This is a genomic window from Sinorhizobium sp. (assembly GCF_059070375.1).
In genome coordinates this window covers 1883931-1941601 of the sequence record NZ_JCACWC010000003.1, presented here as the reverse complement: position 1 = coordinate 1941601, position 57671 = coordinate 1883931, and the positions used below count along the sequence as shown (strand labels likewise).

General features: G+C 62.7%; 46 protein-coding genes and 3 pseudogenes (2 of these 49 cut by a window edge). 25 read left to right on the top strand and 24 right to left on the bottom strand.

Translation table 11 applies throughout. From position 1 onward, the window contains the following. The 3 genes in view from petA to AC5J09_RS21440 are tightly spaced (at most 32 nt apart) and all read left to right on the top strand, a layout consistent with a single transcriptional unit that may run on beyond the window. On the top strand, positions 1-464 hold the 3' portion of the coding sequence (petA, locus tag AC5J09_RS21450; RefSeq protein ID WP_275597835.1) for a ubiquinol-cytochrome c reductase iron-sulfur subunit. Its footprint begins 115 nt before the window's first position; the window shows 464 of its 579 coding nt (coding positions 116-579); the start codon falls outside the window, past its left edge; its stop codon occupies positions 462-464. Between the two features lie 14 nt (positions 465-478). Continuing rightward, positions 479-1759 carry a cytochrome b gene (locus AC5J09_RS21445; RefSeq protein WP_275602508.1) on the top strand — a complete coding sequence of 427 codons (1281 nt, stop codon included), beginning with the start codon at positions 479-481 and terminating at the stop codon, positions 1757-1759. Between the two features lie 32 nt (positions 1760-1791). Further along, the gene (locus tag AC5J09_RS21440) at positions 1792-2661 is read left to right on the top strand and encodes a cytochrome c1 (protein ID WP_275597836.1); all 870 of its coding nucleotides are present in this window, start codon (positions 1792-1794) and stop codon (positions 2659-2661) included. Positions 2662-4158: 1497 nt separating this feature from the next. Here AC5J09_RS21440 and AC5J09_RS21435 read toward each other — a convergent pair. After that, positions 4159-10444 (bottom strand): annotated as a pseudogene (locus AC5J09_RS21435) (apolipoprotein A-IV repeat region-like domain-containing protein). A 504-nt stretch (positions 10445-10948) separates the two neighbouring features. Between AC5J09_RS21435 and AC5J09_RS21430 the strand changes: the two are divergent. The 3 genes from AC5J09_RS21430 (at position 10949) to AC5J09_RS21420 (ending at position 12333) form a co-directional block, all read left to right on the top strand. Next, positions 10949-11317 (top strand): Hpt domain-containing protein, encoded by a 369-nt coding sequence (locus tag AC5J09_RS21430; RefSeq protein ID WP_440853404.1) that lies wholly within the window; start codon positions 10949-10951, stop codon positions 11315-11317. A gap of 400 nt (positions 11318-11717) precedes the next feature. Next, complete coding sequence (locus AC5J09_RS21425; protein ID WP_029957011.1) at positions 11718-12038, top strand: 2Fe-2S iron-sulfur cluster-binding protein; 321 nt, start codon at positions 11718-11720, stop codon at positions 12036-12038. Positions 12039-12165: 127 nt separating this feature from the next. After that, a complete protein-coding gene (locus AC5J09_RS21420; RefSeq protein ID WP_100673122.1) occupies positions 12166-12333 on the top strand; it encodes a hypothetical protein in 168 nt (55 codons plus the stop codon). Positions 12334-12508: 175 nt separating this feature from the next. Here the strand turns inward: AC5J09_RS21420 and AC5J09_RS21415 are convergent, their stop codons facing one another. After that, positions 12509-13144, bottom strand: a complete 636-nt coding sequence (locus AC5J09_RS21415) for a DUF922 domain-containing Zn-dependent protease (protein WP_164867101.1) — start codon at positions 13142-13144, stop codon at positions 12509-12511. A gap of 196 nt (positions 13145-13340) precedes the next feature. On the opposite strand from AC5J09_RS21415, the gene folP reads away from it, so the two are divergent. From folP to folK, 3 genes are read left to right on the top strand one after another with little or no spacing between them, the layout of a single operon-like run. Further along, complete coding sequence (folP, locus tag AC5J09_RS21410; RefSeq protein WP_324761848.1) at positions 13341-14192, top strand: dihydropteroate synthase; 852 nt, start codon at positions 13341-13343, stop codon at positions 14190-14192. Between the two features lie 14 nt (positions 14193-14206). Beyond that, entirely contained in the window at positions 14207-14578 is a 372-nt protein-coding gene (gene folB, locus AC5J09_RS21405; protein ID WP_018095110.1) for a dihydroneopterin aldolase, read from the top strand. After that, on the top strand, positions 14565-15089 hold the full coding sequence (gene folK / locus AC5J09_RS21400; RefSeq protein WP_324761847.1) for a 2-amino-4-hydroxy-6-hydroxymethyldihydropteridine diphosphokinase: 525 nt from the start codon (positions 14565-14567) through the stop codon (positions 15087-15089). Before folB ends, folK begins: the two co-directional genes overlap by 14 nt. Positions 15090-15130: 41 nt before the next feature. Here folK and AC5J09_RS21395 read toward each other — a convergent pair whose 3' ends face one another. The 4 genes from AC5J09_RS21395 to AC5J09_RS21380 all read right to left on the bottom strand — a co-directional run bounded on the left by AC5J09_RS21395 (position 15131) and on the right by AC5J09_RS21380 (position 19098). Further along, a complete protein-coding gene (locus AC5J09_RS21395) occupies positions 15131-15682 on the bottom strand; it encodes a hypothetical protein (RefSeq protein ID WP_018095108.1) in 552 nt (183 codons plus the stop codon). 134 nt (positions 15683-15816) lie between these two features. Further along, positions 15817-16896 (bottom strand): YcjF family protein, encoded by a 1080-nt coding sequence (locus AC5J09_RS21390; RefSeq protein ID WP_324761846.1) that lies wholly within the window; start codon positions 16894-16896, stop codon positions 15817-15819. Then, the gene (locus AC5J09_RS21385) at positions 16893-18392 is read right to left on the bottom strand and encodes a YcjX family GTP-binding protein (protein WP_324761845.1); all 1500 of its coding nucleotides are present in this window, start codon (positions 18390-18392) and stop codon (positions 16893-16895) included. The genes AC5J09_RS21390 and AC5J09_RS21385 overlap by 4 nt, the downstream gene beginning before the upstream one ends. 169 nt (positions 18393-18561) lie before the next feature. Then, positions 18562-19098 carry a SixA phosphatase family protein gene (locus AC5J09_RS21380; RefSeq protein ID WP_494298441.1) on the bottom strand — a complete coding sequence of 179 codons (537 nt, stop codon included), beginning with the start codon at positions 19096-19098 and terminating at the stop codon, positions 18562-18564. A 406-nt stretch (positions 19099-19504) separates the two neighbouring features. Here AC5J09_RS21380 and dksA point away from each other — a divergent pair, with 406 nt between their 5' ends. Then, positions 19505-19924 (top strand): RNA polymerase-binding protein DksA, encoded by a 420-nt coding sequence (dksA, locus tag AC5J09_RS21375; RefSeq protein WP_003532995.1) that lies wholly within the window; start codon positions 19505-19507, stop codon positions 19922-19924. Positions 19925-20016: 92 nt separating this feature from the next. Here the strand turns inward: dksA and AC5J09_RS21370 are convergent, their stop codons facing one another. Continuing rightward, positions 20017-20979, bottom strand: a complete 963-nt coding sequence (locus AC5J09_RS21370) for a flagellar biosynthetic protein FliO (RefSeq protein WP_494298440.1) — start codon at positions 20977-20979, stop codon at positions 20017-20019. Between the two features lie 365 nt (positions 20980-21344). Here AC5J09_RS21370 and cckA point away from each other — a divergent pair, with 365 nt between their 5' ends. Beyond that, the gene (gene cckA, locus AC5J09_RS21365) at positions 21345-23954 is read left to right on the top strand and encodes a cell cycle histidine kinase CckA (RefSeq protein ID WP_338282907.1); all 2610 of its coding nucleotides are present in this window, start codon (positions 21345-21347) and stop codon (positions 23952-23954) included. Positions 23955-24075: 121 nt separating this feature from the next. On the opposite strand, the gene AC5J09_RS21360 is transcribed toward cckA, so the two are convergent. Together AC5J09_RS21360 and AC5J09_RS21355 are read right to left on the bottom strand one after the other, a co-directional pair. Next, on the bottom strand, positions 24076-25005 hold the full coding sequence (locus AC5J09_RS21360) for a pseudouridine-5'-phosphate glycosidase (RefSeq protein WP_494298439.1): 930 nt from the start codon (positions 25003-25005) through the stop codon (positions 24076-24078). Between the two features lie 135 nt (positions 25006-25140). After that, positions 25141-26100, bottom strand: a complete 960-nt coding sequence (locus tag AC5J09_RS21355) for a carbohydrate kinase family protein (protein WP_494298438.1) — start codon at positions 26098-26100, stop codon at positions 25141-25143. 334 nt (positions 26101-26434) lie between these two features. Here AC5J09_RS21355 and recA point away from each other — a divergent pair, with 334 nt between their 5' ends. Beyond that, complete coding sequence (gene recA, locus AC5J09_RS21350) at positions 26435-27520, top strand: recombinase RecA (RefSeq protein WP_010969478.1); 1086 nt, start codon at positions 26435-26437, stop codon at positions 27518-27520. Between the two features lie 238 nt (positions 27521-27758). Continuing rightward, positions 27759-30422 carry an alanine--tRNA ligase gene (gene alaS, locus AC5J09_RS21345; RefSeq protein ID WP_411933868.1) on the top strand — a complete coding sequence of 888 codons (2664 nt, stop codon included), beginning with the start codon at positions 27759-27761 and terminating at the stop codon, positions 30420-30422. A 47-nt stretch (positions 30423-30469) separates the two neighbouring features. Here the strand turns inward: alaS and AC5J09_RS21340 are convergent. Then, a pseudogene (locus AC5J09_RS21340) lies at positions 30470-32129 on the bottom strand (SulP family inorganic anion transporter). A 170-nt stretch (positions 32130-32299) separates the two neighbouring features. Here AC5J09_RS21340 and AC5J09_RS21335 point away from each other — a divergent pair. After that, the gene (locus AC5J09_RS21335) at positions 32300-33148 is read left to right on the top strand and encodes an AraC family transcriptional regulator (RefSeq protein WP_494298437.1); all 849 of its coding nucleotides are present in this window, start codon (positions 32300-32302) and stop codon (positions 33146-33148) included. An 84-nt stretch (positions 33149-33232) separates the two neighbouring features. Here the strand turns inward: AC5J09_RS21335 and AC5J09_RS21330 are convergent, their stop codons facing one another. Beyond that, a complete protein-coding gene (locus AC5J09_RS21330; protein WP_010969471.1) occupies positions 33233-34447 on the bottom strand; it encodes an NADP-dependent isocitrate dehydrogenase in 1215 nt (404 codons plus the stop codon). Positions 34448-34754: 307 nt separating this feature from the next. Here AC5J09_RS21330 and AC5J09_RS21325 point away from each other — a divergent pair, with 307 nt between their 5' ends. From AC5J09_RS21325 to AC5J09_RS21290, 8 genes and pseudogenes are all read left to right on the top strand, one after another. Beyond that, a complete protein-coding gene (locus tag AC5J09_RS21325) occupies positions 34755-36770 on the top strand; it encodes an FUSC family protein (protein ID WP_494298436.1) in 2016 nt (671 codons plus the stop codon). A gap of 50 nt (positions 36771-36820) precedes the next feature. Then, positions 36821-37652, top strand: a pseudogene (locus AC5J09_RS21320) (RNA methyltransferase). Then, on the top strand, positions 37639-38475 hold the full coding sequence (gene murI, locus AC5J09_RS21315; protein ID WP_494298435.1) for a glutamate racemase: 837 nt from the start codon (positions 37639-37641) through the stop codon (positions 38473-38475). The pseudogene AC5J09_RS21320 and the gene murI overlap by 14 nt, the downstream one beginning before the upstream one ends. A gap of 167 nt (positions 38476-38642) precedes the next feature. Continuing rightward, a complete protein-coding gene (locus tag AC5J09_RS21310; protein ID WP_494298434.1) occupies positions 38643-40157 on the top strand; it encodes a helicase HerA domain-containing protein in 1515 nt (504 codons plus the stop codon). Between the two features lie 253 nt (positions 40158-40410). Then, a complete protein-coding gene (rpsD, locus tag AC5J09_RS21305; protein ID WP_003533017.1) occupies positions 40411-41028 on the top strand; it encodes a 30S ribosomal protein S4 in 618 nt (205 codons plus the stop codon). A 144-nt stretch (positions 41029-41172) separates the two neighbouring features. Further along, positions 41173-42120 carry a glutaminase gene (locus AC5J09_RS21300; protein WP_324761832.1) on the top strand — a complete coding sequence of 316 codons (948 nt, stop codon included), beginning with the start codon at positions 41173-41175 and terminating at the stop codon, positions 42118-42120. A gap of 149 nt (positions 42121-42269) precedes the next feature. Further along, complete coding sequence (gene ttcA / locus AC5J09_RS21295) at positions 42270-43154, top strand: tRNA 2-thiocytidine(32) synthetase TtcA (protein WP_494298931.1); 885 nt, start codon at positions 42270-42272, stop codon at positions 43152-43154. Next, a complete protein-coding gene (locus tag AC5J09_RS21290; protein WP_324761831.1) occupies positions 43151-43975 on the top strand; it encodes an inositol monophosphatase in 825 nt (274 codons plus the stop codon). The genes ttcA and AC5J09_RS21290 overlap by 4 nt, the downstream gene beginning before the upstream one ends. Positions 43976-44087: 112 nt before the next feature. Here the strand turns inward: AC5J09_RS21290 and AC5J09_RS21285 are convergent, their stop codons facing one another. The 8 genes from AC5J09_RS21285 to AC5J09_RS21250 all read right to left on the bottom strand — a co-directional run bounded on the left by AC5J09_RS21285 (position 44088) and on the right by AC5J09_RS21250 (position 52661). Continuing rightward, complete coding sequence (locus AC5J09_RS21285) at positions 44088-45401, bottom strand: multidrug effflux MFS transporter (RefSeq protein ID WP_324761830.1); 1314 nt, start codon at positions 45399-45401, stop codon at positions 44088-44090. Positions 45402-45458: 57 nt separating this feature from the next. Beyond that, positions 45459-46706, bottom strand: coding sequence for a multidrug effflux MFS transporter (locus AC5J09_RS21280; RefSeq protein WP_018095090.1), 1248 nt, complete (start codon positions 46704-46706; stop codon positions 45459-45461). A 336-nt stretch (positions 46707-47042) separates the two neighbouring features. After that, on the bottom strand, positions 47043-47378 hold the full coding sequence (gene grxD, locus AC5J09_RS21275; RefSeq protein WP_018095088.1) for a Grx4 family monothiol glutaredoxin: 336 nt from the start codon (positions 47376-47378) through the stop codon (positions 47043-47045). 165 nt (positions 47379-47543) lie between these two features. After that, positions 47544-47786, bottom strand: coding sequence for a hypothetical protein (locus tag AC5J09_RS21270; protein ID WP_127712535.1), 243 nt, complete (start codon positions 47784-47786; stop codon positions 47544-47546). A 7-nt stretch (positions 47787-47793) separates the two neighbouring features. Then, positions 47794-48027 (bottom strand): BolA/IbaG family iron-sulfur metabolism protein, encoded by a 234-nt coding sequence (locus AC5J09_RS21265; RefSeq protein ID WP_003531391.1) that lies wholly within the window; start codon positions 48025-48027, stop codon positions 47794-47796. A 123-nt stretch (positions 48028-48150) separates the two neighbouring features. Continuing rightward, positions 48151-50382, bottom strand: a complete 2232-nt coding sequence (gene purL / locus AC5J09_RS21260) for a phosphoribosylformylglycinamidine synthase subunit PurL (protein ID WP_018095086.1) — start codon at positions 50380-50382, stop codon at positions 48151-48153. Positions 50383-50564: 182 nt separating this feature from the next. Further along, positions 50565-51152 (bottom strand): acyloxyacyl hydrolase, encoded by a 588-nt coding sequence (locus AC5J09_RS21255; protein WP_494298433.1) that lies wholly within the window; start codon positions 51150-51152, stop codon positions 50565-50567. Between the two features lie 90 nt (positions 51153-51242). Then, positions 51243-52661 (bottom strand): aminotransferase-like domain-containing protein, encoded by a 1419-nt coding sequence (locus AC5J09_RS21250; RefSeq protein ID WP_494298432.1) that lies wholly within the window; start codon positions 52659-52661, stop codon positions 51243-51245. Between the two features lie 82 nt (positions 52662-52743). On the opposite strand from AC5J09_RS21250, the gene AC5J09_RS21245 reads away from it, so the two are divergent. Together AC5J09_RS21245 and AC5J09_RS21240 are read left to right on the top strand one after the other, a co-directional pair. Continuing rightward, positions 52744-52986, top strand: coding sequence for a DUF1127 domain-containing protein (locus tag AC5J09_RS21245; RefSeq protein WP_234841310.1), 243 nt, complete (start codon positions 52744-52746; stop codon positions 52984-52986). A gap of 199 nt (positions 52987-53185) precedes the next feature. After that, positions 53186-53476: a GIY-YIG nuclease family protein gene (locus AC5J09_RS21240; RefSeq protein WP_494298431.1), complete on the top strand. Its 291-nt coding sequence runs from the start codon at positions 53186-53188 to the stop codon at positions 53474-53476. Between the two features lie 411 nt (positions 53477-53887). On the opposite strand, the gene AC5J09_RS21235 is transcribed toward AC5J09_RS21240, so the two are convergent. The 4 genes from AC5J09_RS21235 to purC form a co-directional block, all read right to left on the bottom strand. Further along, complete coding sequence (locus AC5J09_RS21235) at positions 53888-54295, bottom strand: hypothetical protein (protein WP_324761824.1); 408 nt, start codon at positions 54293-54295, stop codon at positions 53888-53890. Between the two features lie 105 nt (positions 54296-54400). After that, positions 54401-55072 (bottom strand): phosphoribosylformylglycinamidine synthase subunit PurQ, encoded by a 672-nt coding sequence (gene purQ, locus AC5J09_RS21230; RefSeq protein WP_018095081.1) that lies wholly within the window; start codon positions 55070-55072, stop codon positions 54401-54403. 81 nt (positions 55073-55153) lie between these two features. After that, on the bottom strand, positions 55154-55396 hold the full coding sequence (gene purS / locus AC5J09_RS21225; RefSeq protein ID WP_003531405.1) for a phosphoribosylformylglycinamidine synthase subunit PurS: 243 nt from the start codon (positions 55394-55396) through the stop codon (positions 55154-55156). 18 nt (positions 55397-55414) lie between these two features. Further along, the gene (gene purC / locus AC5J09_RS21220; RefSeq protein WP_003531407.1) at positions 55415-56179 is read right to left on the bottom strand and encodes a phosphoribosylaminoimidazolesuccinocarboxamide synthase; all 765 of its coding nucleotides are present in this window, start codon (positions 56177-56179) and stop codon (positions 55415-55417) included. Between the two features lie 229 nt (positions 56180-56408). On the opposite strand from purC, the gene AC5J09_RS21215 reads away from it, so the two are divergent. Further along, positions 56409-56723, top strand: coding sequence for a DUF1476 domain-containing protein (locus tag AC5J09_RS21215; RefSeq protein ID WP_018095079.1), 315 nt, complete (start codon positions 56409-56411; stop codon positions 56721-56723). A 65-nt stretch (positions 56724-56788) separates the two neighbouring features. On the opposite strand, the gene AC5J09_RS21210 is transcribed toward AC5J09_RS21215, so the two are convergent. Beyond that, a protein-coding gene (locus AC5J09_RS21210; RefSeq protein WP_494298430.1) for a 4-oxalomesaconate tautomerase crosses the window boundary here: on the bottom strand, positions 56789-57671 show its 3' portion. 176 nt of this gene lie beyond the right edge of the window; 883 of the gene's 1059 nt are visible here — the last part of the coding sequence; the start codon falls outside the window, past its right edge; it ends in the stop codon at positions 56789-56791.

Here is a 57671-nt window from a genome sequence, read left to right as displayed (position 1 = left end):
TCATCGACCAAATGCGTCCGGACGCATCCACGCTGGCGCTTGCTTCGATCGAAGTCGACGTTTCGAGCTTGCAGCCGGGCATGTCGCTGACGGCGAAGTGGCGCGGCAGGCCGGTCTTCATCCGCAACCGCACCGATAAGGAAGTGGAAGAGGCCAAGGCCGTAGCACTCGAAGAATTGAAGGATCCGGTGGCGCGCAACGCCAACCTTCCGTCCGATGCCGAGGCAAACGATCTCGATCGTTCCGCCGGCGAGGGCAAGGAAAACTGGATCATCATGGTGGGGGTCTGCACCCACCTCGGTTGCGTTCCGCTCGGTCAGGCGGGCGATTTCGGCGGCTGGTTCTGTCCCTGCCACGGCTCGCACTACGACACGGCTGGCCGTATCCGCAAAGGCCCGGCACCGGAAAACCTCGCCGTGCCGACCTTCTCGTTCGTTTCCGACACAGTCATCAAGATCGGTTGAGGGGACTACTGATAATGAGTGCTGATCATTCAACCTACACGCCAACGACGGGCATCGAGAAGTGGGTTGACTCCCGTCTTCCGCTGCCCCGGCTCGTTCACGACTCGTTCGTCTCCTATCCGGTTCCGCGCAACCTGAACTACGCTTACACCTTTGGTGCTATGCTTTCGGTGATGCTGATCGTGCAGATCCTCACCGGCGTCGTCCTGGCCATGCACTATGCCGCAGAAACGAACGTCGCCTTCAATTCGGTCGAGAAGATCATGCGCGACGTCAATCACGGTTGGCTGCTGCGTTACCTGCACGCCAACGGTGCGTCGTTCTTCTTCATCGCGGTCTACCTGCATATCGCCCGCGGCCTCTATTACGGCTCCTACAAGGCGCCGCGAGAGATCCTCTGGATCCTCGGCGTGGTCATCTATCTCCTGATGATGGCGACCGGCTTCATGGGCTACGTGCTGCCCTGGGGGCAGATGTCCTTCTGGGGGGCAACCGTCATCACCGGCTTCTTCTCGGCCTTCCCGCTGGTGGGCGAGTGGATCCAGCAGTTCCTGCTCGGCGGCTTCGCCGTCGACCAGCCGACGCTCAACCGCTTTTTCTCGCTGCATTACCTTCTGCCGTTCATGATCGCAGGCGTCGTCGTCCTGCACATCTGGGCGCTGCATGTCACCGGCCAGACCAACCCGACCGGGGTGGAGGTCAAGTCCAAGTCCGACACCGTGCCCTTCACGCCCTATGCGACGCTGAAGGATGCGCTCGGTGTATCGGTTTTCCTGATCGTCTATGCCTGGTTCGTCTTCTACATGCCGAACTTCCTCGGACACCCGGACAACTATATTCCGGCGGACGCGCTGAAGACTCCTGCTCATATCGTTCCGGAATGGTACTACCTGCCGTTCTACGCGATGCTGCGCGCCATCACCTTCAACGTCGGCCCGATCGACTCCAAGCTTGGCGGCGTTCTGGTGATGTTCGGCTCGATCCTCATCCTGTTCTTCCTGCCCTGGCTCGACACGTCGAAGGTCCGCTCGGCTGTCTACCGCCCCTGGTACAAGCTGTGCTTCTGGATCTTCGTTGCTAACTGCATCATGCTCGGCTGGCTGGGTTCGCGCCCGGCGGAAGGCCTCTATGTCGTGATGTCGCAGCTCGGCACGTTGTATTACTTCGCCTTCTTCCTCGTCATCATGCCGATCCTCGGTCTGATCGAGACGCCGAAGCGCATTCCTAACTCCATCACCGAAGCGGTGCTGGAAAAACAGAATGCCAAGGCGCAGTTGAAGCCCGCACGCGCCTGACCGGAACAGCGATCGATAAGGAATCCACAACAATGAAAAAGCTTGTTACAGGCATTCTGTCACTTGCTGTCGTCGCCGGTCTCGGGTTTGGAGCGGCTGTCGCGCAGGACGAAGCAGGCGGCGAGGAGCACGCCGGGGGCACGCCCCACTACCCGATCCACAAGCCGGAACAGCAGGACTGGACTTTTGCCGGGCTGTTCGGCCACTACGACAAGGGGCAGCTGCAGCGTGGCCTGAAGGTCTACACCGAGGTCTGTTCGGCCTGCCATTCGATGCAGCTCGTGTCCTTCCGGACGCTCGAGGACCTCGGTTACTCCGAAGCGCAGGTGAAGGCCTTCGCTGCGAATTACGAAGTCGAGGACGGTCCGAACGCGGATGGCGAGATGTTCACGCGCAAGGCCGTTCCGTCCGATCACTTCCCGTCACCCTTCCCGAACAAGGAAGCGGCGGCTGCTTCAAACAACGGCGCGGCACCGCCGGACTTTTCGCTGATCGCGAAGGCACGCGGCATCGAACGCGGTTTCCCGCAATTCGTCTTCGACATGTTCTGGCCCTACCAGGAAGGCGGTCCGGATTACATCCATGCGCTTCTGACCGGCTATCAGGATCCGCCGGCGGGCGTGGAAGTGGCGGAAGGCACGCATTACAACCCGTATTTCGCCAGCGCCGCGGCACTGGCGATGGCACCGCCGATCTCAGACGACCAGGTCACCTATGACGACGGCGCCCCCCAGACCGTCGACCAATATGCCAAGGACGTCTCGGCGTTCCTGATGTGGGCCGCCGAGCCGCATCTGGAAGATCGCAAGCGCACCGGCTTCATGGTCATGGTGTTCCTGCTCATCTTCACGGGCCTCATCTACCTGACGAAGAAGTCGGTCTACGCGAACAAGGAACATTGATCCGGTTTGCCTGCTGGCCAGCAGGCCTGACCGACAGGAAGCCTCGGTGTTTTTACCGGGGCTTTTTTTGTGGCATGCGGGCAGAACGCAGAATTCGAAGCGAAGGCCTGCCGCAGGTATTCTCCCCCATAAGGGGGGAGACGACACGCGGCTTGACCTTCACCGATCCCAAACAATGCCGTTGGCAGACCGCGTCGCTTGAAGCGAGTGCCAGCCGGTTTCTCTCCGTGGCAACGGCTCCCCAGAGGAGCAGATGTGTATGTGCCCTAGGTCGTGTTGAGATTCCGGCCACCGGCGCTGCTTGTTCGATCGCCTCATCCCTGTGCTCATCCCCGGTCCGTCATTCCTGTGCTTGTCACAGGGAACCAGCCAGACCAAGTCCTCGGGCTGAAAGAACGCTTCCCGCGCCGCAGACGCGGCGCTGCTGGATCCCTGTGACGAGCACAGGGACGAGGGCGGAGAGGGTGCGATCCCTCGGCGCGTTTCATAATCGTGAAGAGAGCGAGGCGGCGCGGAAGCTCCCGCCCGTATACAGCGTCCCGCTTCGCTTCGATGTAGTGGCCGCACATCCCGGTCCCTCATTCCTGTGCTTGTCACAGGAATGCAGCCAGCCCAAGTCCTTGGGCTGAAAGAACGCTTCCCGCGCCGCAGACGCGGCGCTGCTGGATCCCTGTGACAAGGTCAGGGTTGAGGGTCGAGAGGGTGTGACCCCTCGGCGTGTTTCATAAACCGTGAAGATAGCGAGGCGGCGCGGAAAGGTCGCGGGCCAGGCCCGGGTACAGTGTCCCGCTTCGCTTCGATGTAGTAGCGGGACATCCCGGTCCCTCATTCCTGTGCTTGTCACAGGAATCCAGCCAGCCCAAGTCCTTGGGCTGGAAAGGCTCTTCCGCGCCGCAGACGCGGCGCTGCTGGATCCCTGTGACAAGGTCAGGGATGAGGGTCGAGAGGGTGCGACCCCTCGGCGTGTTTCATAAACCGTGAAGATAGCGAGGCGGCGCGGAAAGGTCGCGGGCCAGGCCCGGGTACAGTGTCCCGCTTCGCTTCGATGTAGTGGCCGCACTTCCCGGTCCCTCATTCCTGTGCTCGTCACAGGAATCCAGCCAGCCCAAGTCCTTGGGCTGGAAAGGCAGACGCGGCGCTGCTGGATCCCTGTGACAAGCACAGGGATGAGGGTCGAGAGGGTGCGACCCCTCGGCGCGGTTCATGAACCGTGAAGATAGCGAGGCGGCGCGGAAAGGCCGCGGGCTAGGCCCGTTTACAGCGTCCCGCTTCGCTTCGATGTAGTAGCGGGACATCCCGGTCCCTCATTCCTGTGCTCGTCACAGGAATCCAGCCAGACCAAGTCCTTGGGGGCTGGCAAGGCTCTTCCGCGCCGCAGGCGCGGCGCTGCTCTCATCTCTGTGACGAGCACAGAGAGAGATGAGGAAGAGGAGAGATGAATAGAAACGGCCCCGTCTTGCGACGAGGCCGTTCCCGAGAGACCGATTGCTGTCCGTGTCAGCTGAAGCGCCCTGCCGCGTGGGCAAGCATGGTGTAGACCTTGCCCGTATCGGACGTCAGGTAGGTCTGGGTGATGCGCTTGTCGGGATCGTTGCGCGCCACATCGGCGAGCAGCTTTTCGAAGTCGGCGATATAGCGGTCGACGGCGGTGCGGAACTCCGGTTCGCGATCGTATTTGCGCTTGATTTCGTCAAAGGTCTGCTGCCCCTTCAGCGTGTACAGGCGGCGGGTGAAGACGTCCCGTTCGCCGCGCTGATAGCGCCGCCAAAGCTCGACGGAGGCGTCGTGGTCGATTGCACGCGCAATGTCCACCGAGAGCGAATTCAGCGACTCGACCACATGGCGAGGGTTGCGGCTGTCGCCGGCTTTTGCGACCGGTTGGCTTTCCGCCGACCGCGGCCGCGCTGCTGCAGGCTCTTCCTCGCGGGAAGCCGCGCGCAGGAGATCGCGCATCCAGCCGCCGCCCTCTTCGGCGCGTTCCTCCGTTGCCGGCGGCCGGGCAGGTTGCAGCGGGCGGGTGGCCTGCTCTATGCCCAAGCTTCCGCGCAGAGCGGCATTCGGAGCCGGCTGCGGTGCGGCAGGCTGCGGCACGGCGGCTTGCGGCAGCGATGACTGCGGTACGACGGCTTGCGGTGCGACGACGCGGGCGGCCGGGGCAGCGGGGGCTTCCTGCTGGCGAACCGGCTGGGCGACTTCGAGCTGCGAGGAAGACTTGCCGATGATCTCGGACAATTCCTGCAGCGCCTTGATCTGTTCGCCGACGGCGCGCCGCATCAGCGCGGCATTTTCCTTGGCCTCTTCCGGAAGGTCGAAAGCGCCGCGCTTTAATTCTTCGCGCGTCATGTCGAGTTCCTTGCGGATTTCGCCGGCGGAACGACGGATGTCGTCGGTTGCGCCGTTGAAACGGCCGATCGCATCCTCGATCGCCTGGCGGACGGCTTCGCGCAACTGTGCTGCGACGCCATCGGACTTCTTGCCGCTCTCGGCCAGCATACGCTCGACGTCGGAGACCGACGCACCGATACTGCCGCGCAGCCGCGAGGCCGCGTCCTTGGCACGCTCTTCCACGGTGGCGAACGCGCCTTCGAGCGCCTGGCCGGCTTCCTCGCCGGTCTTTGCCATGACCTGCCGCAGGGCCTCGGAGGCGCTGAGTGCACGTCCTTCGACCTGCGAAAGCGTCTTGTTTGCGTCGGCGAAGGACGTCTCGACGCCGGAGCGCAGTCTGTCGGCGATCTGGCGTGAACGTTCCTCGGCCTGCGAGAAGACCCCTTCGACCGAAGCGGCGGCTTCATCGCTCGCCTTCACAAGCGTATCGCGCAGGGCCTCTGCAGCCTCGGTTGCCCGCTGTTCGGTGTTCGACAGCAGTCGGCCCACATCGGCGAAGGAGGTTTGGATCCCGCTGCGCAGATTGCCGGCAACCTGACCGGAGCGTTCCTCGGCGCGCTGGAAGGCGCCGTCGACGAAGCCCTCGAGAGCGCGCATGGTCCGCTCGATCTCCTCCGAACGCTGGACGAGGCCGACCGAGAGTGTCCGAAGTGCGTCCTGGCGCTCTTCGAGCGTGCTCACCAGGTTCGACTGGGCGGCCGCCAGGAGGTCGGAAGCCTGTCCGAGTACCTTCGAATGGTCTTCGAAGCGGCCGACGATGCCGCCGATCTGCGACAATGTCGAGGAGGAAATGTCCGACAGCTTGTCGACTTTGCCTTCGATCAGGCGGGTCGAGGTGGAGAGCATGTCGGAGGCTTGCCGCGCCGTTTCCGAGACCTTTGCGGCGGTCGCCTCGAGCCGCTGGTCCATGTCTCCGAGATTGCCGCTCGCCTGGTCGATGACCGTGGCGATCGCCGAATTGCTCGACGCAAGCTGGTCGATCAGGCCCATGGCCGTCGACTGCAGCCGGTTCTCGACCATTTTCATCGCCTTGGCGGTCTCTTCCGCACGCAACGAGATGGCGTCGAGCGTCTCGCCGGTCCGTTCGGTAATGGCGTTGATGAGCGCGGCGTTTTCGGCACGCAGGCGGTCGGCGCTTTCCTGGGTGAGGGAAGCGATGCGTTCGGCGGCCTCCTTGCCGGTGGCGGCGTATTGTTCGATGACAGGGCGAGCCTGCTCGTCGAGAAGACGCGACAGTTCCATCGAGCGCCCGGCAAGCATCGAGTTGAGTTCGCGGGTGCTTTCGTCGAGCGTGCTGCGGATGGACTGGCCGCGCGCATCGAGCGCTTTCTCCGCCTCTGTCAGGCTCTGCTGAATGCTCTTGGCATGGGTCGCGATCTGGCTGTTGGTCGAGGCCAATCGGGCGGTCGCCGTGTCCGCGGCTTCCGCGACCGAGCGGGCGAGATCGGCGTGGCGTGCGGCCGTGGCCGATGCGGTTTGCTCGATCGACGATGCAAATTCGGCGTTGCTCGCGGCGAGCGCACCCGCGAAGTCGGCGCCGGCCTTGGACAGGAGCCCGGCCGACCGGGCGGCTTCCGCGTCGATCTCCTGGGTGGCGTCGCTGACGGCACCACGCAGGCTGGTTACGAGCGCCGCAGCTTTCCCTTCGATCGTGCGGTTTACGTTGTCGAGGCCGATATTGAGGGCCCGATCCATCGTGCCGAGCCGCTCCTCGATCCGGCCCGTGCCGGCTTCGATGGCAGTCGATATGCGCGTTGCCGCAGCCTCGCTGATCCGGTCGATTTCGCCTGCGCGCTCACCGAGGCTGTCGGCGATCCGCTGGCCGGCATTGTCGACGATCGCATTGACGCTGCCGACGCTGTCGCGGATGCGCTCCTCGAGGGAGCCGAGGCTCGTTTCGATGCGCGCGCCGGTATCACCGAGAATGGCGTCGACATCGCCCACGCTGCCGCGGATGCGCTCTTCGAGGGAGCCGAGGCTCGTTTCGATGCGTGCGCCGGTTTCGCCGAGAATGGCGTCGACATCGCCGACGCTGCCGCGGACGCGTTCTTCGAGCGAACCGAGGCTTGTCTCGATGCGCGCGCCGGTTTCGTCGAGGCGGCTATTGACGCCGCTGATCGAAATGTCGACGCGATTGGTGAGCGTGTCGGCCGCCAGACTGATCTGATCGGCTGTTTCGGCCAGACGTTCCGCAATCTCGCCCGTCGTCGAGCGCATGCGGGAGTCGAGCGCCTCGGCGCTGCGATCGATCGCTCCGGCGATCGAGGCCTGGCGCTCTTCCAGCGACATTTCGAGCATGCTGGCGCTGGTCGCCAGTGTGGTGGCCATCGCCATCGACTGGTCGGACAGCAACTCTTCGAGACGCTCGCGTCCCTGGCCAACCGAGAGGTTGATGGTGTTGATCCGATCGTCGAGGGTCGTGCGCAATTGCTCATGGGTGGTCGCCAGCGTGTCGCGCAGTTGCGCGGCCTTGCCGGAGAGCGTCCGATCGATCTCGGTGGCCTTGTCGGCAAGCGATGCGGTTGCTTCCGACGTGCGGGCGGCGAGCGCCTCGGTGCTGCGCTCGATCGCACCGGCGATCGATGCCTGGCGCTCTTCCAGCGACATTTCGAGCATGCTGGCGCTGGTCGCCAGGGTGGTTGCCATCGCCATGGACTGATCCGAGAGCAGTTCTTCCAGCTGCTCGCGGCCTTGGCCTACGGCAAGGTTGATCGCCGTGATCCGGTCGTCGAGCGTCGAACGGATCTGGTCGTGCGTCGTCGTCAGCGTATCGCGCAGGTGCGAGGCCCTGCCGGTGAGCGTCTGTTCGATCTCGGCCGCTTTTCCTGCAAGCGAAGCGGTTGCTTCCGACGTGCGGGCGGTAAGCGCTTCCGCAATTTCGGCGCTTGTACCGGCCAGCGTCTCGGAAATCTTTCCGACTCGGCTGCTCAGGTCCTCGGCAATGCGGGCGCTGGTATCGGTGAGCGTATCGGCGATCAGGCTGACGCGGCCGCCCAGGTTTTCGGCGACTTCGGAGACGCTTTGCGAAAGCTTGTTTTCGATCTCCCCGACGCGGTCGGTCATGGTCTCGGCGACCGCCATGGCGCGGAAAGTCAGGCTGTCGGCGACGTCCTCGGCATGACGGCTGAGCGAGTCAGCCATTTCGCTTGCGCGGGCCGACATGGTGGAATTGATTTGCGTCGCGCGCTCGGCGAGCACGCCGTCGAGCGCCGCTGTCTGGTTAGACAGTGCGTCGGTGATCGACTGCCCACGCTCGGAAAGGACACGCTCAAGCCGTTCTGCTGTGCCGCCGACGGCGCTTTCGATGACGCTTGTTCCTGAGGCGAGGGCGGTCGACAGCGCGGCGGTCCGTTCCGAAAGCGTGTTGTCGAGCCGATGCTGGCTTGCGGCGATCGCGCTCGTGATCTCGTCGGTGGAGCCGGTAAGAGTTCAGCTCGATGCGGGCATGAGCAGACTGCAAGCCTTCGATGAAGGCGGATGTACGGGAGTCGAGTCCATCCGTCAGGCTTCGCTCGCTCGCCGTCAGCGCGTTGGCAAGCGCATCGGCACGCTGGCCGAAGCCGTTCTCGATGCGCTCCTGCGCTTCGGTCAGCGCGCCCATCAGCGATCCGGTCTTGTCGGAAAGCACGCTCTCGATGCGGTTGTGCGCGTTGCCGATCAGGCTGCTGAGCTCCGAGGTGCGGCTGCCGATCGTCTCCTCGATGAAGTCCTGCGTCGCGCCGAGCGCCGTTGCCAGGGTGAGCGACTGGTCGGACAGCGCCGAATTGATCTTGTCCACGCTGCTGTCAAGGGCGCCGCCGATCGCCTCCGAGCCGCCGGAAACGGTCTCGTTGATCCGGTGGAGGCTTTCCATGAGCTTGGTGTCGAGCTGGCTGGCCCGCTTGTCGAAGGCGCTTGCAAATTCGTGGAAGCGTTCGTCGAAGGCGCTTGCCAGCTGGCCGACCGTCGTCTGCAGCTTTTCCTCGAAAAAGCCGCCGCGCAGATCGAGATCCATGATGGCGTCGTCGGCGCTCGACTTGAGGCTCTGGCGGAAGCTCGCTCCTTTTTCGTCAAGGGCCGAGTTGAGCGAGGAAAGCACGTCGTTGAGACCGCCGGAAATCGCCTGCTGGCCTATCCTGAGGCTCTCATTGAGGTCACGTGTGCGGGCGATCAGCGTCTCGTTGAGCTGACGGGCGCGTTCGTTCAGGGCGGCGTTGAGCTTCTCGGTATTGGCGTCGAGCGTCGAGGCACGGGTTTCGAACTGGCTGAGCAACTGCTCGCCACGCTGCGTCAAGTTATCGCTGAGTGCATCGAGACGCGCGTCGAACTCGTTGCTGAGCGCCACTCCGGCGGTCGTAAGGCCCGAAAGCAATGCGTCGGTCCGCGTGGTCAGCATGGTGCTCAGATTTTCGAGCGCATGGTCCGATTTGTCGGTAAGTGCCGCGGCCCGGGTATCGATGAGGGAAGCGAAGGCCTCCCCGGAAACGGCTATTCGCGAAGCAATGTCCTCGCTTGCAGTTTCGAGATCGTCCTTCAGCTTGGTATGCGCGCCAGCGATAGCCGTGCGGATCCGGTCCGAATGGCCGATGATCGCTTCGCGTTCGAGACCGAGCTCCTGGACGAGCGTGCGGACACGCAGTTCGTTTTCGCTGTAGCTGCGCTCGAGTGCGCTGACTTCCGAATGCACGAGCGCTTCGAGCTCGGTTGCCCGGGCGATGGTGCGCTCGATGCCCTCGTTCATCGCCGAGACTTCGCGGCGCACGGCCTGACCGACCGTCATGACGCGGTCGGCGGCATTGGTTTCCGGCTCGGCGAGGCGCATCGCGACCTCGGCCATCGAACGCGCGGCGCTGCGCAGTTCCTGAGCACGCGCGATCATGATCGCGAAGGAGAAGAAGAGCATGACGGGCAGGGCGATGCCGAGCAGGATGCCGATCGCTCCAGGCATTGCCGCGAGATCGCCGAGAGAGCGGATCTGCCAGATCCCGGGCGCATAAAGAAGGTGGGCGACGCCGAGTCCGGCCACTGTCCAGACCAGCGAGACGATCGCAGCGACCCGGATTGCCGCGCGGCTCGAGCGGACCTCCAGCGAGCGCAGCATGGCGGCTGGGGATTTGCGCATGTCATCGTTGGCCGGCGCCAGGGGGGGCTGCTTCGGAGCCATTTCGCTCGCAAAACTGCGCGGTGCTTCGGCGCCGCGCGCGGGCTTCGCAGCTTCCTGTTGCGTTCGTGCGGCGCGGGCCTCACCGGAACCGGCGGCCTGGCGGGCGCTCTCGGACACACTTTCCGGCACCGGCTCGTCCAGGGAAGTCTCGTCGTTCAAGGCCGACTTCAGGTCGTCAAAGTCGATCTTCAGGGCAGCTTCCAGCGCCTGGAACGCCTTTTCGTCGATCGACTCGTTGGTCTTCTTCGTCGCCATACGGATACGCCTCACTACTATTGCCCGATGATGGCCGTCTTCCTGTGCCGCCAGGTGCCCAGCGGAACATCCGAACCAGGGCGGTGACCGCAAGGTCCAAGCTTCGCAACGAAGCCACAGATTGACTGATCACCCATTATATCGCCTCGATGGATAGCCGCAGCCTATGTCCTGCGACACCTTGGGACGCAGCTTATCCACCGGAACAGTTGCCATTTTCATATACGGACCCGTTCCTAATCGTATCGTAGTGACACATTAGCCGGGCTCTTACAATTATGAGCGTTCCCCATTCATTAAAATCCTAATGATTTCTTAACGGAAGCGAGCCCTCGGGACCCGAAAAGCCAAGGGAATCAGCCGGTTTAATGGTCGTTAACCATTTCCTCAATTTTTCTGCCTCCATTGCGCCGCGTTTTAGGTCAATGGCAGTGCCGCGCACCGATAATCCTGTTTGAAAACGGTGCGATTGTTTACGCGAAATCGATTGTAGGAAGCGAGCCCATGGCGGCACTCAAGATAGCCTTCGAGGCACCGGACATCCCCGCAAGTTCCACTCCCTCCAGCAGGAATCCCATCGACCTTGCGCATCTCTACAAACAGACGATGGGGGACACGGCGCTCGAGACCGAGGTCCTGAAGCTCTTTGCGCGTCAGGCACGCCAGGCGATGGCCGAGATGGCGGAACGTGACGCAGAGGCCTGCAGCCAGGAGGCCCACCGTCTGAAGGGGGCGGCTCTCGCGGTCGGTGCGGTCGCGGTCGCCGAGGCTGCAGCCGCCATCGAGAAATGTCCCGCCGATGCTGCTCTGCGGAGCGCTCTCGGCGCTGCCGTTCTCGAGGCTGAGCTCTTCGTTTTGAAACTCTGCCGTTGACCTGAAGCGCGCGCACTTATCGGGCGCAAGAGCGGGGTGAGGAAAGCGGGCGCGGTTTTCCGCTCGCATCCCGCTCTAACTTTTTGGGGCCGGTCACGCTCGTGTCGGTCGACCCCGACCTAGAAACATGAACGTGATCTGGCTGCAGCTTGTCGTTATTGTGCATGTCGTTGTCCCAAAACCGCTGCGCACTTTTGGGCGGGATGGCTTAAAACCTATCATTAAACGCGATCTGCCCGACCGCCGCGGCAATTTGAGGCTGTGCGGACCGGCCGCATCGTGTTGACTGGCCGGTTGATTTGTTGGAAGAACGTGCCCTGAATTCAAAGCCGGGGCACCGCCTAGTCCTGACAAGCCCTGTGCCAGCCGGCCGGCCCCTCAATTCGTTCCGGAAAGAAAAATGACAAAACTTACGATCGTAGCCTTTGACGGCGCGCGCCACGAACTCGATGTCGAGAACGGCTCCACGGTCATGGAGAATGCGGTTCGCAATTCGGTCCCCGGGATCGAGGCGGAGTGCGGCGGGGCCTGTGCCTGCGCCACCTGTCATGTCTATGTCGACGAGGCCTGGGCGGCGCAGGTCGGCACGCCGGAAGCGATGGAAGAGGATATGCTGGACTTCGCCTACGACGTGCGTCCGACCTCGCGTCTCTCCTGTCAGATCAAGATGAGCGAAGCTCTGGACGGGCTTGTCGTTCATGTCCCCGAGCGCCAGGCCTGATCGGCTCGAACGGCCGTCGTTGCAAAAAAAAGCCTCGCCGGTCAATCGACAAGCGAGGCTAGGAGGGCGCATCGCATGCAGATGAGGGAGGGAACATCTGCCGCACCAGGACACGCCAGGAGAACCTGTGCTGCCTCATCGTCCGGATAATGCTGCAATAGCCGAAGACGACGAAGCCAAACTCACGCCGGTTGCCACTAAAACGCGAGATCTCGGTATTGATCCGCAATCCAATGTCAACTTCATCGAGCAGTTGAACTTCGGTTCCTCCGCTCGTTGCATGATTTTAATATAGCTGAGTCGGCTGCGCCCCGCTATCACTAGATTCCGCCAGTAAAATACTGTGGGTTCCCGGCGTTTTCTTCTGAAGCGGAAACTATATCCCACCGTTTCTTTGGGGTATTCCGATCGAAAGCGCAGACACGGTCCCGCGCTTCGCGCCGCGGCGATGCACGGCCTGCCTCACGCCATCAGCGGGCCTTGGCGTTCTTCTTCAGGCTTTCGAGGCGGTATTGCAGCAACCGGATCATCCGCCGGTCGAAATTCGCCGCCTCGGTGCGGTCGAAGCGCGCCTGGTCCTTGTCGTGCCGCTCGACTTCTTCGGCGCTTACTTCCGCTACCCGGGCCTGCATGCGCTCGCAACTGTCCTCGGCTTTCAGTGAAAGCAGTGCCTTTTCCATTTGGCGCGCGTGGATGCGCGCGATCTCCGCATGGCGTTCCTCGTGCCGCTTGATGTCGCTCGCCAGCGTGTCCCAGACCAGGGCCAGATCGCGGCCCGCCTGTCGACGATATTTCCAGCGTGGCAGAATGATGCGCGTGTTGAGCGTGACTTTGGCCGAGCCCACCGCGCAGCGGTCGTCGCGACTCACATAGGTGACCGTGCCGCCGAACTTGATCCGGGTGGCGCCCGGATGCCGCGTCCCGGTGCTCTTCATCATAGGGCCGGACGCCGAAAGCGCCTTGTCGAGTTCTGCGGCCGTGCGCCCGCCGATCGAGAAGTAGGAGATTCTCTTGCTGATCAGTGTTTCGCCCGAGGCATTGCCGAACGGGACTCCGACGAGCAATGCGACCAGGGCTGCACGCAGCGGGATGTGTAGTCGGGGCATGGAAGCGCGTTCTCGCCGGTTGAACTTCATTGAAGCTTGGGGCATAGCCAAAGCCAGCGCAACACAAATCGGCCCCAACCGACGTCGACAAGCTTGCAAGGTGTGTGAGGAAGGCGTCATAACATGTTGCTTTCGAATGATATATTTGCACCATGACGGGCGGTGAATTCAAACCGTTCAGCTGCGGACCGGAACAATGACATACGATCCATTTCAGCCCTGGCGCTGGCAATTGGCGCATGGACGCGATCTCGAACTGGGCCCGCGTGGCGTTTTGATGGCGATCATCAATGTTACACCGGATTCATTTTCCGACGGCGGGCGCTTCGCTGATCCCGACGCTGCTGTCAGAGCTGCGCTGCGCGCACTGGAGGCGGGTGCGGAAATCCTGGATATCGGCGGCGAATCCACGCGACCGGACGCCAAACCGGTTAGCGCCGACGAGGAACAGGCCCGCGTTCTGCCCGTTATCGCCGCGATCGCGCGGCAGTCCCGGGCCGTCATCTCGGTCGATACCTACCGCGCGGAAACCGCGCGTTTGGCGGTTCACGCCGGCGCCCACATCGTCAACGACGTGCACGGGTTGCAGCGCGAGCCGGCGATCGCGACCGTGGCGGCCGAAACGGGTGCGGGGCTCTGCATCATGCATACCGGACGCGATCGGGAGAAACTGAGCGATGTGATCGAGGATCAGTTCCATTTCCTGGAACGGTCCCTGCAGATCGCCGCCGACGCCGGCGTGGCGCGGGAACGGATCGTGATCGATCCGGGCTTTGGATTCGCGAAGGACACGAACGAGAACCTCGAACTGATGGCACGCTTCAGGGCGTTGCATGGGTTTCGACGGCCGCTTCTCGTCGGAACTTCGCGCAAGCGCTTCGTCGGCGCGGTGACGGGCCGAGAGGCGGAAGGCCGCGACGTCGGTACCGCCGCGACGACGGCGCTCCTCAGAACGGCCGGCGCTGCGATTTTTCGGGTACACGATGTCGCAATCAACAGGGATGCGTTAGCGGTGGCCGATGCTATGCTGGCCGCAAAGATCAGCTGACGGGACATGAAGCCATGACTGCGACCTACACGATCACACTGAAGAACTGCGCGTTCTTTGCCCGCCATGGCGTGCTCGACGAAGAGGAGTTTCTCGGGCAGCGTTTCTTCGTCGATGCGGAACTGGTCGTCGACCAGGGGACGGCGCTTGCCGAGGACTGCATCGACGACACCGTGCATTACGGCATAGCCTTCGCCGAGATCGAGAGGATCGTCACTGGACGCCGGCGTTACCTGATCGAAGCGCTGGCGCTTGAGGTCGCCAAGACGCTTTGCGCCCGTTTTCGCCAGATTCGCCGGGCGAAGGTCTCCATCCGCAAGCCGAACGCGCCGGTTCCGGGCATCCTGGACTACGTGGAAGTCACGGTCGAGCATGTCGCCGAATAGGAGCTGGCGGCACGCGATACTCGGTCTCGGCGGCAATCTCGGCGATCCGCGCCGGGCGATGGCGGAAGCCCTGCGGGCGCTCGATGCGCGGTCGGATTGCCGGATCGTCGCGGTTTCGCGGCTCTACCGCACGCCGCCATGGGGCAAAACGGATCAGGATTGGTTCTTCAACGCCTGTGCGGAAGTCGAAACGACGCTGGAACCAGAGGCATTGCTTGCCGCCTGTCTCGAGATCGAACGGGCCATGAAGCGCGTGAGAATGGAGCGCTGGGGTCCCCGCACCATCGACATCGATCTCCTGACCTTCGGTGACCTCAACAGGGCGAGCGCGACCCTCACGCTGCCTCATCCGCGCATGACCGAACGCGGCTTCGTGCTGAAGCCGCTCGCCGACTTTGCGGCAGACCTTGCCGTTCAAGGACGGACAGTCAAAGAATGGCTGGGCCTGGCGGATGTGAAGGGCATCGAAGTGGCCGACGAAAACGTCGAATGGTGGCGCGCGGAGCAATAAGCGGAGAGGCCGTGCTCGTACAGGTCTGTCGGGAAGGGTGGTTACTCGATCGAACCGACGGCGATATCGTCCATTTGCCGGTTGAGGCTCACACCGATGACCGGAACCATGGTGTCCTCGACCTTCACCGAGATCGTGATGTTCATTGTTTCTTCGCCGTGCAGGCGCGCGATCATCGCGCCATTGAGCTTTTTGCGGTTGATCCCGACGACCACCTTGTCCTTGGCAACGCTGCCGGACACGACGTCGAGACCCTTGCCCTCGGCACCGTCCAGGAACTTTCCGGTGTAGCTGTTGCCCTTCCGGACGATCGTCGCCGACATCGGCTGCTTGAATACCCCGACGCGGCAGAAGCCGTCCAGTTTCAGGCCGGCTTCGTTGCCGGGTGCCGCTTCACCGGTAAGATCGCAGGTAAACTTCGTGCCCTTGTACTTGCCGGCAACGATTTCGCCCGGGCCTTTCCATTGCCCGGCAATCCTGTCGAAGAACGCCTTGTCGCGGGCGCCGGAGAACGCGGGTGTCGCAAGGCCCGCGGCGGCGACGAGCGCGATAACGGCAATGCCGCGAACAATCGGAGAAGGGCGCGAGAGCATGAGCAGTCCTTGATGGATCAAGCTGGAAACTGACGTCTACATTGCCGTGAAAATGGTTAACGGATGGTTTCAGCCTGGCTTCTGGGCCGCTTATCTTGCGTAGAGGGCAGGGCGCGCCGGCGATCGATCGACGATCAGCCGGCTGCGTCCTCGGACCGTGCGGCGCCGGGCGCCAGGTCGCCCAGAAAGTCGCCGATACTGGGGCGCTTCAGCGCGCGAAACGGCATCGGCCTGCAGAGATCCATCGCCGCGATCCCTATGCGCGCCGTCATCAGCCCGTTGATCACGCCCTCGCCGAGGCGGGCGGACAGCTTGGATGCCAGGCCGTGGCCGAGGATCTGCTGGATGAGGCTGTCGCCGACGGCGATCGAGCCGGTGACGGCGAGATGCGCGATGACGTCGCGCATCAGGCGCAGCAGGCCGAGCGTGCCCGGGCGGCTGCCGTAGAGTTCGGCCATGGCACGGATCAACCGCGCGGATTCGTAGATCACGTAGCCGAGGTCCACGAGAGCGCGCGGACTGACGGCAGTCACGATCGACACCCGCTTCGCGGCGCCAAGAATGATCCGCCGCGCCTCGCGGTCGAGCGGCGCCAGCAATTCACGCTCCGTCAGTTCGATGAGATGGGGTGCATCGATGATATCGCCCTCGGTCTCCGTCAGGCGGGCACGGCCCTTGGCCGTCCGGGGATTGCCGGCGAGCAGGTGAACGAGCCTCGCGGTCGCAGCACGTGCGGCTTGCGTCTTTCCGGCTGCGGCGGCCGCGGCCAGATCGGCTTTCAGCGTCTGGACAGCGGTCAGTTGCATCATGCCGAAGATTTCGCGCGCGACCACGATCAGGAAAGCGACGACGCCGATCGCCACGACTGCGACGGCCCCGTAGCCAAGCCAGTCGGCGCGCGAAAAGAGGTCGCGCACGAGCCGGTCGATCCAAAGCCCGACCGCGAGCGAAATGAGGATGCCGAAAGCCGCCCCGGCGATCTTGCCGAAGGAGAGCCGGCGCCGCTGCGGTTTTGCTTCCGGCAGGTTGAGCGATTCGATCGCCGCGGTGGTCCCGATGAACGGGTCCTCGGCATCGGGGGTCATGACGATCTTTTCGCTGAAACTCCCCGGTGAGCGCCGCGGCGTCTGTTCCATCTGGCGTTTGGTGGCCTCCTCGGCCTCGACGGAAAAGGCGGCCGGCCTGCGTCGACGGTCGTTGAAGTCATCACTCATGCCAGGCGATCTCCGAGTAGGAACTGCATGGCCCTGTCGAGCCGGATATGCGGCACGGAGAGTTTCAAACCGCCGCGCGTCTCCTCGAGATGCGGCGGCCGGAAGCGGACGAAATTCAGTTCCGGCATTGCTTGCTCCGGGGCGGAGGCGGATAGGGCCGATGCGGAGACGCGGTCGACGGCTTCAAAAAGAAGTTCAGGATCTTCCGGCAAGTCTCCAGGAAATATCGCTGTTTTCTTTTCGCCGTCGAATATCTCGCCATTGATCTTTTCACCGGCGATCGGCGTTCCGACGATCACGGGCAAACGATGGCCATCGTGGTCTACGGTGGCTTCGCGCGTCGCTCTGACAGATGCGAGCGCCATGACCTCAAGGCCCGCCCCGCTCATTCCTATTCGCTCGGTCGCCCGGCTGACGAGGCGAGCCGTGATGCGCTCGAGCCGGTCGTGACTTTCGTGGTGCAGGTGATCGGCCTTGGTGGCGGCGATCAGTACGCGGTCGATCTTGCGCGTGACGAACGAAGTCAGCCAGGAGTTGACGCCGGGCCGGAAGCAGGCAAGCACGTCTGCCAGAGCCTGTTCCAGATCCTTCAGCGCCTCCGTGCCGCGGTTGACCGCCTGAAGCGCGTCGACAAGCACGATCTGGCGGTCGAGGCGGGCAAAATGTTCGCGGAAGAACGGTTTTACCACATGCGTCTTGTAGGCTTCGTAGCGGCGCTCCATCATCGCCCAGAGCGAACCCTTTGGGGCGCGGCCCGCAGGCAGGTCGGGGAGCGGCGAGAAGGTAAGCGCCGGCGACCCTTCGAGATCGCCCGGCATCAGGAAGCGGCCAGGTGGCAGGGTGGAGAGGGACCGGTCGTCGTCCTTGCAGGCCTTGAGATAGGCGGTGAAACTCTCGGCAAGCCGGCGGGCGCTGCCTTCGTCGGCCGGCGTCGAGGCTCCGAGCGCGACGGCAAGTCCCAACCACTCGCTCGACAGGTCGGCGCGCATGCCGGTGCGTGCGCGTTGAACCGTTGCGTCGCTGAACTGCCGGAAATCCTGGCCGAGCAGCGGCAGATCGAGCAGCCATTCGCCGGGATAATCGACGATGTCGATCGACAGCCGCCCGGGAGAGAACAGACGGTTCCAGCCGCTGGCGCTTTCGTAATCGAGGGTGATCCGCAGCTGCGATATGGCCCTGGTCGAATCCGGCCAGGACCGATCCCGGACCAGCGCCGCAATGTGATCCTCATATTGAAAGCGCGGCACCGCGTCGTCGGGCTGCGGTTCGAGCCGGATCTTGGATACACGGCCCGACCGGACCGGTTCGAATACCGGCAGCCTCCCTCCGTTCAGCAGGTTGTGGACGAGCGAAGAGATGAAAACGGTTTTGCCGGCCCGCGAAAGGCCGGTGACGCCGAGCCTGAGGGACGGGGTGACGAGACCCGCGGCGCGGTCGGCGAGATTGTCCAGGGCGATCAGCGCGTCGTCTTTGAAACTGGTGAGAATGGGCGCCAAATTGTTTCGTCCCTTCGGGAATGATGAGCGGTACGTTTGATTTGCCGATATCCCAACCGGGTCGCGGGCATCCGCGTAGCGTCTGGAGCGATATAGGAAATGTTTCCGTCAGCGCAACAAGACGAAGCGAATTCGCCGTTTCCGCGGGGCGGAAGCGGCTGGCAGGGCCTCATCCTTTCCCGGCTTCTTCAAGGGCGGGAACGAGGAACTTCGAAAGTGTCGCTGTCCATGCCCTTCCGGCTTTCGGCCGCGCCGCAAAATCGATCACCGCCATTCCGGCCGGCGGATATCCGTCAGCGAGTGCCGCAGCCGCCCGTTCTTCGCCCAGAATTCGTCGAAAGAGCTCCTCCATCATCGGATTGTGCCCGATGATCATCAGCGAGGGTCGGCTCGCATGCGCCTCGACAAGGTCGGCATAGACGGTCGTGGGACCGGTATAGAGTGGGTCGAGGTACCGAATGTCGATATCTTCGCCAAATGCGCGGTATAGCGGTTCGGCCGTCTGCCGGCAGCGGACAGCCGTCGAACAAAGAATCAGCTCCGGCCTGATGCGATGGTCGGCTGCGGACTGTGCCGTGAGTTCCGCCTCCGCAAAGCCGACACCGTCGAGCGCGCGATCGAAATCGCTCTGGCCGGGCAGAGCCCAGCCCGATCGGGCGTGGCGAAGAAGCAGAAGCTGGAAGGCCGGGACGACGCTGTCTTGCATGTATTCACCCGGTGTTGGAAATCCCCAGGATGGAGGCGCCCGTGGTGCCGACGGCTGGAAACGCCTTGCGGATGCTCCGTTGTCCCGCCGGTCGGCGTAAAGATCAAGCCGCGTTTCGCGGTTTTTTGATCCGGTGCGCCCATTGAACCGATGCGGGTCGCGCACCAAATGTCGCAATCCGAAATGCCGTCGTGCTCGCCCGTGGAACGTCAAGCGGCCGATGCTGTCGGCGGTGAGCGGTATTTCGGCGTTCAAGACTTTGCGTGTAATTGTGATGAAATATTAGCCGGTTAGCCTGCGATGCGGGCAGTGTTAAAATGCAGTTAAGCACTGATTACAAGGCTTGAATCAGAGCTTCCATAGGTCTATACACCGCCGCAATGAGATGTTCTTCAGGAGAATCGCGTTGAGTGAGAAGATCGATCTTAGTACCTATGTCCTGTCGGAGGACGAGGATTTTATGAATGCGAACCACCGGGCATACTTTCGTGCGAAGCTGAATGCCTGGAGAAACGACATCCTTCGCGAGGCCCGCGAGACACTGGATCACCTGGCGGAGGAGAGCGCCAATCATCCTGATCTTGCGGACCGCGCCTCGTCCGAAACGGACCGGGCGATCGAGTTGCGCGCTCGGGACCGTCAGCGGAAGTTGATTGCCAAGATCGATGCCGCGTTGCAGCGGCTCGATGAAGGCACCTACGGCTACTGCGAGGAAACCGGGGAGCCGATCGGACTGAAGCGCCTGGACGCCCGGCCGATCGCAACTCTCTCGATCGAGGCGCAGGAACGTCACGAGCGTCGCGAGAAGGTCTACCGGGACGAATAAGTCCCGGGACACCGTTGGGACTATCGAAAACGGCGCGGTTCGACCGCGCCGTTTTCATTTGTGCACCGATGCGTTGTTCCGCGGCGTACGAGTTACAATTTGCGGCTCACGGAGATATCGGCGAGCATCCTTTCCATTTCTTCTTCGATCGTCGGCTCCTTGCGGGTCTCCTGCGAAGGCGATCCGAGTACCGGTTCCTGGCGACCGGCGGGCCTGATCTCCGGACGCGGCGGCCCTGAAGGTGAGAAGCGCTGGAGATCGCCGCTGATTTCCGCATCGAGCATGCGCTCGAATTCCGCGGCCGCTTCCGGCGCTGCGGGCCGAGGCGGGAGTGATTGGCCCGGCATGCCCTTTACCGGCTCGAGCGCCGTAAGCGGGACGGGGCGCTCTTCGCGAGCAGCGGGCTCCACCGGAAGCGAGCGGTCACGCACCGCGCTAAAATCGGTGTGCGACGGCTCGATGGCTGATACCGGCGGAATGTGAGGCGCAGGTAAAGGCCTGGAGACCTGCTGCGGCTGCGGTGAACCGAATGCGGGGCCTTGCTGATCCGGAACCACCCGCACCGGAGGCTCCGGGCGCGCGGCGACCCGCGGCGGCTCGCTCGGGCGCGCCGGTTGCCGAACGGGCTCGGCGGCAGCTTCCGTCGGGAGAGGGCGTTCGGGCGGGACAGGGGAAGGAACCGGCTGAGGCCGGGTTTCCGCAATCGGGGCGCGGGTCGTCTTTTCTTCCGGCTGCGCCTGAAGTGCGGCCGGAACCGGATTTTCTCCCTCGGGCGCGATGCGGCTTTCGATCACGATGTCCGTCGGGCCGCCGATCATGATCAGGTGCTCGACGTCGTCGCGGCGGACGAGCACCAGCCGCCGACGCGTGTCGACTGCGGCGGCATCGAGCACCGCAAGCCGCGGCTGCCTGTTCTTGCCGCCGCGGACGAAGGGAGAGGAGGGCTTGTTGCGCATGAGCCGAAGCACGGCGACCAGGCACAAGAGACCGATCGCAACCGCTCCTGCGGCGATCATGAACCGGCTGGCGTTGTCCCCGAGGATTGTTTCCAACATAGGCTGAACTCCTTACTGCCGCTTCGCATGTCAATATTTGACGGCTTTTTTCGGGCTTGGACAAGCTTCGGCCCGACATTCCCTGTGAATTGACCGCAGCGCTTCCGCAGAGACGCTTTTTGCTGTTATCTCTGATTGTTAAAGATGATTCCAGGGCGATGCGCGAAAGCGCGGAGGGCGGCCATCGATTCGCGACGATGCCTTCGGACCCGGCCACCGCATGGTTCCTCAAGCCAGAAACGGATTGGGGATAATCATGCGGCAATTCAAAGTATTGCAGCGGCCCTTGTGCATCCACGGGGATGTACGGCACTGCAAGCGCTCGGGATCGCGTTCGATGCGACCCGGCAGCAGGTGAGGACCCGATGACGAAATTGCGGCAGGCAGGTGACTACCAGATGCCGGTCGTTGACCGGGGCGTTCGTCCGGGAACCATCCTCAGGATCATCCTGCTTGCGATCGTCCTCACCGCGTCGGCTGCCGCTTTCGTCGTCTTCAAGGACCAGCTCGAAAACGAGATCGTGCTCGGCATTCTCGGCGTGCTGGCCATGGTGGGCATATTCTTCCTCGTTTCTTCCGTCATCGGTTTTATCGAAGTGATGCCGCAATCGCGGCCGGACGAACTGGCGCGCGCCTTCCTCGACGCGCATGAAGACGGGACGATCGTGACCGACCGCAAGGGGCGCATCATCTATGCCAACGCAGCCTATGGTGCCCTGACGGGAACCAAGAGCGCGGCAGGCATCCAGTCGCTCGAAACGATCCTGTCGCGTAACCGCGAGGCGACCGAAGCGATCTATCGCCTGACCAACGGTCTGCATGAGGGCAAGCAGGGACATGAGGAGTTCCGACTGCTGAAACCTCTGGCAAACGGCAAGGTGGCCGGTTCCGGCGCCCATTGGTATCGGCTGAAGGCGCGGGTATTGCCGCTCGAGGATGCCGACAGCAATCCGCTCTACTTGTGGCAGATCGCGGATATTACCGCGGAGCGCGACGAGCAGGAGCGCTTCTTCAAGGAACTGCAGAACGCGATCGACTATCTCGACCACGCACCTGCGGGCTTCTTCTCCGCCGGGCGCAAGGGCGAGATCTTCTATATCAACGCGACGCTCGCCGATTGGCTCGGAATAGACCTGACCAAGTTCCAGCCCGGCTCCGTCAGCATTGCCGATCTCGTCGCGGGCGAGGGGCTGGCGCTGGTACAATCGGTACAGGCGGAGCCCGGCCTCAAGAAAACCAAGATCCTGGACCTCGATCTCAGAAAGACCAACGGCCAGAGCCTGCCGGTACGCCTGATTCATCGCGTTTCCTCGGCGCGGGACGGTGCGCCCGGCGAAAGCCGGACGATCGTGATGTCGCGGGAAGGCGACGACGGCGATCAGTCCGCGTCGAATGCCGCGATGCGGTTCACCCGCTTCTTCAACAACACGCCCATGGCGATCGCCTCGGTGGATGGAGACGGCCGCATTCTCCGAACCAACGCTCCGTTCATGAAGCTCTTCGCCGGGCTCGTTTCGCAGGACGAGGTGGAGCGCGGGGCCCTGATCGACGCTGTGGTGCACCAATCCGAGAGAGGCCGTCTGCAGGAGTCGCTGGCTGCCGCGAAGGACCGGCAGAGCGATATTGCCCCGATCGACGCGCTTCATCCCAAGGATGATGGGCGTCACTTCCGCTTCTACGTCAATGCCGTCATCGACCAGAGCGATCAGGCGCCCGAGGAGGCTGCGATCATCTATGCCCTGGAGATCACCGAGCAGAAGGCGCTCGAAAACCAGATGGCGCAGACGCAGAAGATGAATGCCGTCGGAACGCTCGCCGGCGGCATCGCCCATGACTTCAACAACGTCCTGACGGCGATCCTGCTTTCCGCCGACCATCTGCTGCTATCGGCGCGGCCGGCGGATGCGACCTTCGCGGACCTGATGGAGATCAAGCGTAACGCCAACCGGGCAGCCGTGCTTGTGCGGCAGCTGCTCGCCTTCTCGCGCAAGCAGACGATGCGTCCGACGGTGCTCAATCTCACCGACGTCATCGGCGATCTCAGGATGCTCGTCGACCGCATGACCGGCACCAACGTCAAGGTGGAGGTCGACTATGGCCGCGATCTCTGGCCGGTGAAGACCGACCTCGGCCAGTTCGAGCAGGTGCTCCTGAACCTCGCCGTCAATGCCCGCGACGCCATGCCTGCGGGCGGGATCATCACGCTCAGGACGCGCAATCTGCCGGCGAGCGAAGTGTCGGCGCTTGGACGGCGCGAACTGCCCGAGGAAGACTTCGTCATGGTCGAGGTGTCCGACCAGGGCACCGGCATTCCGCCGGAAATCATGGACAAGATCTTCGAGCCCTTCTTCACCACGAAGGATGTCGGTAAGGGCACAGGGCTCGGACTGTCGATGGTTTACGGCATCGTGAAGCAGTCCGGCGGCTATATCTATCCCGAGTCGGAGATCGGCAGCGGTACGACCTTCCGCATCCTGCTGCCGCGGCATGTCGACGTGCCCGAAATCCAGGATGAGGACGCGTCCGCAGCGCAATCCGCGGCGCCGGCGAGGAGCGAACCGGTTGCGGTGCCGATGCCTCGGGCCGAGCCTGCCGACCTGACCGGGGATTCGGCGGTCGTGCTGCTCGTCGAGGACGAGGAAGCGGTCCGGCGCGGCGGCAAGCGCATGCTGGAGACGCGCGGCTATACGGTTCACGAAGCGGGATCGGGTATCGAAGCGCTGGAGATCATGGACGAACTCGAAGGCGCCGTCGATATCGTCGTCTCCGACGTCGTGATGCCGGAGATGGACGGGCCGACGCTGCTGCGCGAGCTGCGCAAGACGTATCCGGACCTGAAGTTCATCTTCGTATCCGGCTATGCCGAAGATGCTTTTGCGCGAAATCTGCCGGCCGACGCGAAGTTCGGCTTCCTGCCGAAGCCCTTCTCTCTGAAGCAACTCGCGGTCGCCGTGCGCGAGATGCTCGACAGCTGACGAGGTTTCTCCTCCGAACCTGTGCTCTTTGCCGTTTGCCGGCATCTTCCCCATTTCGATAGGGAGAAGGGCAAACGGCGGCGCGCCAGATCCCCTTCGCCTTTTTATTCCATTTCTGCGGTTACTTCGCAGCGAGTGCGACAGCGATCCCGGCGGCAAGGCGCGCATTGTTCTCGACCAGCGCTACATTGGTTTCCAGGCTGCGCCCGTCCGTCAAACGGAAGAGGTTGTCGAGCAGATACGGTGTGACCGCCTTGCCGGAAATGCCCTCGCTCGCCGCATTGTCGAGTGCGCGGGTGATGTAGATCTCCATCTCCTCGCGCGGGATTTCGCTTTGTTCCGGCACCGGATTGGCGACAAGCATTCCGCCATCGATCCCGAGCAACTCGCGCGTCCGCTGGAAACTGGCGATTGCCGCCGGGCTGTTCAGCATCAGCGGGCTCTTGAGGCCGGATTCACGCGACCAGAAGGCCGGGAAGTTCTCGCTGTCATAGGTCACGACAGGGACTCCGCGGGTTTCGAGCACTTCGAGCGTCTTGGGAATGTCCAGAATGGCCTTGGCGCCGGCACAGACGACAATGACGCCGGTACGTGCGAGTTCGTCCAGGTCCGCCGATATGTCGAAGCTCTGCTCCGCTCCGCGGTGAACACCGCCGATGCCGCCGGTCGCAAAAACCCGGATGCCCGCACGGGCAGCGGCGATCATCGTTGCGGCAACGGTCGTGGCTCCGGTGCGGCGTTCGGCGATCGCAAAGGCGAGGTCGGCGCGCGAAAGTTTCATCGCGCCCTGCGTCTTCGACAGCGCCTCCAGTTTGGCATCGTCCAGACCGATATGGAGGACCCCGTGGATTACGGCGATGGTTGCGGGCACGGCACCCTGTTCGCGGATGATCGTCTCGACGCTGCGGGCCATGTCGAGGTTGCCGGGATAGGGCATGCCATGCGTGATGATCGTGGATTCCAGTGCGACGATCGGCGCACCTCGTTGCTTGGCGGCCGCGACTTCATCTGAATATTCCATCGGCAGGGACGGGGAGGAGGGTTTGGTCATGATCGTTTCCTTGATTGATGACATCCGACGGCAAATTGCATCGGGGGTGCCTGATCGATTCCGGTGCCTGGAGCAGAGGGTGCGGAAGAACCGCCCGCATTCCGCGCTACCCGGCTCCCATTCAGCTGCCAATTCTCATGCCAGCATTTCCGCTTCCGGCACAAGGCGCAGCACTTGCTCCAGCTTGTCAGGCAGCATCTCTTCGGAGGCAGCGTAGGGCGAATGCAGCGTTATGACGGCGGCCGCCATGCCCCAGCGCAGGCAGTCGGCAAGATCCGCACCGGCAAGCCGGGCGGCGAGAAAGCCCGAGGCAAGCGCATCGCCGGCGCCGGTGACGTCGGCAAGTGCTGAAAGAGCCGGCGGCGTAGCGAGGCAGGCACCCTTGCCGTCGAAGGCGACCGCGGCCCGGCCTCCGCGCGTCACGACACCGCCGGAAAGACCGGCGGAGCGCAGCAGCAACGGCCATTCCGCGGCGGTTGCGGCCTCGGTGCCGGTCAGTGCGCGCGCCTCCGCCTCGTTCATGAACAGGAAATCGAGCCCGTCGAGGCACGCGCGGTAGCGGACCACCTTTGCCGGAGAAACGGCGATACCGGCACGGAGCGGGCTGGACTTCGCGGCGATGCCGGCAAGCGCCGTCAATGTCTCCTCCGGCAGATTGGCGTCCATCAGCACGAGTTCGCTCGCGGCTAAAATCTCGCGCGTGGTCCGCTGCTGCAGCCGGCGCGGCGTAAACAGAGCATAGAGGTCCATGTCCGCGAGCGCGATGACGAGGTTGCCGTCGTTTTCCAGGATTGCCGTATAGCTCGGCGTCTTGCGATCGAGAAAGGTGAAAGGGCGATCGATCACACCGGCAGCTTCCGCAGCGGCCGCCACCGTGTCGCCGGCGGGATCGCCGCCTCGCGGGCTGATCATGGTTACGCGATGGCCGAGGCGCGCGAGATTTCTCGCTGCATTGAAGCCGCCACCCCCGGCTTCCTCGAACCAGGTGCCCGGATTGCTCGCGCCCGGTGTCGTCGCGCCGCTGATCCGGCCGCGCCGGTCGATATGAGCGCCGCCAAAAACGGCTATGTTCTGCGACTTCACCTGTGCTTGCATCTGGTCCTCGATGAACGGCGGAGAAAAGGTGGCGAAGTCTCTCTTCCGCCGGCATTCCGATCTATCGTTTCGGACTACCTTTTAGGGCTTTGTCCGGCTTTGATCCATCGTGAATCACGAAGCGAATCGGGGCGGCGCGTGAAAGCCGGCATGCGTTGACGCGCAACTTGTGGATACTGTGGACGAAAGGCGTGAACAAGAATCGAACGTATTGAAATATTCCGAGCATTTTCAACTACTTGACGTGCCATTGCCAAGTTGGAACAAAACATGTACAAAAAGGCTTGCGGCGGCTTCATTGCCTCGATAGCTCCAATAACCTAAAGGTGGACCAATGGCACAAAATTCTTTGCGGCTCGTAGAGGACAAATCGGTGGACAAAAGCAAGGCACTTGAAGCGGCTCTTTCCCAGATCGAACGTTCGTTCGGTAAGGGATCGATCATGAAGCTCGGAGCGAAGGACAGCGTAGTTGAGATCGAAACCGTCTCCACCGGTTCGCTCGGCCTCGACATCGCGCTCGGCATCGGCGGCCTGCCGAAAGGCCGCATCATCGAGATCTATGGTCCGGAAAGCTCGGGCAAGACCACGCTGGCGCTGCAGACCATTGCCGAGGCACAGAAGAAGGGCGGCATCTGCGGCTTCGTCGATGCCGAACACGCACTCGATCCGGTCTATGCGCGAAAGCTCGGGGTGGATCTCGAAAATCTTCTGATTTCGCAGCCAGATACGGGCGAGCAGGCGCTGGAAATCACCGATACGCTGGTCCGTTCGGGTGCGATCGACATTCTCGTCATCGATTCGGTGGCCGCACTCGTGCCGCGCGCCGAAATCGAGGGCGAGATGGGCGACAGTCTGCCGGGCATGCAGGCGCGCCTCATGAGCCAGGCGCTGCGCAAGCTTACGGCATCGATCTCCAAGTCAAACTGCATGGTGATCTTCATCAACCAGATCCGCATGAAGATCGGCGTGATGTTCGGCTCGCCGGAAACGACGACGGGCGGCAATGCGCTCAAGTTCTACGCCTCGGTGCGCCTCGACATTCGCCGTATCGGCTCGGTCAAGGAGCGCGAGGAAGTCGTCGGCAACCAGACCCGCGTCAAGGTCGTCAAGAACAAGATGGCACCGCCCTTCAAGCAGGTCGAGTTCGACATCATGTATGGCGAAGGCGTTTCGAAGACGGGCGAATTGATCGATCTCGGCGTCAAGGCGGGCATCGTCGAGAAATCGGGCGCCTGGTTTTCCTATAACAGCCAGCGGCTCGGCCAGGGACGGGAAAACGCCAAGCTCTTCCTGCGGGAGAATCCCGAACTGTTGCGCGAAATCGAGACGGCTCTGCGGCAGAATGCCGGTCTCATCGCCGACCGGTTCCTGGAGAATGGCGGGCCGGAAAGCGACGGCGACGAAGCCGCCGACATGTAATCGGCAGCAACCGTCTGGTTGAAGCATGCGAAGCCGGCCGTCGTCACCCGCGGCCGGTTTTTTGCTGCCCGCTGGACAGCATGAAATGCGAACGATAAAAGCCTGTGGTTCCGACGGCTCGGCCGGCGGGAGGCGTGACGTGATTGAACGCGACGCGCCTAAGCGCGGGGTTGAAAAGTGCGGCTTGCAGCCTGGAGAGATCGGGCTGCCGCCGGAGTGTACACAGATAGGACGCAAGATGAGCGGCGTGAATGAAATCCGGTCGATGTTCCTCGACTATTTCCGCAAGAACGGTCACGAGGTCGTGCCGTCCAGCCCACTCGTGCCGCGCAACGACCCGACATTGATGTTCACCAATGCGGGCATGGTGCAGTTCAAGAATGTGTTCACCGGCCTCGAGCAGCGACCCTATTCGACCGCCGCGACGGCGCAGAAATGCGTGCGCGCCGGCGGCAAGCATAACGACCTCGACAATGTCGGCTACACCGCCCGGCACCACACCTTCTTCGAGATGCTCGGCAATTTCTCCTTCGGCGACTATTTCAAGGAGCGCGCGATCGAGCTTGCCTGGAACCTGATCACCAAGGAATACGGGCTCGATGCCAAGCGTCTGCTCGTCACGGTGTACCATACCGACGACGAGGCCTTCGGCCTTTGGAAGAAGATTGCCGGCCTGAGCGACGATCGCATCATCCGCATCGCGACGAGCGACAACTTCTGGGCCATGGGAGACACTGGTCCATGCGGCCCGTGCTCGGAAATATTCTACGATCACGGCGATCATATCTGGGGCGGACCTCCCGGCTCGGCCGAGGAAGACGGCGATCGCTTCATCGAGATCTGGAACCTCGTCTTCATGCAGTACGAGCAGATCACCAAGGAAGAGCGCGTCGACCTGCCGCGGCCTTCGATCGACACGGGCATGGGGCTGGAGCGCGTGGCCGCCGTGCTCCAGGGCCAGCACGACAATTATGACATCGACCTTTTCCGCGCGTTGATCGCGGCTTCCGAAGAGGCGACCGGCGTGAAGGCCGAGGGGGACCGGCGCGCGAGCCATCGCGTCATCGCCGATCACCTGCGTTCCTCCGCGTTCCTGATCGCCGATGGGGTTCTGCCGTCGAACGAGGGCCGCGGTTACGTTCTACGCAGAATCATGCGCCGCGCCATGCGCCACGCACAGTTGCTCGGCGCGCGGGATCCGCTGATGTGGAAGCTCCTGCCGGCGCTCGTGGGCCAGATGGGCCGCGCTTATCCGGAACTCGTCCGCGCCGAAGCGCTGATCTCGGAAACGCTGAAGCTGGAGGAAACCCGCTTCCGCAAGACCCTGGAGCGCGGCCTCAACCTTTTGGCGGAGGCTTCGGCCGATCTTTCCGAAGGCGACCAGTTCAACGGCGAGACGGCGTTCAAGCTCTACGACACCTACGGTTTTCCGCTCGACCTCACCCAGGACGCGCTGCGCGCCAAGGGCATCGGCGTCGATACGGACGCATTTACGGCCGCCATGCAACGGCAGAAGGCCGAGGCCCGCGCCAACTGGGCCGGCTCGGGCGAGGCCGCGACCGAGACCATTTGGTTCGAGCTCAGGGATAAGCACGGCGCGACCGACTTCCTCGGCTACGACACCGAGTCGGCTGAAGGGGTCATTCAGGCGATCGTCAGGGATGGTGCCGTCGTCGAGGCGGCCACCAAGGGCGAGAACGTACAGCTGGTTCTGAACCAGACGCCTTTCTACGGCGAATCCGGCGGCCAGATGGGCGACACCGGCGTCATCACCACCGAGACCGGCAAGCTTACTGTGACCGACACGCAGAAACGTGGCGAAGGGCTCTTCGTCCACTATTGCACCGTGGAGGAAGGCAGCGTGAAGACCGGCGAAGCGGCTGCCCTGACGGTCGACCATGCGCGCCGTGCGCGCCTGCGCGCCAACCATTCCGCGACGCACCTGCTGCACGAGGCGCTGCGCGAGGTCCTCGGTACCCATGTTGCCCAGAAGGGCTCGCTCGTCGCGCCTGAGCGCTTGCGCTTCGACGTCTCGCATCCGAAGCCGATGACGGCGGAGGAGCTGAAGATCGTCGAGGAGATGGCGAACGAGATCATCGTCCAGAACACGCCGGTCGTCACACGGCTGATGAGCGTCGACGATGCGATCGCCGAGGGCGCCATGGCGCTCTTCGGCGAGAAATACGGCGACGAGGTGCGGGTCGTGTCCATGGGGCAGGGCCTTCGCGGCTCCAAAGCCGGCAGGCCCTATTCGGTCGAGCTCTGTGGCGGTACGCATGTGTCCGCTACGGGCGATATCGGCCTCGTTCGCGTCGTCTCGGAAAGCGCTGTCGGCGCCGGCGTGCGCCGGGTGGAGGCGCTGACCGGTGAGGCCGCGCGAGCCTATCTCAACGAGCAGGATGAGCGGGTCAAGACGTTGGCATCTGCCCTGAAGGTCCAGCCCTCGGATGTCCTCGGGCGCGTCGAGGCGCTGCTCGACGAGCGGCGCAAACTGGAACGGGAACTTACCGAGGCGAAGAAGAAACTCGCGCTCGCGGGTGACGGTCAGAACGGCTCCGGGGACGCTGCCCGCGAGATCGGCGGCGTCCGGTTCCTCGGCAGGGTGGTATCTGGCGTCGAGCCGAAGGACCTGAAGAGCCTTGCGGACGACGGCAAGAAGACGCTCGGTTCGGGCGTGGTCGCCTTCGTGGGCGTCAGCGGCGACGGCAAGGCGAGCGCCGTGGTGGCGGTCACCGACGACCTCACTTCGAAAGTCAGCGCCGTGGATCTGGTGCGCGTCGCTTCGGCTGCGCTCGGCGGCAAGGGCGGCGGCGGGCGGCCCGACATGGCCCAGGCCGGCGGTCCGGACGGCGGACGTGCAGCGGAGGCGATCGAGGCGGTCGCCGTAGCGTTGGCCGGTTGAGCGGCGTGGTGCGAAAAGACGAATAATGGGCGCTGCGGCGCCCTTTTTCATGTGCGCCGTTCGCTGCGGATTGTGTCGAGTGCCGCCGGAACCGAGGCGCGCATCAAGACACGCGGTGGACGCACGTGGTGTTGATACAAGGCGCGACGAACCTGCGTGTTGGCACCGACGATAATGACGCGCACGCCGATCCTCTCCGCCTTGCGCAACGTCCCTTCGATGATGTTCGCGGCGGTAGAATCCATGAAGGGGATTTCCGAGCAATCGAGAATGAAGTTTCGGCGCTGATCGGCGATCCGATCGAGCACCGCGGCAACGGTGGCTGCCGAGCCGAAGAAGAAGACGCCTGTAATCCGATAGATCACCGTTTCGGGATCGTCGCCGATGACGGGGTGCTCTTCGTCGCCGTTCCCCGCTTGCAGCAGCTCGAGCGACTTCATTTCACCGACCGAAATGCTTTTCGCCATTCGATTGATGAACAGGAGGGCGCCGAGCGCGACTCCGATCACTATCCCTTCTGTCAATTCGCGAAAGACAACGATGAAAAACGTCGCGAGCAGCACGACGGCATCACCGTAGGACGACCGCAAGAGCGCCATGAAGGCCGGCTTCTCGATCATGTTCCAGGCAACGACTGCAAGCACGCCGGCGAGGGAAGCGAGTGGGATATAACTTGCGAGCGGTGCGGCAAGCAGCATGAAGAGAAGGAGAAAGACCGAATGCAGCATGCCAGAAACGGGGCTGGTGCCTCCGGCGCGAACGTTGGTTGCCGTGCGGGCAATGGTTCCGGTGACGCAGATGCCGCCGAAGAGCGCCGAACCTAAATTGGCGACTCCCTGAGCAATCAACTCCATGCTGGATCTATGTCTGCGTCCCGTCATGCCATCGGCCACCACGGCCGAAAGCAGTGACTTCGATCGCGCCGAGAAGAGCCAACGAGACCGCGTCCGGAAACACCGCAACGGCTTTCTCAAGGGAGACCGGCGGCAAGGTCGGAAGCGGGAGGCCGCGCGGAATACCGCCGAAACGGCTGCCGATCGTGTCCGTCGGCAAAGACAAGGCGGCGACGAGCACCGATGCGGCACCAACGGCAATCAGCATGCCGGGCCAATGCGGCCTCGATCGGCGCAGCGCGAGAATGATGCCGATCGTGAGGGTGGCGGTCACCACTGCCGCCCAATTGACCGTGTCGGCAGCCCGGCCGAGTGCCACGGTCTTTTCGACGATCGGCCCGGGTTCGCTGCCCGAAAGCGTCAGGCCGAAAAGGTCGCGCAACTGGCTGGCGAAGATGATCACGGCAATCCCTGCCGTGAAGCCGACTGTGACGGGGTAGGGGATGAATTTGATGTACTGTCCGAGGCGCAAGTAGCCGGCCGCAACGAGCATGATGCCAGCCATGGCAGTCGCAAGCAGCAGGCCGTCGATGCCGTGCCGGGCACCGGTCGCGGCGACGAGAACGATGAAGGCACCCGCCGGACCGCCGATTTGGACCCGACTGCCGCCGAAGAGTGAAACGAGGAAGCCGCCGACGATTGCGGTATAGAGGCCGCGATCGGGTGTTACGCCGGAGGCGATGGCGATGGCCATCGAAAGCGGCAAGGCGACGATGGCGACCGTCAGGCCGGCCAGAGCGTCCGCTTTCAGCCTGGTGCGGCCGTATCCCTCGGCGATCACGCTGACAGTTTTCGGGATAAGAGAATCGGGCATCGGAGAAACCTTCGAGATCCGCCACGTTTGCAGGATCCTGCGCGCCGGGCATTGTCAGCCTATCTGAGTCGCATTGCCGCACAAGCGGAGCGGGCAGCACTTAGGTCAGCAGGATTTGTCAAATCGATCCGTGGTTTGAAGGCGATCGAGCGAAGCGGGGAAGGTTCGATATGGCGGGCGGTGCATGGGCTACATATGAGAGGCGGCTTCATCGCGTCTCGGCCTATATCTACGGGCATCTCGATGAAGAACTGGATCTCGGCCGGTTGTCGGAGATCGCATGTCTTTCGCCGCACCACTGGCATCGCATCTACCGGGCGGTAAATGGCGAGACATTGGCGGCGACCGTTAAGAGATTGCGGCTGCAGCGCGCGGCGGCAGAACTCGTCCAGACTGATCTTTCCGTCGAAGCGATCGCGCGACGCTCCGGCTACCCGAATGTTCAATCCTTCAACCGCACCTTCAAGGCCGTTTATGGCCTTCCGCCGGCGCGCTACAGGAAGGAGGGGAGCCACAGGGCCTTTGAAACCGCCTCTACGGAAGGAAATGATGTCATGTACGATGTTGACTTGAGGACGATAGAGCCTCTGACCCTGGCGAGTGTCGCCCATTCCGGTTCCTACATGGGTATCGGCGAGGCGTTCGAAACGCTTTACGGTACCCTTTTTGCACGCGGCCTCTTTCGGCCGGACATGGAGATGGTCGGAATCTACCTGGATGACCCGGAACTCGTGGAGACGGATAAGCTCCGATCCTTCGCCTGCGTGACGGTCAACGGCGAGCACGCGGCCGAGGCGCCGCTGACGCCCCAAAAAATCGAGGGCGGGCACTATGCCGTGCTGCGGCACAAAGGCCCCTATGCCGACATGCCGAAGGCCTATCGATGGCTTTATGGGACCTGGCTTCCGAACTCCGGCCGCCAAATCCGCGACTGCGTCATGTTCGAGAAATATCTGAACAACCCGCGCGAGGTGGCCCCGACCGAGCTGCTTACGGAAATCTATCTGCCGCTCAAGTAATGCGGCTCCATTTTGTTCGTACCATTCAAGCAAGAAACCCGGCACAAGGCCGGGTTTCGCAGTTGTGGCTGTCGGGCTGGCCGCTTAGGCGGCCATTGCCTTCCTGAGGTTCTCGTCGATCTTGTCGAGGAAGCCGGTGGTCGACAGCCAGGGCTGGTCGGGGCCGATGAGGAGTGCCAAGTCCTTGGTCATGAAGCCCGATTCGACCGTATCGACGCAGACGCGCTCCAGCGTTTCGGAAAACTTCGCGAGTTCGGCGTTGCCGTCGAGCTTGGCGCGGTGGGCGAGGCCGCGGGTCCAGGCGAAGATCGAGGCGATCGAGTTGGTCGAGGTTTCTTCGCCTTTCTGGTGCTGGCGGTAGTGGCGCGTCACCGTGCCGTGGGCGGCTTCCGCCTCGACCGTCTTTCCGTCCGGCGTCATCAGCACCGAGGTCATCAGGCCGAGCGAGCCGAAGCCCTGCGCGACGATGTCGGACTGCACGTCGCCGTCATAGTTCTTGCAGGCCCAGACATAGCCGCCGGACCACTTCAGCGCCGAGGCGACCATGTCGTCGATCAGGCGGTGTTCGTACCAGAGCTTCTCGGCCTTGAACTGGGCGGCGAATTCCTCGTCGAACACCTTCTGGAAGATGTCCTTGAAGCGGCCGTCATAGGCCTTCAGGATCGTGTTCTTGGTCGAGAGATAGACCGGAACCTTGCGCTGCAGGCCGTAGTTGAACGAGGCGCGCGCGAATTCGGTGATCGATTCGTCCAGGTTGTACATGGCGAGTGCCACGCCGGCGCCCGGCGCGTCGTAAACGTCATGCTCGATCGTCTGGCCGTCTTCGCCGACGAACTTGATCGAGAGCTTGCCCTTGCCCGGGAATTTGAAATCGGTTGCGCGGTACTGATCGCCGAAGGCGTGGCGGCCGACGATGATCGGCTTGGTCCAGCCGGGAACGAGGCGCGGCACGTTCTTGCAGATGATCGGCTCGCGGAAGATGACGCCGCCGAGGATGTTGCGGATCGTGCCGTTCGGCGACTTCCACATCTTCTTCAGCTTGAACTCCTCGACGCGGCCTTCGTCCGGCGTGATCGTGGCGCATTTGACCCCGACACCGTGTTTCTTGATGGCGTTTGCGGCGTCGATCGTCACCTGGTCGTCAGTTGCATCACGGTTTTCGACGCCGAGGTCGTAATATTCGAGATCGAGGTCGAGATAAGGATGGATCAGCTTGTCCTTGATGAACTGCCAGATGATGCGGGTCATCTCGTCGCCGTCGAGTTCGACGACCGGATTGGCGACCTTGATCTTTGCCATTGATATGCCTCGTAGCTTGCGGAACACCGCGTGCGGCATTCCGACGGTGGGAGAAATCCAGAGCCCTATAGCACTGTGAGCCAGCAAGGCAAAGCATGCTTGGCCGAAACTTTGGACCAAGGCGGCGAGCTCGGAATCGGCCGGTCGCGCCCGGTCTTCAGACCGGGGGCCGGTCACCTCACGTCTTTGAAAAGACCGCGCGAAAGGCTATTTCAGAAATCGAGCGGCGGCGTGCTTCAACTGTTTTTTGCGCGTCGTCATCCCACAAACGCTGCACGCTGCGGGCGTGCGGACAGGCAGAGGCGCCATGACGTTCAGGCTTCGCTTCCGGGACTGGCTGCTGGCCAATGATCCGGCCTTTTCCCGGCTGCGGCAGGCGTCCCGCATAACGGCGACGGTGGTGATCTCGGTTGCTCTGCTGATCGCCTTCCATTTCATCGCCACACCGCTGCCGCCGGCCGCCTATGGGCTTGCGATAACGCTTTCGATCGAAGGGGGTCTGGCGGTTCGCGACCGGACAGCCTCGGAACAACTGGTCACGCGTATTCTGGCGGTCGTCACGGGCGTTGCGATGGTCACGCTCGCCTCTACGCTGGAGCGCTACCGGCACGTTTCCGATCTCGTTTTTCTCGTGGTGATCTTCGTAGCCGTCTATGGCCGCGCCTTCGGTCAGCGGTGGTTCGCCGTCGGCATGTTCGCCTTCATGTCCTATTTCACCGGAGCCTATCTGCGCCCGGCGCTGGATCAGTTGCCGGCGCTCGTTCTCGGTGCCGGGATCTCGGCGGCGACCGCGCATCTTGTGCGAACCGTCCTTCTTCCGGACGACCGCTACCGTGATCTCCTGAGGGCGATTGCGAGCGTCCAGCAGAGGGTGGATGAAATCCTTCATGAGATCGCAGCGGCTGCGCGCAGGCCCATTCTCAAGGCTGCCGATCGGCGCAGGCTGCACGCGCTGGAGGAGAGGTTGAAGGAAGCCGTGTTGATGGCGGAGAGCTTCATTGCGACGGACAACCGCCGCCCGGCGCCGGAACCCGGCGTCGTCTCTGCGGACCTCGCCATCGGGCTCTTCGACATTCACCTTGCGGCCGAGAGCGTGATCGTGCTCAGCCTTCAGGCAATGCCGCCTGCGATAGTTGTCGACGCAGCCCTGGCGAAAAATTCGGGCGAGATAGAACGGGGAATGCAGTCGCTGGGCGAGGCGAATGTCAGGCAGCTCGAGGCGGCCAGGGCTCTGCTTTGGCTTCATACGGTTCGAGATCGCCTCGATCGCAGTCTGGGCGCCCTCAAGGAGGCCGACCTCGATGAACCGCATCCGGTTCCATCTCCTGAGCCCTTGGCGGCAGTGGCTCGCTTTTCCATGGCCGACCCGGCTTTACGGAGCGCGATCCAGATTACCCTCGCCTCGGGCATCGCAATGGTGTTCGGCCTGATGCTTTCGCGCGAGCGCTGGTTCTGGGCGGTTCTCGCTGCGTTCCTCGTCTTCACCAATACGCGCTCCCGCGGTGATACCGCAGTGAAGGCCTTGCAGCGGTCGGCCGGCACATTGGCGGGCATCGTCGTCGGACTTGCGGCGGCAAGCGCGATCGGCGGGACTGTCTATATCGTCCTGCCCCTCGGTGCGGCCTGCATCTTTCTGGCCTTCTATTTCCTCCCGGTCTCCTACGCGAGCATGACTTTCTTCGTCTCGGTCGTCCTCTCTCTCGCCTACAGCCTGCTCGGCGTTTTGACGCCGCAGCTTCTGGAGCTGCGTCTCGAGGAGACCCTTGTCGGCTCAATCGCCGGCGCGGCGGTGGCTTTCATCGTGTTTCCGACGAAGACCCGCACGACGCTCGATGGCGCGATCAGAAACTGGTGCGACAAGCTCGCCGAATTGCTGGAGGAGGCAAGGAGGGGAACGTCCGGCCTTGATCTCGTCAGCCGGTCGCAGGCGCTCGACCGCGCCTACAGGGACCTGGCCGCTGCCGCCAAACCCCTCGGCGTCTCCTGGCAGCTCGTCACCCGCCCGGGGCACGTGCGCCAGACCCTGGCGGTGTTCATGGGCTGCACCTATTGGGCGCGCATATTCGCGCGAAAGATGTCGCAGGCCGCGGAAAGCCCGGATGACTTCGCGGCGCAGATCGCGGAAAATCTGAAGCTCGCAAGCAAGGTGCGCGAAACCGGCGCGGACTATTTCTACCGGTCCCGGAGCGTCGCTGCGCCGGTCGAGCGTCATCTGCCGGTATCGCGCGACGACGCAGGCCTTGGACTGGAGATGGTTGCCGTTTCGCTCGAGCGTCTTCATTCGCCGCGCGTGCGGCCCGCCGGGCAGGAGCGCGGGCTTTAAATCCGCGTCCATATATGCGAGGGAAGCGCCGAACAGAAGGCACACAGGCGATGGCAGGCACAAACAGCGAGCGCGAACTTTTGACGGAAGGTCCGGCGATCATTCTCGCCTTTCCCCAGCTCGGCGAGAATATCGGCATGGTGGCGCGCGCCATGGCGAATTTCGGCCTGTCCGAACTGCGCCTCGTCAGCCCGCGCGATGGCTGGCCGAGTGAAAAGGCACGCTCCGCCGCCAGCCGCGCCGATCACGTGATCGACGGCGCCAAGCTCTACGAAACGCTTGAAGAGGCGCTCGCCGACCTCAATTTCGTCTACGCGACCACCGCGCGCGACCGCGACGGCTTCAAACCCGTGCGCTCGCCGATCGTCGCCGCCCGGGAACTCCGTCACCGGTTCAAGGAGGGCGAGAAGGTCGGCATCATTTTCGGCCGCGAGCGCACCGGACTGACCAATGCCGAGGTCGCGCTTGCCGACGAGATCGTGACCTTCCCGGTCAATCCCGCCTTCGCTTCGCTGAACCTCGCCCAGGCAGTGCTGCTCATGTCCTATGAGTGGCTGAAGACCGGCATGACCTCCGAGGACGAGACATCTTTCCAGGCGAGCCAGCAGCGCCCGGCGACGAAGGAGCAGTTGCATGGGCTCTGCGAGCATCTGGAAGAGGCACTCGACGCGCGCAACTATTTCCGTTCCGCCGACAAAAAGCCGAAATTGGTCGAGAATTCTGCGCGCGGTTCTGACCAGACCATCCTTTACCGAATCGGAAATCCAGGTGCTGCGCGGCGTCATTTCTTCGCTCGACCGTTTCACGCGGGAAAATCCGCGTGGCTCCGCAGCTCCGCCCGGGCATAGCAGGAAAGAACAGAGCGGCGGTGACAAAGACTGAGCTGAAGCCCATTCTCGTCTTCGACAGCGGGATCGGTGGCCTGACGGTGCTGCGCGAGGCGCGCGTGCTGATGCCGGAGCGGCATTTCATCTACGTCGCCGACGATGCCGGTTTTCCCTATGGCGGCTGGGAGGAGGGCGCTCTGAAGGAGCGGGTGATCGCTCTATTCGGTGGGCTGCTTGCCGAGCATGATCCGGAAATCTGCATCATCGCCTGCAATACGGCATTCACGCTCGTCGGCGCGGATCTGCGCGCCGCCTATCCGCAGATGACCTTCGTCGGCACCGTTCCGGCCATCAAGCCTGCGGCCGAGCGCACCCGTTCCGGCCTCGTTTCGGTGCTTGCGACTCCGGGAACCGTGAAGCGCGCCTATACCCGCGATCTCATCCAGTCCTTCGCCTCGCAATGTCACGTCAGACTGGTCGGCTCGGAGAACCTCGCGCGCATGGCGGAAGCCTATATTCGCGGCGACGCATTGGGTGACGAGGCGGTTCGAGCCGAGATCGCGCCCTGCTTCGTGGAGGCGGAGGGAAAGAGAACCGATATCGTCGTGCTGGCCTGCACGCACTATCCTTTCATGGCCAATGTTTTCCGCCGGCTGGCGCCCTGGCCGGTAGACTGGCTGGATCCGGCCGAAGCGATCGCGAGGCGGGCGCGCTCGCTGGTGCCGCTGCCGAACGGGTTCGAGCCATTGAACGGCGAGGACCCGGCGATCTTCACATCGGGCAATCCCGATTTCGCGACACGCCGTCTGATGCAAGGCTTCGGCTTGAGAGTTGTTGCCGCTGCCGCAACTGCGGACAGGCGCGAAGCGGTCACCTGAATCGGCGCACGACATTGCTGCGCATGTCCGAGAGCGGCATTCGAGCGCCAACTATTCCCTGTGGGTTTCCATAATCGGCGGCACGTTCGAGCGCGATCCATGCTAGGTGTTGCCCGTTTTGGCGACCCGTCCGCGGCCGCGAATCAACCCGTCACGAAGAGGTAAGGATGAAAGTCGGCATCGACATGGGAACGACGTCCGAAGGGACTTCGGCCTCGCTCGATATCGAAGAGCTTCTGGCGACGCGTCTTCTCGTGCAGGGCAATTCCGGCTCCGGCAAGTCGCATCTGCTCCGCCGTCTGCTGGAACAGTCCGCGCCTTGGGTGCAGCAGTGCATCATCGATCCGGAAGGCGATTTCGTCACGCTTGCCGACAAGTTCGGCCATGTGGTGATCGAGGGGGAGCGTACCGATGCGGAGCTCATCGGCATCGCCACCCGCATCCGCCAGTACCGCGTTTCCTGCGTGCTTTCGCTCGAAGGGCTGGATGTCGAGCAGCAGATGCGCAGCGCCGGCGTGTTTCTGAATGCAATGTTCGATGCGGACCGGGAATATTGGTATCCCGTTCTGGTGGTCGTCGACGAGGCGCAGATGTTCGCACCGTCCGTCGGCGGCGACGTTTCGGAGGAAATACGCAAGGTTTCGCTCGGCGCAATGACCAATCTCATGTGCCGCGGCCGCAAGCGCGGGCTTGCCGGCGTCATCGCCACGCAGCGCCTCGCCAAGCTCGCCAAGAACGTGGCGGCAGAGGCCTCGAACTTCCTGATGGGACGCACCTTCCTCGACATCGATATGCTGCGCGCCGCCGATCTGCTCGGCATGGACCGGCGCACCGCCGAGATGTTTCGCGACCTGAAGCGCGGCTCCTTCGTGGCGCTCGGTCCCGCGCTTTCCCGCCGGCCGTTGAGGGTGACGATCGGTTCGGTCGAGACCTCGGCACGGTCGATGAGCCCGAAGCTGATGCCGCTGCCCGAAGCGCCGCAGGACGTGGCGGACCTGATCTTCACGCCCGACCCGGAGGAATTCACCCGCCCGGTCGTCCGCCGCACAGCGCCGCAGCCGCGCCCCGCGAGCGATATTCTCGCGGAGCTGTCGCGGCCAAGGCCCGAGCCCGCAGCGCCCGTGGAAGCCAAGCCGGTGCAACCGGAAATCTCGGCGGAGGAGCGGGAGGCGCTGATCGGCAGCCTCTTTGCCGAAATCGTCGCAAATCCGGAAGCCGCGTTCAGGCCCGATGCTGAGCTCTACCAGGACTTTCTCGTTCGCTGCCGCATTCGCCGCGTCCCCGGACCCGCGCTCTCCTTGAGCGCATTCCGCCGCAAGATGGCCGTCGCCCGATCGGGCATCGATGCCAAGACGGCGGAAAGCGAGGATTGGGCCTCGGCGCTTGGGCTGGCCGACCGGGTGACGGAAGACCTGCAGGCGGTCTTCCTGATGCTGGCACAGGCGGCCCTGCGCGGGCTGCCTTGTCCGTCGGACGCTATGATCGCCCGCGCCTACGGAACGCATTCGGCCCGTCGCGCACGGCGATTGCTCGGTTATTTCGAAGAGCAGGGGCTTGTCGTCGTGCATGCGGATTTCTCCGGCAAGCGCATCGTCGCTTTCCCGGATCTCGGCAAGGAAACGGCTCCGGGCGACGCCAATGCCCCGGACACGGGCGATTCAGCGCGCGCGGCCGCCGAGTGAATTTGCATTCGGAAGTGCGGCTGAATTTGCCATTGTTCCTGTCATATTCCGTTGACAATTCGCCGCCCAGTGCTTAAAGACCCGCTCAACGCCGGGCAGTGATGCCCGGTGTTTCATTTGACATGTCCCGTGGTTTCTCCGGCAGCGTGATCGTGAGAGGCCTGTCAGAGCCCCTAAAATGGGTTCAGAGGAGGGCGTGTTTCCTTGATCCGGTTTGGCAGCAAACCGGTGTAACACTTTGAAAGGAAATGCGATGAGCAAGCGCGAGTCGTCCAAGTACAAAATTGACCGTCGTATGGGCGAAAATATCTGGGGCCGTCCGAAGTCCCCGGTGAACCGTCGCGAATATGGCCCGGGCCAGCACGGCCAGCGCCGCAAGTCCAAGCTTTCCGACTTCGGCGTGCAGCTGCGCGCCAAGCAGAAGCTGAAGGGCTACTACGGCGACATTCGTGAAAAGCAGTTCCGTGCGATCTTCGCCGAAGCATCGCGCCGCAAGGGCGACACCCCGGAGAACCTGGTCGGCCTGCTCGAATCGCGCCTCGACGCGATCGTTTACCGCGCCAAGTTCGTTCCGACCGTTTTCGCCGCGCGCCAGTTCGTCAACCATGGCCACGTCAAGGTCAACGGCGTTCGCGTCAACATCGGTTCCTACCGCTGCAAGCCGGGCGACGTTATCGAAGTCAAAGAAAAATCCAAGCAGCTCGTTACGGTTCTCGAAGCCGTACAGCTCGCCGAGCGTGACGTTCCTGATTACATCGAAGCCGATCACAACAAGATGGTCGCGACCTTCGTTCGCGTTCCCGCGCTCTCGGACGTGCCGTACCCGGTCGTCATGGAGCCGCACCTGGTCGTCGAATTTTATTCGCGTTAATCAGGGCTCGCCTGAACGAATTGGAAAACCGCCCGGAGACGGGCGGTTTTTTTGTACGAAGTTGCCGGACGAATCCCATAGACTGGAGGCGGGTGCAGGACGGCGTGTCCTGAACGAGACCGCTTCCGAAGTGAGAAGTGCCGTATGCGCGAGCCGAAACCGCAAGAAGACCTCCAGGCGATCATCGACGACATCTTTCTGGAACTGACGCCGCGCCTCGGCGAAGGGAAGGTTGCGGATTATATTCCGCAGCTGGCACGCGTCGATGCCCGTCACTTCGGCATGGCGATCGTCACAACGGCCGGCAAGGTCTATCGCGCCGGCGATGCGGAGATGCCGTTCTCCATTCAGAGCATCTCCAAGGTGTTCACGCTCACGCTGGCGTTGGGCAAACACGGTGAAAACATCTGGAACCGGGTGGGGCGCGAGCCTTCGGGCTCGGCCTTCAATTCGATCGTGCAGCTCGAGCATGAGGGTGGTAAGCCGCGCAACCCCTTCATCAATGCCGGCGCGATCAGGATAAGCGACCTCATTCTCGCCGGCCACACGCCGAAGGAGCTGATCGGAGAGATCGTTCGCTTCGTTCGTTATCTCGCGGATGACGAGGACATCGTGATCGACCACGAAGTCGCACGCTCGGAGACCGCGACCGGTTACCGCAACATCGCGCTTGCGAATTTCATGCGGTCCTTCGGCCGGCTCGATCATCCGGTCGAGCACGTGCTCGGCGTCTATTTCCATCATTGCGCGCTCGCGATGACCTGTAGCCAGCTGGCCAAGGCCGGCCTGTTTCTGGCAGCCGGCGGCACCAACCCGCTGACCGGCCACTCGGTCGTGTCGCGCCAGCGCGCGCGGCGCATCAATGCGCTTATGCTCACCTGCGGCCATTATGACGGCTCCGGCGATTTTGCCTATCGCGTCGGTCTGCCGGGGAAGAGCGGCGTCGGCGGCGGCATCATGGCGGTGGCGCCGGGCAAGGCGTCTATTGCCGTCTGGTCGCCCGGGCTCAACGAATACGGCAATTCGCTGCTGGGGTCGCTGGCGCTCGAAATGCTGGCTGCGCGTACGGGTTGGTCGGTGTTCGGGCCGTAAGCGCGCAGAAAGTAGCCGCCCCTGTACCCTTCACAAAACGCCGGGGGCCCGCATGCCCGTTTTTTCTTGATCTTCCCGGCCGGACGGGGCAAGTGCTGCTTCAGAAAACGAAGCGCCACCTGCGCTCTGCACAATCCGAGATTGCCGCCATGGAAGTCGCACAATCCTCCCCGGACGAGACAGACAGCGTCATTGGCGATGATGCCGCCTTCGAAGGTGCGGCCCATCCGCTTTTTTCGCGCATGCCGTCCTCCGTCTCCTTCAACAAGCTGCGCAAGCGCCTGCTCAGGCAGGTGCGCCAGACGCTCGACGATTTCGGCATGCTCAAGGGCTCCAGACGCTGGCTTGTCGGCGTGTCGGGTGGAAAGGACAGCTACAGCCTGCTGGCGCTGCTGATCGACCTGCAGTGGCGGGGTCTGCTTCCCGTCGAAATCGTCGCCTGCAATCTGGATCAGGGGCAGCCGAACTTTCCGAAGCATGTCCTGCCCGACTATCTCCGGTCCATCGGCGTCGAGCACCGCATCGAATACCGCGACACCTATTCCATAGTGAAGGAGAAGGTGCCGGCGGGCGCGACCTATTGTTCGCTCTGTTCACGGCTGCGGCGCGGCAATCTTTATCGCATCGCCCGGGAGGAGGGCTGTGACGCATTGGTGCTTGGCCATCATCGGGAAGACATCCTCGAAACCTTTTTCATGAACTTTTTCCATGGCGGGCGCCTGGCGTCGATGCCGGCAAAGCTTCTCAACGACGAGGGCGATCTGATGGTCCTGCGGCCGCTTGCCTATGCGGCGGAGGACGATCTGGCGAAGTTCGCCGCGGCCATGGAGTTCCCGATCATTCCCTGCGACTTCTGTGGCTCGCAGGATGGGCTCGAGCGCAACGCAATGAAGGCGATGCTTGCGGATATCGAGCGGCGCATGCCGGGCCGCAAGGACACGATGCTGCGCGCGCTCGGACACGTGAACGCCTCGCATCTGCTCGATCCCAAGCTTTTCGACTTCCAATTCCTCTCTCCGGAGCCCAAAGAATGAGCCATTCCGTCGACATCGCCGCACTTGCCAACCTGCTGCAGGAAGCGGCGGTAAAGGAAATCCTCCCGCGCTTTCGCAATCTTGGCTCCGGCGATGTGCGGATGAAATCGGAAGCAATCGACCTGGTGACGGAAGGCGACGAGGCCGCCGAGAGGCTGATCAAGGCGAATATAGACGCGATTGCGCCGGGGGCCGTGTTCATCGGCGAGGAATCCGTCGCCGCCGATCCGGCGCTCCTCGACAAGCTCGCCGGTGCAGATCTCGCGATCGTCGTCGATCCGATCGACGGCACCTTCAATTTCGCAGCCGGCCTGCCGCTCTTCGGTGTGATGGCGAGCGTCGTTGCCGCGGGAGAGACCGTCGCAGGGATCATCTACGATCCGCTCGGCAACGACTGGGTCATCGCCGAGCGGGGCTCCGGCGCGTGGATGTGCCGGCCCGACGGGACGCAGGAGAGACTGTCGGTCACAGCCGGGGTCACCGTCGACAACATGGTGGGCGTCGCATCGGCCGGGTTTTACGCGCAGGCCGAGCGCCGCATCGTCATGGGCAATATGGCGAAGGTCCGGATGGCCACGAGCTATCGCTGCGCGGCGCATGAATACCGAATCTTTGCCGGCGGTCATCTGCACTTCCTGATGTATCAGAAGCTTATGCCTTGGGACCACCTTGCCGGCACCCTGATCGCCGAAGAGGCCGGCGCCTATGCGGCCCGTTTCGACGGCTCGCGTTATCTGCCCGCGCACACGAACGGCGGGCTGCTTCTGGCGACCGACAAGGAGAGCTGGGAGGAGTTGCGGCGGGAGGTCTTCACCGTCTGATCTGAAAAGCCCTTTCGAACGACAGAGGCCGCCCGGTTTTCCGGGCGGCCTCTGTCGTTAGACCCGATGCACTTCCGGACGGAAGACCGCTACACAGTTTCCTGGAAGTGCTCTAGAGGTGTCCGCCGCCGTGTTCGTGCGTCCCATCGCTGTCGCCCGGATGGGTGAACAGCTTTCCATTTTCCGCCCAGAGCGTTGCGAGGATGGTCAGCACGCCGAATAGGGCGTAGCCGCCGAAGAGCGGCTGCAGCGTGCCGTTGAAGAGCTGGCCGACGGCACCGCCGATCAGCGCACCGCCGGTGGTGGAGACGAAACCGGTGACGGCGGTTGCCGTGCCCGCCAGATGTCCCATCGGCTCGAGGCTGATGGCCGTGAAGTTGGTGGCGATGACGGCGAAGAACATCAGCAATAACGAAAACAGGACATAGCTGACGGCGAAGGCCGGAGTGCCCGCGAGCGACAGGACGTAACCGGTTGCAGCAAAGAGGGTGAAGAGGATCATCGCGGCATGCGAGATGCGTCGCATGCCGAAACTGCGCACGAAATAGCCGTTGGCGAAGTTCGCGACCGCTATCCCGCCCGCGGTGCCCGCAAAGGCGATCGGCATCCAGTCACTGAGGTTGTAGACCTCGCCGAAGACCTGCTGAACGCTGACGACATAGGCGCAAATGACGGCGGTAAACAGGGTCATTCCGATCATGTAGCCGCAGGTGATGCGGTTCGTGAGCACCGTGCGGAAGCCGGAAAGGACCGCTCCCACCGAAAGCGGCAGACGTTCCTCCTTCGGCAGGGACTCCTTCATCCGGGTCAGCGCCCAGACGAACAGGGCGGTGCCGACGACGCCGATCAGGATGAAGATCCAGTGCCAGTCGGCATAGGCGATCACTACTTGGCCAAGTGTCGGAGCGACGATCGGCACGATCATGAAGACGATCATGACATAGGACATGACGCGCGCCATGTCGCGGCCGCCGAAACAGTCGCGGACGATCGCCATGGTCGTGATGCGGACGGCGGCACCGCCGATCCCCTGGATGAAGCGGAGCAGGAGCAGCGTCTCTATGCTTTCGACCCAGGAGGCGGCGAACATCGACACGCTGAAGAGTGCAAGGCCGCAAAGGAGAACGGACCGGCGCCCGAAGGCATCCGAAAGGCTCCCGAAGAATATCTGGGAGAGGCCGAAGCCGAGGAAGAAGACGCCGATCACGAGTTGCGTATCGTTGGCGTTGGCAACGTTGAGCGTCTGGCCGATGCTCGGCAGAGCCGGCAGCATGCTGTCGATCGCGAGCGCAATGCTCGCGGTCATGACTGCAATGGTGACGATGAATTCGACGAGGCCCATTCCGAGACGCGCGGCGCCCGAAGCCTGATCGGCATGGCCCGATGATTGTTCACCAAGCGAAGATTGTTGGGAAACGGAAGTCATGTTCAAAACATCCAAAATGGACTGGGAGGAAAAATCGGTGGCCTGGAGCCGATCCGGCTAGCCTGCCGGATTGTGCGGTTTGAAGAGCTTGCCGCCCTCTGCGATCAGCACGCAGACAAGCGCCACGAGTGCGACCGTGAAGAAGCCAACCGCAAGGGGCGTGACGCTGTTATCGAATGCCTGGCCGATGAACGCGCCGATGATTCCGCCGCCGATCGTCTGCGTGAAGCCGAGAACGGATGAGGCGGTGCCGGCAACGTGGCCGAGCGGTTCCATCGCCATGGCGTTGAAGTTGGCGGCGATCAGCCCGAACTGGAACATGGTGGCGGCATGAAGGAGCATGAAGACCGGCAAAGGCAGCGGCCCGATCAATGAAGCCGACATCCAGATGAAACTTGCCAGGGTGAAGCCGAGAAGCGCGGCGTGCGACAATGCCCGCATGCCGAACGTCCGGACAAGTCGCGAATTGGTAAAGGAGGCGACCGCCATCATGCCGGCGAAAGCGGCGAATACTGCCGGAAACCAGACGCCCAGGCCATAGACGCCGACGAGAATCTGTTGCGCCGAGTTGATGAAACCGAAGAGACCGCCGAGAAGGGCCGACGTCGCGAGCGTATAGAACAGCGCCAGCCGGTTCGTCAGCACGATGCGGAAGCCCGCAAGTATGGACGAGGCCGTGAAGGGGCGCCGGTTGGTGGGGGCCAAAGTCTCACGAAGGCGCAAGGCGACCGGAAGCGCTACGGCAACCGCGAACATTGCGATCACGACGAAGATCATGTGCCATTCGGAAAAGAGCATGATCAATTGTCCGATGCTCGGTGCGATGACCGGGACGATCATGAACACCATCATTACCAGCGACATGATCTCGGCCATCTGCCGCCCCCCATAGACGTCGCGCACGATGGAAACGGTGATGACGCGGGTTGCCGCCGCGCCTATGCCCTGGACGAGCCGAAGGAACAGGAGTGTCGTGAAGGTTGGTACGAACACGATCGCGAGGGCGCTGACGCCGTAAAGGGCCAGCCCGCCCAACAAGGGTGCCTTTCGCCCGAAGCGGTCGGACAGGGGGCCGAAGAACAGTTGCGCGAACCCCATGCCGAGCAGGTAGGCGGTTATGACGTATTGCCGATGGTTCTCATCTGCCACGCCGAGGCTCGCGCCGATTTCCTGCAGCCCGGGCAACATGATGTCGATCGAGATCGCATTGATGGACATCAGCATGGCCATCAATGCAATGAACTGGACTTTCGTCAGCCCGGAGAGGGTGGCGGCTTGGTCTATGGGCCTTGTCATTTCATACATCCTGCCGGCTGCCGCTTTCCCGCAGCCGGTTCTTTGCCACGCCGAGCCAGTGCGTGGCACGTTTCGCAATGATTAGGATCTGCTGAATAAATTCAGTCTTTTGTTGTGTCGGATCGAAGAAGGACGCAGTACTCGCCGGCGGAAGAGGCCGCACCCCTGGGCAGGGCTGCGTACGAGACCGCGCGGCCGGTCGTCCATGACGCCCATGATTGGCGTGAGTTTCGCCGCCCGCTCATGAAGCGTATCGAACATTAGGCGCGCGGCATATTGCTTCGGAATCAAAAAAGGCGGTTACCCGCCTTTTCCGATCATCGCAAAGATGCGGTTCGGAGGGTGTCAGGCGGCGCCCTTGACGGAAATACCCTGTCCCTGAAGAAGCGTCTGCAACTCGCCCGCCTGGAACATCTCCCGCACGATGTCGCAACCGCCGACGAACTCGCCCTTTACGTAAAGCTGCGGAATGGTCGGCCAATTGGAATAATCCTTGATGCCCTGACGCAGATCGGCATCGGCGAGCACGTTGATGCCCTTATAGTCGACGCCGACGTAATCCAGGATCTGCACCACCTGGCCGGAGAAACCGCACTGCGGAAACTGCGGCGTTCCCTTCATGAAAAGAACGACGTCGTTGCTCTTGACCTCGTTATCGATGAAATCGTTGATTCCGCTCATCTTGTCTTCCTTCCTGCGCCGGTTTCAAGGACCGGATGTCGATTGGGGTCTAGATAGCACGCATGGACGTGGTTTTCACCACCCAATCGCAAAATTATTGATGGTCCCTCAAAGTTCGGCTTCCGCACCACTATCAGCGGGGAACGAGGGCTAGGCCATCGGGATCTAGGCCGAGCGGCGGCGCAGTTTGCTCCGGGAAGCCGCGGTCCGGCGACGGCTCACCTGCTTCTTTGCCGGTTTACGCAAGGCCGCCTCGACGATGTCAGCCAATATGCCGCCAGACTTGGCTTTCCTGCTTCGCCGTTTCGCCCGCTTGGCCGCGGTTCCGGCCGCTCTGGTTTTCTTGAGGATCTCTTTCAACGCGCTGTCAACGACCCCGCTTACGAGCTCCTTGATCAGGTCGGCCATTTCCGTCTTACTCCGGCGCGCTGGTTTGAAGGGCGAGCGCATGCAGAATGCCGCCCATGTTGCCCTTCAAGGCGTTGTAGACCATCTGGTGCTGCTGCACGCGCGTCTTGCCACGAAACGCTTCGGCCACGACTTCGGCGGCATAGTGGTCGCCGTCACCGGCCAGATCACGAATCGTGACCTTTGCGCCGGGAATCCCGGCCTTGATCATGTCTTCGATATCGCCTGGTGCCATGGGCATGATACGCCAACTCCCTTGTAATTTTGCGGCGCGGCCGCATTGCCGCCGCCCGCTATGAACTAAAGGGAACACGATTCAGGGGCCGAAGGCAAATGCTGTTTCGGCCGTCTGCCGGCCGGCGGGTCAATTGTCCGGTGCGAGATCGCCACCCATGTAATTGGGGAACCACGCCTCATGTGCGGAACGCAATTCATCGACGGATACGGGCCTGGCGTTTCCGAGCTGCACCGCATTTCCGCCTGTCCTGCCGATCACCGGCAGCGCAACGCCGGCGGCTTTTGCACGCGCGGCCACCGTCTCGGCCGAACTCTCCGCGACGGTTACGACATATCGGCCTTGGTCTTCGCCGTAGAAGACCGGGATCGGGTCGTGTTCCGCAGGTGCATCGATCGTCGCGCCGATGCCGGAAGCGATGGCCATCTCGGCCACGGCGAGCGCAAGTCCCCCCGAGGAGCAGTCGTGCACGGCCGTAACCAGGCCGTCCTCGATCAACCCGCGAACGAAATCGCCGACCTTGCGTTCATGGCCGAGGTCGACATGCGGCGCCGGACCGTCGGTGCGGCCATGAATGTCGCGCATGTAGACCGACTGGCCGATGTGCGTTCCCCAGCTCTGCGGAGCACCGGCGAGGAGGATGGTCTCGTTCGCCGCAGCAAAGCGAATCCGCGCCATCTTCGACCAGTCGCGGACGAGGCCGACGCCTCCGATGGTAGGGGTCGGCAGGATCGCCTGGCCGTTTGTCTCGTTGTAGAGAGAGACGTTGCCGGAGACGATCGGGAAGTCGAGTGCCTGGCAGGCCTCGCCGATGCCTTTGATCGCATGGACGAGCTGGCTCATGATCTCCGGCCGTTCGGGATTGCCGAAGTTCAAATTATCTGTGGCGGCGAGCGGCAGCGCGCCGGTCGCAGTCAGGTTGCGCCAGCACTCGGCAACCGCCTGCTTGCCGCCCTCGAACGGATCGGCTTCGACATAGCGCGGCGTAACGTCCGAAGAAAAGGCAAGTGCCTTGGTCTCATGGCCCTCGACGCGGATTACGCCGGCGTCGCCGCCCGGAAGCTGCAGCGAATTACCCTGGATCAGCGTGTCATACTGCTCATAGACCCAGCGGCGCGAGGAATTGTTGGCGGAACCGACAAGCTTCAGAAGCGCATCGGACACATCAGCCTGCGGAATGTCGTTGGTGGCGAGCGGCGAGGGTGTCCTTGCCGGCGTCCAGGGGCGGTCGTATTCCGGCGCCTCGTCTCCGAGTTCCTTGATCGGCAGGTTCGCGACTTCTTCGCCCTGGTGCAGAATACGGAAGCGCAGGTCGTCGGTGGTCTTGCCGACGATAGCGAAATCGAGGCCCCATTTGACGAAGATGGCCTTGGCTTCCTCTTCTTTTTCCGGGCGCAGCACCATAAGCATGCGCTCCTGACTTTCCGAAAGCATCATCTCATAGGCCGTCATGCGCTCTTCGCGCACCGGCACCTTGTCGAGATCGAGTTCGATGCCGAGATCGCCCTTGGCGCCCATTTCGACGGCCGAGCAGGTGAGGCCGGCAGCGCCCATGTCCTGGATCGCAATGACCGCACCGGTCTGCATCAGTTCCAGGCAGGCTTCGAGGAGGCACTTCTCGGTGAAGGGATCGCCAACCTGAACGGTCGGGCGCTTCTCCTCGATCGACTCGTCGAACTCGGCCGATGCCATCGTCGCGCCGCCGACACCGTCGCGTCCGGTCTTGGCGCCGAGATAGACGACCGGGAGGCCGACGCCTTCCGCCTTCGAGTAGAAGATCGCGTCGGTCTTGGCGAGTCCCGCAGCGAAGGCATTGACGAGGATGTTGCCATTGTAGCGCGCGTCGAACTCGACTTCGCCGCCGACCGTCGGCACGCCGAAGGAATTGCCGTAGCCGCCGACGCCTGCGACGACGCCCGAGACGAGGTGGCGGGTCTTCGGGTGATCCGGTGAACCGAAGCGCAGCGCATTCATCGCCGCTACCGGACGCGCACCCATCGTGAAGACATCACGCAGGATGCCGCCGACGCCCGTTGCCGCTCCCTGGTAGGGCTCGATGTAGGAGGGGTGGTTGTGGCTCTCCATCTTGAAGACGACGCAGTCACCGTCGTCGATGTCGACCACGCCGGCGTTCTCGCCCGGGCCCTGGATGACGCGAGGCCCCTTGGTCGGGAGCGTGCGCAGCCATTTCTTCGAGGATTTGTACGAGCAATGCTCGTTCCACATGGCCGAGAAGATGCCAAGCTCCGTAAAGGTCGGCTCGCGCCCGATCAGGTTCAGGATGCGTTCGTATTCGTCGGGCTTGAGCCCGTGCGAGGCGATCAGGTCCGGGGTGATGGGGCGGGTGTTGGAAATCGTCATCGTCGACCGTCAAATCCTTCGGGCGGCGCGCAACCTTCGCTTCGAAGGGAAGGCGCGTGCGTACCGCAACGTAACAGGGGCGCTTTGCGGCTTCTTTAGCCTATGCTGCGGCGCGGCGCGACAGAAAAATACGGTCGATCAACAGGGCGGCAGCCCGGATTTCAGCCCGTCGGACCGGGACTCTAGAACTGGTAGCCGAGCATCAGCCCCGCGCGCGTGAGCCCGTCGTTCGGGCCGTCGCAGAGGTTGGCATTGGACGCATGCTCGACCGTGGCCGAGAGATTCCAGTGATCGTCGAAATGGTAGCCCACGGCTGCATATTCGCGAAACAGCAGCCTGCAGCCGAGTTTCGGTCCGTCCGATCCATCGTCATTGAGATCGCCGTCATGCACCGTGCCGCCGGCGCCGAGCTCGATGAAAAAGCGCTCGGTGATGTCGGCATTCCAACTCAAGCCGGCGTAGATTTCGTTTACGCCGCTGGACGAGGTCGCGACGGACGCGCCGGCATGGATCCGCGGCCGCAGGATTTTCTCGACAAGGCCGCTTGCGCCGCCGGCGCCGAGCGGATCGAAGAACAATGTAGCGGAGGGGAAGACCCCGTCTTCTCGATTTGAGCCGTTGCCGATCGAGGTCGTAGCGCCGAACCGCAATTCATCGAAGACACCTTCTGCTGCACCGGCCTGAGAACCGATGAGTGCGCTCGAAAGCGTCAGGGCTGCTGCAACGAATGTAAACGGTCCCCGACCTGCAAACGAGCGGAAATCCTTCATGCCCAAACCTTCCAGTGCGAATCAATTCTGCGGGATCAAAAGCAAGAATAGATTGCCGAGGCTTGTGCGAAAGTCACCTCTAAAAAGTAATCAATCGAAACTGTCGTATCCGGCGCGCCCGCTATCGAGGAGACGGCGCAGTATTTCGAAGCCTCTTCGTACCTCGGATCGTTCGATTGGCGAGGAGAAACCGACGCGGATACGGTGAAAAACCCGGTCGGAGCGTCCGGCCTTGAATTCATCCTCGTCGTCGATGAGCACGCCCTCCTGCAGGGCGGCCTGCTTGAAGGTTCCGGAAAGCCAGGGCTCGGGCAGCTTCAGCCAGAAAAACGGAATCTTCGGATGCGAGTTGAAATCGAAGCCCGTGAAGATTTCGCGCGCCAGAGCTTCGCGCGCGCCTATTTCCTCGACGCCGCGATTGCGCAATACCGACGCCGATCCGGAGAGGACCAGACGGGCGCAAAGCTCCGCGAGAATGAAAGGCAGGCCGCCGCTCACCATCTTGTGGGCTACGCGGATGCGCTGGCTGAAATGCGGCGGGCAGGCGACCCAGCCGCCGCGTACGCCGGCAGCAACGGACTTCGAAAGACCGCCGACGAGGAAGGTTCGCTCGGGCGCAAGTTCCATCAGCAAGGGCAGCGGGTCCCCGGTCATGGAACCGTAGAGATTGTCCTCGACCAGCCAGACGCCGTATTTGCGCGCGATGTCGGCGATTGCCTGGCGCCGGTCGAGCGGCATGACCGCCACCGTAGGGTTCTGCGCGCCGGGCATCAGAAAGGCGAGTTTCGGGTGCTGCTGGGCACAGACACGCTCGAAATCTTCCGGCCGCATTCCGAATTCGTCGCTTTCCACCAGCGCGATCCGCCGGCCGATGAGGCCCGCGCTGCGGCTTATCTGGGAATAGGTCAGCGTCTCGAAGGCGATGCGGTCGCCCGGGGAGGTGACGGCCGAGATCACCGCGACGACTGCGGCATGAGCCCCAAGCGTCGGGACGACCGTTTCCGGCCCGGGCCGGAAATTGCCGCGTGCCAGCCATTGAGATCCAGCCTCGAACCAATGATCCGGAAAGTTGCGGGCATAGCTCGCAATGTCCCCGTGATGCTCGCGGCTGATGTCTCCGAGCAATTGCGCCAGGATGTCGCCCTGTCCGATATCAGGAGCGGCGGTGCTGTCGAAGCGGAGCTTGCCGGCTGGAGCTATGAGCGGGCGCGTCCCTGAAAGCGACGTCGTCAGCGGATCCGACTGCTCCGGCGGCCGGCTTTCCGGATGCTCGAGAACGTAGGTGCCGCGGCCGACCTCGCCGCTGACCAGGCCACGCTCGCGGACAATGCCGTAGGCGCGCCCGATCGTGCCGATCGTGACCCCTACATCGAAGGCGAGATTGCGCTGGGGCGGCAGCTTCGTACCCGCGGGCAGGGTGCCGTTGCCGATCGCCTCTTCGATCTGGTCGGCGATGCGCGCGTAAAGCGGCCCGTGACCTTGTTCAATGTCGGGAAGCCAAGTTGTCATAGTGACAATTCTCTATATTGCGCGACATTTCATGTCAATTATCTCTATGGCAGCAGATGCAATGCGAGCAATGGTGATGACAATGGGTGCAATTGATGCAATTCAGCCCCGGGAGTGCAATGCGCGGCCACCGGCCCGCTTCGGCATTGATTCACGAAGTGGCGCGGGAAACCTGTTGTCGCGGCTTTGGCAGCTTTATTGCAAACTGGCGTCCAAGAGGCGCAGCCGTCTGGCGCTCGACGAACTGAGCACGCATCTGCTCGACGATATCGGTGTGAGCGAAAAAGAGGCGCGGCGTGAATCGGCCGTCCCTTTCTGGCGGTAGGTGTCCGGCGATTGCTTTCCTCCCTGTCCCGTCACGGGGATGAGAGCGGCGCCGCGTCTGCGGCGCGGAAAGAGTCCTTCCAGTCCAATGACTTGGTCTGGCTGGATTCCTGTGACAAGCACAGGAATGAGGGCCGGGGAGGTTTGGTCTCTACAACTTCCGATTGCGAATGTGCGAGGGATGGTCAACCTTTCACGCAATGAAAGGTTACGTCTACATTCTCGCATCGAAGCGAAACGGGACGCTGTACACGGGCGTAACCCGGGACCTGCTGCGCCGCCTCCTCGAGCACCAGAACGATCTGACGCCTGGATTCACGTCCAGATACGGCGTGAAGACCTTGGTGTGGTTCGAGGAGTTCGACCTGCTGACTTCCGCCATCATGCGGGAGAAGACGATGAAGAAATGGCCGAGGAAGTGGAAGCTTAAGTTGATAGAAGAATTAAACCCGGAATGGGAAGATATCTCTCACTATCTTCACGGTTTATGAAACGCGCCGAGGGCCGCACCCTCTCCGCCCTCATCCCTGTGCTCGTCACAGGGATCCAGCAGCGCCGCGTCTGCGGCGCAGAAGAGTCTTTCCAGTCCAATGACTTGGCCTGGCTGGATTCCTGTGACAAGCACAGGAATGAGGGTCCGGGGATGTGCGGCATCGCATGAAATTTCTAACATGCAGATACGAGGGAGGCGGGCACGGGTGTTACGGCAACCTTCGCTCCCCTATCCGCACGGCCTATGGGAAGTGCTTCGAGGGACCGCACCCTCTCCATCCTCATCCCTGTGCTCGTCACAGGGATCCAGCAGCGCCGCGTCTGCGGCGCGGAAGAGCCTTTCCAGCCCATGGACTGGCCGGACTCCTCCGTCGCCCCCGCGGAAGGGCGCGTTGCCGAAGATGGTCGGATCAGCTGCAGCCTTTGCCGCCGGCGGCCCAACGGCGCACGTCCGCGGCGATGCGCGTCCCTACCGGCTCGCTCATCAGCGGGCCGAAGGCCTGCAGGCGGGCTGGTTGACCCTCGGCCTCGACCACGGCAAGCGGGCGCGATTCCGGTGATTTGCGCGGCACGATCAGGATGCGCGGGCGTCCGGAGAAGGAGTTGAGTTCGGGGGCGAGGCGATAGGCTTTGAACGCCGCATCGCCCGACTTGAACCAACAGCCATTCGCGCCGAGAGCGATGCGCTCCATGGTCGGCAGCGCGGCGGAACTCGCGGCCGGTGCGGCAGGGCGCCCCGACTGGCAACCGGCGACAAGCGTCAGGCTGGCGGCAACGCAGGCGAGCGCAAAGGAACGTCCGTTAACAATGGATGACATGGGAGGTCTCACGGGAACTGGTGGCGAATGCCGCCTTCCAGCGGCGACCGGAGCAATTTCATAAGTACGAAGCGGTTTTCCGCCCGTAGTGCTACATGACAAAACTTAAGCAGCAATTACGTCCAGCGCCGAGGCGAAGAGTCCTCGGCCGTCCGCGCCGCCATGGGCGGACTCGATCAGATTTTCCGGATGCGGCATCATGCCGAGCACATTGCCCTTCGCGTTCAGGACGCCGGCGATGTCGTTGACGGAGCCGTTCGGATTGGTGCCTTCGGCATAGCGGAACACGACCTGGCCGCTGCCTTCGATTGCCTTCAACGTTTCCGCATCGGCGAAATAGTTGCCGTCATGGTGGGCGACGGGGCTGCGGATTACCTGACCCTTGGCGTAGGCGCGGGTGAAGGCGGTGTCGGCGTTGACGACTTCCAGCTTCACCTCGCGGCAGACGAACTTCAGCGAGGCGTTGCGCATCAGCGCGCCGGGCAGGAGGCCTGCTTCGACGAGGATCTGGAAACCGTTGCAGACGCCGAGGACGCGCACGCCTTGCTCCGCCTTGGCCTTGATCGCCTGCATCACCGGCATGCGTGCAGCGATCGCGCCGCAGCGCAGATAGTCCCCATAGGAAAAGCCGCCGGGAATGACGATCAGATCCACATCCGGGATTTCGGTCTCGGTCTGCCAGACGGTGACAGGCGCCTTGCCGGAAATCTTCGTCAGCGCCGCGATCATGTCGCGGTCGCGATTGAGACCAGGAAGCTGAACGACGGCGGACTTCATGACGTACCTATCTTGCCTTTGCCCCCGGCATATAAGGATTTCCGGGGCTGTTTCAACGCAGTGCAATGGCCGCCCCCGCCGTCAGGCGAGGGAGATGCTGTAGTTTTCGATAACGGTGTTGGCGAGCAGCTTTTCGCACATGGCCTTGAGGTCGGCTTCAGCCTTGGCCTTGTCGGCGGTTTCGAGCTGCAGATCGAAGACCTTGCCCTGTCGCACCTGGCCGATGCCGTCAAAGCCGAGAGCGCCGAGAGCGCCTTCGATAGCCTTGCCCTGCGGGTCGAGAACACCGTTCTTCAGCGTCACGGTTACGCGTGCCTTGATCACTTTTGCTTATCCCCGAGATTACTTGACCAGCACCGGACCCGAACCGCGCGGCGGCTCGTTTTCATTGATGATGCCGAGGCGGCGGGCCACTTCCTGATAGGCTTCGACAAGTCCGCCCATATCGCGGCGGAACCGGTCCTTGTCCATCTTTTCCTTCGTCTCTATGTCCCAGAGACGGCAGCTGTCGGGGGAAATCTCGTCGGCCAGGACGATGCGCATCATGTCGCCCTCATAGAGGCGGCCGCATTCGACCTTGAAGTCGACCAGCTGGATGCCGACGCCGAGGAAGAGGCCGGAAAGGAAATCGTTGATGCGGATGGCGAGCGCCATGATGTCGTCGAGTTCCTGCGGGCTCGCCCAGCCGAAAGCCGTGATGTGCTCCTCGGAGACCATCGGGTCGTCGAGGGCGTCGGCCTTGTAATAGAATTCGATGATCGAGCGCGGCAGGACGGTGCCTTCCTCGATACCGAGGCGCTTGGCGAGAGAGCCGGCGGCAACATTGCGCACCACGATCTCCAGCGGGATGATCTCCACTTCCTTGATCAACTGCTCGCGCATGTTGAGGCGGCGGATGAAATGGGTCGGGATGCCGATCTTGTTCAGATGCGTGAAGATGTACTCGGAAATGCGGTTGTTGAGTACGCCCTTGCCGTCGATAACGTCATGTTTCTTCTTGTTGAAGGCGGTGGCGTCGTCCTTGAAGAACTGGATCAGCGTGCCCGGTTCCGGACCTTCGTAAAGGATCTTGGCCTTGCCCTCGTAGATACGGCGGCGACGATTCATGGATCTGTCTCTGTGGTTGTTGGCGCTCTTGGGAGGCGCATTGGGAATTTTCTCAGCGGGTCCATATCCGAAAAGAAGACAATTAACAATCGGCGTGTCTTTCCATCCCCGGATTAGATTAGGCTATCATGAAAGTCGCCGAAGGCGAAAAGGCGCATTGCACTTTCGAGAGCCTTTTGGTTTATGGCGATGGTGCTTCGGGCAGCATATTTTTCAGGGAGATCGATTGATGACGACGATGCAGGATCGCGAGAAGGCTTTCGAGGCGAAGTTCGCGTTGGACGAGGAATTGAGGTTCAAGGCCACCGCGCGCCGCAACAAACTGCTTGGCCTTTGGGCCGCCGGTCTTCTCGCCAAGTCGGACCCGGAAGCCTATGCGAGCGAGATCGTCGCCGCGGATTTCGAAGAGGCCGGGCACGAGGACGTCGTGCGCAAGATCAAGGCCGATTTCGACGCGGCTGGCGTTGCCATATCCGAGGACGACATTCGCGTCCGCATGATTGAATTGCTCTCGGAAGCGGTTGCACAGCTACAGAAAAACTGAACGACACCTGCATGCCGCCGCCCGGCAGAGACCGGGCGGTGTTTTTTTGAGCGGCGCCCCCGCTGTCATGCGAAGACGCGACCATCGAAGAGTTTTCGCGCGGTTCGTAGAAACGAGCATTCCTTCACGCTGCCGGCGTCGTCGAGCCGAAGCAGGATTTCCATGCGGCCGGTCGGGTGCTCGACGGCCAGGGTTTTTTCCTCGCCCTCTGGCAAGGTGGCGAGGGACGCTGCGGGACTGTTTGGCAGCAGGCATGCCGTGGCCACGCTGAGCGCGCCAAAGACGCCGATCGAAGCATGCACGCGGTGGGGAATTAGGCTGCGGGTCATGATGGCGCCGCCATTCACCGGAAGGGCGACCAAGGTCATCTTGGGGACCGACTTTTTCGTGACGTCACCCAAATTCATCAGCGGTCCTGCGGCGAGGCGGATGCGCTCGATACGCGCCTTGACAGACTCGTTCGCCTCGAGCTCTTCGCGGCTCTCATATCCCTTCAGGCCGAAATCCGCCGCCCGCATGACCACGACCGGCATTCCGTTGTCGATCAGCGTGCAGGCAACACCCTCGATCTCGTTTGCGGCCGAGCCGGTGGGCAGCAATGCGCCGCAGCTTGAGCCGGCGGCGTCCGTGAAGGTCAGATAGACGGGTGCGGCGGGATGCGGCACCCCGTCGATCGACGCGTCGCCCGTATAGACGGGTCGGCCATTCGCGGTGCGGATGCGCGCGACAGCAGACTGGGACGTGTTCTCCATGTAGATGCGGATGGCGGTTTCGCCTTCCGCGGCTTCGACCAGCCCGCGCTCGACGGCAAAAGCGCCGACGCCGGCAAGGATATTGCCGCAATTCTGGCTGTCGCTTACCACTGCCTGATCGACGAAGACCTGGAGAAAGAGAAAATCTACGTCGAAACCGGGCCGAGCCGAGGCGCGGACGACGGCCACTTTGCTT

Bases quoted from the DNA above. Each gene is read 5' to 3' on its own strand.
- AC5J09_RS21390 (WP_324761846.1), bottom strand. From the start codon at position 16,896: ATGAGTGATGACTTCAACGACCGTCGACGCAGGCCGGCCGCCTTTTCC.
- AC5J09_RS21360 (WP_494298439.1), bottom strand. From the start codon at position 25,005: ATGACCAAACCCTCCTCCCCGTCCCTGCCGATGGAATATTCAGATGAA.
- cckA (WP_338282907.1), top strand. From the start codon at position 21,345: ATGACGAAATTGCGGCAGGCAGGTGACTACCAGATGCCGGTCGTTGAC.
- ttcA (WP_494298931.1), top strand. From the start codon at position 42,270: ATGGAAGTCGCACAATCCTCCCCGGACGAGACAGACAGCGTCATTGGC.
- AC5J09_RS21235 (WP_324761824.1), bottom strand. From the start codon at position 54,295: ATGTCATCCATTGTTAACGGACGTTCCTTTGCGCTCGCCTGCGTTGCC.
- AC5J09_RS21370 (WP_494298440.1), bottom strand. From the start codon at position 20,979: ATGTTGGAAACAATCCTCGGGGACAACGCCAGCCGGTTCATGATCGCC.
- AC5J09_RS21300 (WP_324761832.1), top strand. From the start codon at position 41,173: ATGCGCGAGCCGAAACCGCAAGAAGACCTCCAGGCGATCATCGACGAC.
- AC5J09_RS21380 (WP_494298441.1), bottom strand. From the start codon at position 19,098: ATGCAAGACAGCGTCGTCCCGGCCTTCCAGCTTCTGCTTCTTCGCCAC.
- AC5J09_RS21430 (WP_440853404.1), top strand. From the start codon at position 10,949: ATGGCGGCACTCAAGATAGCCTTCGAGGCACCGGACATCCCCGCAAGT.
- AC5J09_RS21445 (WP_275602508.1), top strand. From the start codon at position 479: ATGAGTGCTGATCATTCAACCTACACGCCAACGACGGGCATCGAGAAG.
- AC5J09_RS21335 (WP_494298437.1), top strand. From the start codon at position 32,300: ATGGCGGGCGGTGCATGGGCTACATATGAGAGGCGGCTTCATCGCGTC.
- AC5J09_RS21355 (WP_494298438.1), bottom strand. From the start codon at position 26,100: ATGCAAGCACAGGTGAAGTCGCAGAACATAGCCGTTTTTGGCGGCGCT.
- AC5J09_RS21290 (WP_324761831.1), top strand. From the start codon at position 43,151: ATGAGCCATTCCGTCGACATCGCCGCACTTGCCAACCTGCTGCAGGAA.
- AC5J09_RS21415 (WP_164867101.1), bottom strand. From the start codon at position 13,144: ATGCCCCGACTACACATCCCGCTGCGTGCAGCCCTGGTCGCATTGCTC.
- AC5J09_RS21240 (WP_494298431.1), top strand. From the start codon at position 53,186: ATGAAAGGTTACGTCTACATTCTCGCATCGAAGCGAAACGGGACGCTG.
- AC5J09_RS21440 (WP_275597836.1), top strand. From the start codon at position 1,792: ATGAAAAAGCTTGTTACAGGCATTCTGTCACTTGCTGTCGTCGCCGGT.
- AC5J09_RS21255 (WP_494298433.1), bottom strand. From the start codon at position 51,152: ATGAAGGATTTCCGCTCGTTTGCAGGTCGGGGACCGTTTACATTCGTT.
- AC5J09_RS21250 (WP_494298432.1), bottom strand. From the start codon at position 52,661: ATGACAACTTGGCTTCCCGACATTGAACAAGGTCACGGGCCGCTTTAC.
- purL (WP_018095086.1), bottom strand. From the start codon at position 50,382: ATGACGATTTCCAACACCCGCCCCATCACCCCGGACCTGATCGCCTCG.
- folK (WP_324761847.1), top strand. From the start codon at position 14,565: ATGTCGCCGAATAGGAGCTGGCGGCACGCGATACTCGGTCTCGGCGGC.
- rpsD (WP_003533017.1), top strand. From the start codon at position 40,411: ATGAGCAAGCGCGAGTCGTCCAAGTACAAAATTGACCGTCGTATGGGC.
- grxD (WP_018095088.1), bottom strand. From the start codon at position 47,378: ATGAGCGGAATCAACGATTTCATCGATAACGAGGTCAAGAGCAACGAC.
- AC5J09_RS21330 (WP_010969471.1), bottom strand. From the start codon at position 34,447: ATGGCAAAGATCAAGGTCGCCAATCCGGTCGTCGAACTCGACGGCGAC.
- folP (WP_324761848.1), top strand. From the start codon at position 13,341: ATGACATACGATCCATTTCAGCCCTGGCGCTGGCAATTGGCGCATGGA.
- purQ (WP_018095081.1), bottom strand. From the start codon at position 55,072: ATGAAGTCCGCCGTCGTTCAGCTTCCTGGTCTCAATCGCGACCGCGAC.
- AC5J09_RS21245 (WP_234841310.1), top strand. From the start codon at position 52,744: ATGGGTGCAATTGATGCAATTCAGCCCCGGGAGTGCAATGCGCGGCCA.
- AC5J09_RS21285 (WP_324761830.1), bottom strand. From the start codon at position 45,401: ATGACTTCCGTTTCCCAACAATCTTCGCTTGGTGAACAATCATCGGGC.
- AC5J09_RS21270 (WP_127712535.1), bottom strand. From the start codon at position 47,786: ATGGCCGACCTGATCAAGGAGCTCGTAAGCGGGGTCGTTGACAGCGCG.
- AC5J09_RS21280 (WP_018095090.1), bottom strand. From the start codon at position 46,706: ATGTATGAAATGACAAGGCCCATAGACCAAGCCGCCACCCTCTCCGGG.
- recA (WP_010969478.1), top strand. From the start codon at position 26,435: ATGGCACAAAATTCTTTGCGGCTCGTAGAGGACAAATCGGTGGACAAA.
- AC5J09_RS21325 (WP_494298436.1), top strand. From the start codon at position 34,755: ATGACGTTCAGGCTTCGCTTCCGGGACTGGCTGCTGGCCAATGATCCG.
- AC5J09_RS21215 (WP_018095079.1), top strand. From the start codon at position 56,409: ATGACGACGATGCAGGATCGCGAGAAGGCTTTCGAGGCGAAGTTCGCG.
- AC5J09_RS21395 (WP_018095108.1), bottom strand. From the start codon at position 15,682: ATGCTCTCGCGCCCTTCTCCGATTGTTCGCGGCATTGCCGTTATCGCG.
- AC5J09_RS21265 (WP_003531391.1), bottom strand. From the start codon at position 48,027: ATGCCCATGGCACCAGGCGATATCGAAGACATGATCAAGGCCGGGATT.
- AC5J09_RS21310 (WP_494298434.1), top strand. From the start codon at position 38,643: ATGAAAGTCGGCATCGACATGGGAACGACGTCCGAAGGGACTTCGGCC.
- AC5J09_RS21425 (WP_029957011.1), top strand. From the start codon at position 11,718: ATGACAAAACTTACGATCGTAGCCTTTGACGGCGCGCGCCACGAACTC.
- folB (WP_018095110.1), top strand. From the start codon at position 14,207: ATGACTGCGACCTACACGATCACACTGAAGAACTGCGCGTTCTTTGCC.
- alaS (WP_411933868.1), top strand. From the start codon at position 27,759: ATGAGCGGCGTGAATGAAATCCGGTCGATGTTCCTCGACTATTTCCGC.
- purC (WP_003531407.1), bottom strand. From the start codon at position 56,179: ATGAATCGTCGCCGCCGTATCTACGAGGGCAAGGCCAAGATCCTTTAC.